The following is a 56929-nucleotide window of genomic DNA, read 5'->3' as shown; positions in this document are numbered from 1 at the left end:
GTAAGGCTCCTCCGCCGTTCCGGCAGCGGCCTTGGCGGCTGCCCAGTAACGGATCGTTCCCGCGGGCATGGCGGCGGCTCCTCTCGTCTCGGGTCGGCTCGGGTCCGGCTGTCCATCATCGTGCACCGGGGTCACCGGTCCGCGGCCCAGTCGGCGATGCGGCCGAGCAGGGCCGCGTCCGCCGCGTTCTCCGCGTGCCCCATCCCGCGCTCCAGCCACAGCTCAGCGGCCCCGTCCGCCGCGTCCGCCAGCATCCGGGGGTGGTCGAGCGGGAAGTACGGGTCCCGGTCGCCGTGCACGATCAGCAACGGGGTCGGGGCGATCAGCGGGACCGCCGCGACCGGGGAGAGCGGGACCGGGTCCCAGTCGTCGCGGGCGATCCGGGTCCGGAAGCCGTACCGCCCGACCAGCCGGCCGGTCGGACGCGTCACCACCCAGTGCAGCCGACGCATCGGGGCCGTACCCCGGTAGTACCAGCGCGCCGGGGAGCTCACGGAAACCACCGCATCGGCGTACGCCCCCGAACACGCTTCCGTGCGCCCCCCGCGCACCGGAACGGATCGGACGCCCTCGCGCTCCGCCTCAGGAGCCGTATACAGCGCCCCGTGCCGGAGCACCACGGAACCGCCCATGGAGAACCCGACCGTAACGACGCGCCGGTGTCCGAGCGACCGCGCCCAGCCCACCGCGGCGGCCAGATCCAGCACCTCGCGGTCGCCCACCGTGGAGCGTCCACCGGAGCCGCCGTGCCCCCGGAACGAGAACGTGATCACGGCCGCACGCTGGGAGAACACCTCCACGGCGCGCCGCACCGCGAGGCGGTCGGCCGAACCGGTGAAACCGTGCGCGACGACGATCGCCGTACCGGTCTCCCCGCCACCCGCGAGTGCGCCGTCATCCGCCGTACACGGGTCGTACACCGCCTCGATCAGGACGCCGTCATCGGCGCGCAACGTGGTCCGCGACGGCCGGCGCGTGATCAAGGGAACAGAGGAACTCCGAAATCGCCCCTCGGACACAGAACTCATGTGGGCTATTCTGCTGGGAAGAGGATCCGGGCAATGCAGCCCCCGGGTCCTTTTGTGCTTTCCGCGCGTTGTTACGGAGACGTTTCAACAAGCTCAGCGGCCCTGGGCGCGGGGCCGTACCGGTAAAACCCGTATGACGAAACGTCGTACGGAACAACACGAATAAGCGTACGAAGCAGTGCCGCATACTCCCCCGGGCCCGGCCCGGGAGTGCCCCTCTCGCAGGGAACGAGGAGGACCGACGTAATGGGCGAGCCAACCGTGCACGATCATCGACCGACGACCCAGGCAGGTGGGCGGCGATGAGTTCACTGCTGCTCCTGACGAATGCCCTCCAACCGTCGACGGAGGTGCTTCCCGCCCTCGGCCTCCTGCTCCACAGCGTGCGGGTGGCGCCCGCCGAAGGCCCCGCTCTCGTCGACACCCCGGGTGCCGACGTCATCCTCATCGACGGACGGCGCGACCTGCCCCAGGTCCGCTCCCTCTGTCAGCTGCTGCGGTCCACCGGACCCGGCTGCCCGCTGATCCTCGTCGTCACGGAGGGCGGCCTCGCGGCCGTCACCGCGGACTGGGGAATCGATGACGTACTGCTGGACACGGCGGGCCCCGCCGAGGTCGAGGCCCGGCTGCGGCTGGCCACCGGCCGGCAGCAGATCACCTCCGACGACTCCCCGATGGAGATCCGCAACGGCGATCTGTCGATCGACGAGGCGACGTACAGCGCCAAGCTCAAGGGCCGGGTCCTGGACCTGACCTTCAAGGAATTCGAACTGATCAAGTACCTGGCGCAGCACCCGGGACGGGTCTTCACCCGCGCCCAGCTGCTCCAGGAGGTCTGGGGCTACGACTACTTCGGCGGCACCCGGACGGTCGACGTACACGTCCGTCGGCTGCGCGCCAAGCTCGGCCCCGAGCACGAGTCGCTGATCGGCACCGTCCGCAACGTGGGCTACCGGTTCGTCGCACCCGAGAAGGTGGAGCGGGCGGCCGAGGAGGCCAAGTCGGCGGCCGCGAAGGCGGCCTCCGAGAGCCTCACCCGTTCGGAGCAGCCGGAGGCCGCAGAGGTGAGGGAAGAAGGCCCGGTCCAGCCTGCCAAGAGGTAGTTATATCCGCGTAGACTGCCGCGCGTGGCCAAGGTGACGCGGGACGATGTGGCGAGACTGGCGGGGACGTCGACCGCGGTCGTCAGCTACGTCATCAACAACGGACCCAGGCCGGTCGCCCCGGCCACGCGCGAGCGGGTACTCGCCGCCATCAAGGAGCTGGGCTACCGGCCCGACCGGGTCGCCCAGGCGATGGCCTCGCGGCGGACCGATCTCATAGGGATGATCGTGCCGGACGCGCGGCAGCCGTTCTTCGCGGAGATGGCGCACGCGGTCGAACAGGCCGCCGCCGAGCGCGGAAAAATGGTGCTCGTCGGCAACTCCGACTACCGCGACGAGCGCGAGGTCCACTATCTGCGGGCCTTCCTCGGCATGCGGGTCTCCGGGCTGATCCTGGTCAGCCAGGGTCCCAGCGAGCGGGCGGCGGCGGAGATAGAGGCGTGGGACGCCCGGGTCGTGCTGCTGCACGAGCGGCCCGAGGCCATCGACGACGTCGCGGTCGTCACGGACGACGTCGGCGGCGCCCAGCTCGCCACCCGTCATCTGCTGGAGCACGGCAACGCGTACGTGGCCTGCCTCGGCGGTGTCGAGTCGACCCCGGCGGTCGGTGACCCGGTGGCCGACCATGTCGAGGGCTGGCGCCGGGCGATGCACGAGTCGGGCCGTACGACGGAGGGCCGGCTCTTCCAGGCCCCGTACAACCGTTACGACGCCTATCGCGTGGCGCTGGAGCTCCTCGCGGGCCCGGACCGGCCCCCGGCGATCTTCTGCGCCACGGACGACCAGGCCATCGGCGTACTGCGGGCCGCCCGCGAGCTGCGGATCGACGTGCCGGGCGAGCTGGCGGTGGCGGGCTTCGACGACGTGAAGGAGGCCGGGCTCACCGATCCGCCGCTCACCACGGTCTTCTCCGACCGCCCGGCGATGGCACGGGCGGCGGTGGACCTGGTGCTCGACGACTCGCTCCGGGTGTCGGGCTCGCGGCGGGAGCGGCTGAAGCAGTTCCCCTCCGCGCTGGTGGTCCGGCGGTCCTGCGGCTGCGGTGAGCCCCCGGCGGCCCGGACGGCGCCCGCGTAGCCGAGCGCCGTCCGGCGTCCTCGTCCGGGTGCGGCCCTTATATCGGGCATACGAGGTTCTGCCGGGCTTCTCAGGGCGTACTCACGCTCCTCTCATCTTCGCTGGACACTCTTCTAGACATGACAGAGAGCCAGCGCCCGAGCGGCGAGTACCCGATGTACCCCTCGTACGGCAACGGCGACGCGGCCTACCCGCCGCCGCCGTCATACCAGCCCCCGCAGCCGGCGGGTTCCGGCGGCGGCGGCCCCGTGTGGCCCGCGCCCGGACAGCAGGAGCCGGCGCCCGAGCCGTCCGCGCCCCGGCGCCGGGCCCGCCGTCCGGTCGCGCTCCTCGCGGCGGTCGCCATCGCGGCGGCGATCGTCGGCGGCGGCACCGCCACGGTGATCGGGCAGCTCACCGACCACGGCACCGGCAGCACCGGCAGCGGCGTCATCCCGGGCACCACGGTCTCGCAGAGCAGCAAGGGCACCGTCTCGGGCGTGGCCGCCGCCCTGTCACCGACCATCGTCGAGATCAGCGCGACCTCGAACGCGGGCCAGTCCACCGGCTCCGGTGTGGTCATCACGTCCGACGGCGAGATCGTCACCAACAACCACGTCGTCGCGGGGTCCTCCTCGGTCAAGGTGACGCTCAGCACCGGCAAGACGTACACCGCCGACGTCGTCGGGACCGACCCGGACAAGGACCTCGCGCTGATCAAGCTCCAGGGCGCGAGCGGGCTGAAGACGGCGACGCTCGGTGACTCCTCCAAGGTGGCCGTCGGCGACCAGGTCGTCGCGATCGGCTCGCCCGAGGGCCTCACCGGCACCGTCACCAGCGGCATCGTCTCCGCGCTCGACCGGGACGTCACGGTCGCCAAGGAGGGCGACAGCAGCCAGGGGCAGGGACAGGGACAGGGGCAGGGCGGCCAGGGCGGCGGGCAGCAGTGGCCGTTCGAGTTCGGCGGTCAGCAGTTCAACGGCGACACCGGCGACTCCACCACCACGTACAAGGCGCTCCAGACCGACGCCTCGCTCAACCCGGGCAACTCCGGGGGCGCGCTGATCAACATGAACGGTGAGATCATCGGCATCAACTCCGCGATGTACTCCGCGAGTTCGGCCCAGGGCTCGGGCAGTTCCGGCGCGGGCAGCGTCGGCCTCGGCTTCGCCATCCCGGTGAACACCCTCAAGGCAGACCTGAACACCCTGCGGGCCGGCGACAGCTCCTGACCCGCGCCGCCGCGGCCGGGCCGTGCGAGGCTGGGAAACTGGAGGGCAGCGCCCCGCCCCGTACGGATCGAGAAGAGGACGAAGCAGCGATGAGCCCCGCCGAAGACGATCCGCAGCGCATCCTGATCGTCGACGACGAGCCCGCCGTGCGTGAGGCCCTGCAGCGCAGCCTCGCGTTCGAGGGATACGGCACCGAGGTCGCCGTCGACGGTCTCGACGCCCTCACCAAGGCCGAGTCGTACGCCCCCGACCTCATCGTCCTCGACATCCAGATGCCCCGGATGGACGGGCTGACCGCAGCCCGCCGCATCCGGGCCACCGGGACCACCACGCCCATCCTCATGCTCACCGCCCGCGACACCGTCGGGGACCGGGTCACCGGACTCGACGCGGGCGCCGACGACTACCTGGTCAAGCCCTTCGAGCTGGACGAGCTGTTCGCCCGCATCCGGGCCCTGCTGCGCCGCAGCTCGTACGCGGCCGCCTCCGGCGCCGACCTCCCCGACAACAACGCGCTGGCCTTCGCGGACCTCCGGATGGACCTCGCCACCCGCGAGGTCACCCGGGGCACCCGCCGCGTCGAGCTGACCCGTACCGAGTTCACCCTGCTGGAGATGTTCCTCGCGCACCCGCGCCAGGTGCTGACCCGCGAACAGATCCTCAAGGCGGTCTGGGGCTTCGACTTCGAGCCGAGCTCCAACTCCCTGGACGTGTACGTGATGTACCTGCGCCGCAAGACCGAGGCGGGCGGCGAACCGCGGCTGGTCCACACGGTGCGCGGTGTCGGATACGCACTGCGGGCGGGCGGGGGCGAGGGGTGACGGGGCCCCTGCGCCGCTTCCGCGCCCTGCCGCTCCGCTCCCGGCTCGCGCTGCTGGTCGCGGTGGCGGTCGCGGTGGCGGTGGCGGCCGTGGCGGCGGCTTGCTGGTTCGTGACGCGGGCACAGCTGGAGCAGCAGGCGGATGCGACGCTGCGCGCCGCCAAGGTCGACAAGGACTACCTGGGCGATTTGTACAGGTACTGCACCAGCGCCACCAAGCTGCCGCCCCCGCCCTACACGGGCTTCACCGTCCAGCTCATCGACGCCCAGGGCACGGTCTGCATCGCCCCCGACTCGTCGAAGCTCCCGGTGACCCGGGCCGACCTCGCGGTGGTCAACGGCGAGCGCAGCGGAGCGCTTCACACAGAGGCCGATGCCGACGGGGTGAAGATGCGCGTCTTCACCTACGCGGTGACGGTGACGGTGTCGCGCGGGCCCGGCCTGCCGCCCGCCGACCTCACCCTCGGCGTCTCCGTGGCCCGCCCGCTGAGCGAGATCGACGCACCCCTCTCCACCCTCGCCTGGGTCCTCCTCGCCGTCTCCGGCATCGGCGTCATCGGCGCGGGCGCCGCCGGACTCTGGGTCGCCCGGTCCGGACTGCGCCCGGTCGACGAGCTCACCGAGGCCGTCGAGCACGTGGCCCGCACCGAGGACCTCACCGTCCGCATCCCGGTCGAGGGCGAGGACGAGATCGCCCGGCTCTCCCGGTCCTTCAACTCGATGACGGCTTCCCTCGCCACCTCCAGGGACCGCCAGGCCCAGCTGATCGCGGACGCGGGCCACGAGCTGCGCACCCCGCTGACCTCCCTGCGCACCAACGTGGAGCTGCTCGCCCGCAGCGACGAGACCGGCCGGGCGATCCCGCCGGACGACCGCAAGGCGCTGATGTCCTCGGTCAAGGCCCAGATGACCGAGCTCGCCTCGCTCATCGGCGACCTCCAGGAACTGGCCCGCCCGGACGCCGCCCAGCCCGGCCCGCTCCAGGTGGTGGCCCTGCACGACATCACCCGCACCGCCCTGGACCGCGCCCGGCTGCGCGGCCCCGAGCTGACCGTCACGGCGGAGCTGGCCCCCTGGTACGTACGGGCAGAACCGGCGGCCCTGGAGCGGGCGGTCGTCAACGTCCTGGACAACGCGGTGAAGTTCAGCCCGCCACGCGGCACGATCGATGTGGTCCTGCACCGGGGCGAACTGACGGTCCGCGACCGGGGCCCCGGCATCCCCGCCGACGAACTCCCGCACGTCTTCGAGCGCTTCTGGCGCTCCCCGTCCGCCCGCCAGCTCCCCGGCTCGGGCCTCGGCCTGTCGATCGTCGCGCGCACGGTCCAGCAGGCGGGCGGCGAGATCGCCCTGCGCCCGGCGGACGACGGCGACGGCACGGTGGCCACGATCCGGCTGCCGGGAGCCCCGCAGCCGCCACCGGAGACACCCCGGAGCTGAGCGGGCGAAAATTCAGAGGCGGCGCCGGAACTCCGCCGCGAACTGCGGAGCTCCTCCGGCGGACAGGCGGTCCAGCAGCCCGTGCACATCGCGCGGTTCGCGCCGATAGCTCTGCGCCTGAGCTCCCAGGACCGCGAGCACGTCCACCGGAGCGAGGTCGAGCAGATCCAGCAGAAAATCGTCGGGCCTCAGCACCTCGATCTCGTACGGGTCTGCCGAATCCGCCGGAAAGTCCCTTACATTCAGCGTGACCAGTGCATGCGCCTGGCCGCGGACTGCCGCAGCCAGCACATGACGGTCCTTCGGATCGTTGGTCATCGCCGGGATCAGCTTGCTGTACCCCGCCACGAGGCTGTCGGGAAATGCCCCTGCCATCGTCTCGACCAGAGCCTTGGCCTTCTCGGCAGACACCTGTCGGCAATGTTGCGAGAACGCAGGTGTCCAGGACCACGCGCTGCACATCGCTCCAGGTGACTCAGGTGTCCTGTCGGGATTCAGTTGCCGTACAGTCCGGCGTCCTCCGTCTGCTCGATCAGCTTGTCGAGCCCTCGGCTCCTCCGGGTGCGACGCCTCTCCTTGTACTGGAGCACATCAGCCAGCAGCACTCTGCGGTGACGGCCCGGCCGGGAATAGGGCACCTCGCCCTCGTCCAGAATCTTGACGAATGTCGGTCGGCTGACACCCAGCAGGTCTGCGGCTTCCTGTGTGGTCAGCGTTGTGTTCACCGGGGCGACCGTGACCGCCTTGCCTTCAGACAGCGCGCGGACGACCACCATCAGCGCTTCGTAGACCTCCGGGGGCAACGTCTTCGTCGAGCCGTCCGGGCCCCGCAGCAAGGCTGGTTCCACTGCCTGTGGGGTCCTGTCCAGGAACGCGCAGAGCTCCGCGATCTCCGCACGGTGCTCAGGTAGCAGAGTTCGGTCTTCAGCGGTGCTGTGCATGGCTTTCTCTCCTTTGAAGATGAACCAAGCATCGCACAATTCGAAAGAAACGCAACGTCCGCGCCCCCCTTCAAGCCGTACCGCTCGCGCTCGCGATCTCGGCAGTGTCCGGGCACTGACAGCGACACCGGAATCGCCGGCGCGGCCCCCGCAGCCGCCACCGGAGACACCCCGGAGCTGAGCGGGCCCGCGTCCGGCGCCGGAACAGAAACGCCCAGCTCAGCCAGAACCCGGAGCAACACCCCTGTGCCTTTCGTCACAGCGAAAGGCACCCAGCTGAGAGCAACTGCGCCCTTTCGTGACGTCTGTCCGCGAGCTGGACCCCGGGCCGGGCCTGGACACCGAAAAAATCCCGCCACCGTGTCCGACGACCGCCATAGCATCTTCACAGCCGCCCGCGTGATCCAGCCGCTGTGGCAGCCGTTCATCCCCATTTCTTTCCTTTTCGGATCCGGACCCAAGGGCTCATGTGAAGATTCGCCGCATTCTCGCCACGGCCGTGGCCGTCGCCGTGACCACACCCGCCGTGCTGCTCTCCGTCACGCCCGCGTTCGCGGACGCCGCGCCGAGCGCACGTACGCAGGCCAAGCCGACCCTGGAGGAGCTCGAAAAGGCCGCGGCCGAGGCACAGGAGGTCTACGACAAGGCCCTCGCCGCGAAGACCGCCGCCTACCAGGTGGTGCAGGACGCGATGTCCGACACCGCGCCTCTCGCCGTGGCCGCCGACGCCGCCAAGAAGGCCGCGGACGACGCGGGCGCCGCCAAGACCGCCGCCGACCAGGCCGTCACCGACGCGAAGGCCGCCCTCGACGCGCTGCCCGAGACGGCCACGGAGGACGAGCGGACCGCCGCCGAGACCGCCCTCACCGGTGCCGAGGCCACCGCCGCGACCGCCGCCGCCGCCAAGACGGCCGCCGACGCGAAGGCCACGGAGGCCTACACGGCCCGCGACGACGCGAGGGTCGCCGCGCTCCGCGCCTACTCCGTGGCGCAGAAGGCCCTCAACGACGCTCTCGACGCGAAGACCGCCGCCGCTGACGCGCTGGCCAAGGCCCGCGAGGAGGAGGAGAACGAGAACCAGGACTGCGTGCCCGAGCCCGGTCTCACCACCGTCCTGACCGGCGTCCCGGACTCGATCACCGCCGGTACGACCACCGCTCTCACGCTCCGGGTGAGCAACCGTTCGGGCAAGGCCATGGACAACGTCCTCGCCTACGCCTTCACGCACGCCACCGACACGAGCGGCCTCAAGGAGACCGACCGGCTCCTGCACCTCCAGTGGTCCACGGCGTCCTCCCCGAAGTGGCACAGCATCGGCGGTGACCACCTGATCGACGCCATCGGCCCGCTGAAGGACGGCGCCCACGCCGACATCAAGCTCCGCCTCACCATCGACGCGTCGGCCCCGGCCGGCAACGGCGCCGCCTTCGTGTCGGCCGACTACATCAACGAGAACGGCTCCTGCGGGGGCAACCCGGACATCGACATGTACGACTTCGGTGTCCTCAAGGCCGCGAAGCCGAAGCCCGGCAAGACCGACCCCGGCACCACGGGCACGACCGGCACCACCGGCACGGGCACGACCGGCACCGGCACCACCGGCACCTCGGGCGGCTCCAACCCGTCGGCCCAGGGCACGGCGTCGAGCAACCCGGTGACCACCGGCGGCAGCCTCGCCTCGACGGGCTCGTCCTCCACCACCCCGCAGCTCGCCCTCGCGAGCGGCGCGGCCGTGGCGCTCGGCGCGGCGGCGATGTTCACCGCCCGCCGCCGCCGGACGGGTTCCCGGATCTGATCAGTCCCTGCCGAGAGGGTGGGTGGCGGGCCGGTCGGCCCGCCACCCACCCGGGTGCCGACGCCTTCGGGTCGCGTACCTCCGCGTCGTAGGCACCGCATCGGTCCCGGCGGCTCAGGACGCCGGGTTGTGCCGGATCAGGGACTCCACCAGCCCGGACCGGGTCGCCGGGAAGTCCAGCGGGACGATGCCGAGGCCGGTCCAGCCGGACGCCTCCGAGCCGTCCAGGAACGACTGGACCTGCGGGTTGAGCCGGTCCGCGTTTCCACGGGGCGGCAGGAGGGCGGCGGTCGAGACGTAGTTCATGAAGAGCTTGCCCGGCTGCCCGGCCGCCTTGCGGAACTGGGCTTCTATCTTCGGGTACTTGGCGAACGGCTCCGCCATGTAGTCGTCCTGGATGTCGAAGAGGTCCGGATCGGCGTAACGCACGCCCGGCAGGCCCCCGTTGTCGGCCAGCAGCACCACCTTGCCGCGCGCCTCGCCCAGCGCGGGAAGCGCGGAGCCGATGTGGAACAGCGGCCGCCAGCCCCTGACGTCGAGGTAGTCGTCGAAGACCGCCCGGAACGCCGCGTCGCTCTCCTCCGAGTACTCCTGCTTGACCCGCATCAGTACCGTCTCGGTGGGCCGCTCGGCCAGGAAGTCCCAGCAGGCGCCCAGCACATCGCCGAACATCAGGTTCTGGTACGAGGCTCCGTGGTGGATCGCGAAGGAGCCGCCCGTGATCCGGCACCGTACGTCGAGGAAGCGCAGCCCGCTGTTCAGCTGTTCCGCGATCGTCGTGTTCTGGCACTCGGTCCAGGGTCCGCCGTAGCGGGCGCCGGAGTCGTGCGAGCCGGGGATGGTGAGCCGTCGAAGCTCCGTTCCGTCCGCGATGCCGCTCATCCAGTCCTGGTTGGTGAGGGCCCGGCGGGCCGAGGCGCGGGCGGGTGCCGTGCCCAGGACGGCGGTGGCGGAAACGGCCAGTGCGCCGGCCAGGAAGTTCCGGCGGTTGGCTGTGTACGGGCTCATGCGGGGACGCCTCCGGGTGCCGTGTGGGGTCAGCGTGCGAAGTGTGTACGGACGGGCCCATGGATTATGTCGGGTGCACGTCACGGCAGGAAGAGGCCCTCCCGGGGCATCCGGACACCGGTGGACCGGTTCCGGACAGAGTGGCGCGAGCACCACGAACGGGCCTCCGACGCGGAGTTAGAACAGAGCTCCCACACCGGAGGAGCCGCTGATGAACCTCGGAACGATCGGCGTATGGAGCCTGGCGTTCACACACGGGGACCGCGGGGAGGCCAGGGAGGCCGCGGCCGAGCTGGAGGAACTGGGGTACGGCACGCTCTGGCTCGGCGGCAATCCGGGCGGCAACCCCAGTGGGGACCTGGCCACCGCCGCCGATGTGCTGGACGCGACCGACCGGGTCACCGTGGCGACCGGATGCGTGTCCATCTGGGAACGGCCCGCCGCGCGGCTCGCCGCCTCGTACCACGCACTGCCCGCCCACCAGCGGGCCCGGCTGCTCGTCGGCCTCGGCGTCAGCCACGCCGAGTGCGTCGACCGCTACCAACGCCCCTACGCGGCACTCGCCGGCTACCTGGACGAGCTGGACGCGGCCTCACCGCCCCTGCCCGCCGCCGCCCGGATCGTCGGCGCCCACGGCCCCCGGATGACCCGCCTCGCCGCGGCCAGGACCCTCGGAGTGCACCCCTACCTCGTCGACGTCAGCCACACCGCCCGGGCCCGCTACGAGCTGGACCCCGCATCCCTGCTGGCCACGGAACAGACGGTCATCCTGAGCACCGAACCCGAGACCGCCCGGAACCAGGCCCGGACGATGCTCGCCCCGTACCTGAGACTCGCCAACTACCGCGAGGCCTGGCGGCGCATGGGCTTCGACCCCCGCGATCTGGCCCACGGCGGCAGCGACCGGCTCGTCGACGCCCTGTTCGCCCACGGCACGCCCGAGGAGATCGCCGCTCGGATCACCAAGCACGCCGCTGCCGGGGCCGACCACATCGCACTCCAGGTCGTCACCGCCCACCGGAGCCTCTTCGCCCGCACCGCCTGGCGCGAGCTCGCCGCGGCGCTGTGCTGAAACGCGCGCGGGGGCGGCAGGCCGTCCGGCCCACCGCCCCCGCGCCCATGGCAGGTACGTACGTCCTACTGAACGACCGTGATCCGGTCCGTCGCCGGCGGGGCCAGCGGTGCGGTGGCCGTGGAGTGTGCGGCCAGGTAGTCGTTGAACAGGTCCAGGTCGGAGGCGCCGACCAGCTTGTTGGTGCCCTCACCGAGCGCCGCGAAGCCGTCGCCGCCGCCCGCCAGGAACTCGTTCATCGCGACGCGGTACGTCTTGGCGGGGTCGATCGCCTCGCCGTTCAGCTTGATCGTGTCCGTGACTACGCGGGCCGCGCCGGACTTCGTCATGTCCAGCGTGTAGGTGAGGCCCTTGGAGACCTGGAGAATCTTCGGGCTGGCCTCGTTGGAGCCGCTGACCTGCTGCTGGAGGGCGCTGACGAGCTGCGCGCCGGTCAGGTCGACGACGTTCATCATGTTGGTGAACGGCTGCACGGTGAACGACTCGCCGTACGTCACCACGCCGTCGCCCTCACTGCCCGACGCCTTGTACACCAGGTCCGCGCGGATGCCGCCCGGGTTCATGAAGGCGACGACCGCCCCGCCCTTGTCCGCCGGGGCCAGGCCCTCCAGCTGCGCGTCCGCGATCAGGTTGCCGAGCGGCTTCTCCGGGGCCGTGGAGCCGCGGCCGTTGATGTCGGCGGAGATGTAGCCCTGCGGCCGGTTCGCGATCGGCGCCGCGAGGGTGTTCCAGCGCGCGATGAGGGCCGTCATGTCGTTCGCCGGGGCCTGGTCCCTGTCCACGATGTGGTTGGCGGAGACCGGGTTCGCGGGCTTGGGGTGGTGCTTGGAGGAGGCGCCCGAGCCCTTCACCGCCGTGCGCACGATGTCGTTGGTGCGGCGGTCGTAGGTGAGCGTCGTGTCCGTGTACAGCTTGCCGAACGACGAGGCCGAGGTGACCAGGCGCGGGTTGCCCGCCGGGTCCGGGACGGTGCACACGTACGCCTGGTGGGTGTGGCCCGTCACCAGCGCGTCGACCTTGGGCGAGATGCCCTTGGCGATGTCGGTGATCGGCCCGGAGATGCCGTCACCGGCACCCGGGCTGTCGCAGTCGTAGTTGTACGACGACGAGGCGGGGGCGCCGCCCTCGTGGATCAGCGCGACGATGGACTTGACGCCCTGCCGGTCCAGCTCCTTGGCGTACTTGTTGACCGTCTCGATCTCGTCGTGGAACTTCAGGCCCTTGACGCCGTTGGCCGTCACGATGTTCGGGGTGCCCTCCAGGGTCACTCCGATGAAGCCGATCTTCACGCCGTTCTTCTTCCACACCGTGTACGGCTTCAGAATCGGCTTGCCGGTCTTCTCGCTCGTCACGTTGGCGGCGAGGTAGGGGAAGTCGGCACCCTTGAACTTCTTGCCCTTCTCGTAGCACCCCTCGACCGGGTGGCAGCCGCCGTTCTGGAGGCGGGCCAGCTCCGTGGCGCCCTCGTCGAACTCGTGGTTGCCGACGCTCGTCACGTCGAGGTCGATCTTGTTGAGCGCCTCGATGGTCGGCTCGTCGTGGAAGAGCCCCGACAGCAGCGGGCTCGCGCCCACCATGTCGCCGCCGGCTGCGGTGATCGAGTACGGGTGGCCCTTGCGCGCGGTGCGCAGCGAGGAGGCCAGGTACTCCACGCCGCCGGCCGGAACGGCCTTCACCGTGCCGTCGGCCTGCGTCTCGTTGACCGTACCGGCCGAGCCGGCCGGCGGCTCCAGGTTGCCGTGCAGGTCGTTGAAGGACAGCAGTTGTACGTCCACGGTCCGGTCCGGCGCGTGATGGCCGTGGTCCTTGCCGTGCCCGTGTCCGTGGCCGTGGCCGCGCTCCTGTGCGCCGGCCGGCATGGCCGCGACGAGCGCTCCGACGGTGGCAAGGCCGGCAGCGGCGGCGAGCACCCGCCGGGACGCGCGGTTCTTCTGCGGTGTCGCTGACATCGGTCCCCTTGTGAGTTCAGCGGAGGTCTGAGAGTGGTGACGAGTCTGGAGACTGCGTGCCGCAGCCTAGAGTCAACGCGCGTAGCGCGACAGGTGTTCGGGGTTACGAACTGGTTGCCGTGCGGTCGGAAGGGGGCCATTCACCCATATGGCACCCAGGTCCGGGGCGCGGGGTTCCGTCCGCAATCGCCGGACCAGGGCAACGCCGAGGAACCCCGCCGCCCCCCCGCCCAAGGGCCACGTACGCTCGTACGCATGACGACTGACGTACCCCTCCCCGCCCCCGGCCGCGAGATCCGGACGCTCGACGTCCTCGACCCCGAGCAGGCCGAGGCCGTGTCCGGGCTGCTCGCGGAGGCGGCCAGGTCCGATGGCAGGCAGGCCGTGTCCGAGCAGGGGCGGCTGCAGTTGCGCGGCGGGCACCGGGAGGGCGTGCGGCACTTCCTGCTGACCGCCGGGGGCGTGCTCGTCGGGTACGCGCAGCTGGAGGACACCGACCCCGTGGAGGCGCCGGCCGCCGAGCTGGTCGTGCACCCCTCGCACCGGGGGCACGGGCACGGGCGGGCGCTCGGGGCGGCGCTGCTGGCCGCCACCGGGAAGCGGCTGCGGGTCTGGGCGCACGGCGGCCGGTCCGCGGCGCGCCACCTCGCACAGGTCCTCGGCCTCTCGCTCTTCCGTGAACTGCGGCAGCTGCGGCGCCCGTTGAGCCCGCTGAACATCGCGGAGCCGGCCCTGCCGCCGGGCGTGACCGTCCGCGCGTTCGTCCCCGGCCAGGACGACGCCGCCTGGCTGGCCGTGAACCGCGCCGCCTTCGCCCACCACCCCGAGCAGGGCTCGCTGACGCAGCGCGACCTCGACGACCGCAAGGCCGAGCCCTGGTTCGACCCGAAGGGCTTCTTCCTCGCCGAGCGCACCACCGATGACGGCACCGGCACCGCCGAGCTGATCGGCTTCCACTGGACGAAGGTGCACGCGGAGGAGCAGCTCGGCGAGGTGTACGTCGTCGGCATCCGGCCCGACGCGCAGGGCGGCGGCCTGGGCAAGGCGCTCACCGCGATCGGGCTGCGCCACCTCGCCGCCGAGGGGCTGCCCACCGCGATGCTCTACGTCGACGCGGACAACACCGCGGCCGTGACGGTCTACGAGCGCATGGGCTTCACCACCCACGAGGTGGACCTGATGTACCGCACGGAGTCCTGAGACCGGTCACGACCACGAGCACAACCTCCCCCGGGGCGGCGTCGTTTGACGTCGCCCCAGTTTTACGCCACCCTTTCACTACTCAATTAGTGAAAGGGGTGAACATGGCACAGTCCGCAGCGGTCGAATACCGCATCGACCGGCGCAGCGGCATCGCCACGTACCTCCAGATCGTCCAGCAGACCAAGCAGGCCCTGCGCCTGAACCTGCTGAAGCCGGGCGACCGGCTGCCCACCGCCCGCGAGGTCGTGGAGGCCACCGCCATCAACCCGAACACCGTGCTCAAGGCCTACCGCGAGCTGGAGCGCGAAGGGCTGGTCGAGGCACGGCGCGGGCTCGGCACCTTCGTCACCCGCACCCTGGGCGGCGCGGCCGCCGCCGACGACGCCCCGCTGCGCGCCGAACTCACCGACTGGGCCCGCCGCGCCCGCGCGGCCGGACTGGACAAGGACGACGTGAACGCGCTCTTCACCGCCGTACTGAACAAGACCTTCGAGGGAGAACAGCCCGGATGACAGGCGCTGCGATCGAGGCCGATGGCCTCGGCATGAAGTACCGGGGCAGGGGCGGGGGCTGGGCGCTGCGCGACTGCTCCTTCCGGCTGCCCGTCGGGCGCATATGCGCGCTCGTCGGCCCCAACGGTGCGGGGAAGTCCACGCTGTTGAGCCTGGCGGCGGGGTTCCTGCGGCCGGCCGAGGGGACGGTACGGGTACTGGGCTCCGCGCCCGGCGACGCCCGCCGCCGCATGGCCTTCGTGGCCCAGGACAAACCGCTGTACCCGCAGCTGACGGTCACCGAGACCCTGTGGGCGGGCGCCGAGCTGAACCACGGCACCTGGGACCAGGACGTCGCGGAGCGCATCACGGAACCGCTCCCCGCCGACGCCAGGGTCCGCGCCCTGTCCGGCGGCCAGCGCACCCGGCTCGCCCTGGCCCTCGCCCTCGGCAAGCGGCCCGAACTGCTGCTCCTGGACGAGCCCATGGCCGACCTCGACCCGCTCGGCCGGCACCAGCTGATGGGCGCCCTGATGGCCGAGGCCGCCGAGCGCTCCACCACCATCGTGATGTCCTCGCACATCCTGGCCGAGCTGGAGGGCGCCTGCGACTACCTGCTGCTCGTCGACGGCGGCCGCGTCCGCCTCGGCGGCGAGACCGACGAGCTGCTCACCGCGCACACCCTGCTCACCGGCCCGGCGGGGGACCTCGCCCCGCACACCGTCGTCGAGTCACGCACCACGGGACGGCGGCTGACCGCACTCGTCCGGAAGGAGGGCCCGGTGGACACCGCCGACTGGGAGACCGCCCAACCGTCACTGGAGGAACTGCTGCTGGCACACCTCCGCTCCCCCGAGGCACCCCCGCTGCTCACGCCGAGCGCGGCCGCCACAACCCGGGCGGCGGTGAGCGCCGCATGAGCGCCCTCGCCCTGCGCGGCCCGGCCCGCGTCGTCGTACTCCAGCACCGCCGCACCCTGTGGATCACCGGCGCGCTCGCGTTCGCCGGGATCGTGCTGATGGGCGTGGCCTGGTGGGTGACGTCGGCCGCCGCCACCACCTTCGACGACACCGGCTGCTCGGTACGGCACACGGTCCGCGGCTGCGGCATCGCCGTCCGCCACTTCCTCGGCGTCGAGCTGTACTTCAACCACCTGCTCGGGTACGCGGGCGTCGCCATGATGGTGCTGCCCGCGGCGTTCGGCGTGTTCGTCGCCGGGCCGATGATCGGCCGGGAGCTGGAGGACGGCACCTACCGGCTCGCCTGGAGCCAGTCCGTCAGCCCCGCCCGCTGGCTGACCGCGAAGCTCGCCGTCCCCGCCGTCCTCACCGTCGCCGGCGTCTCCGTGCTGTCCGCCGTGTACGGCTGGGCCTGGTCCCGGGCGCGCGGCACGAACTACCCGGTCCAGTGGTACGAGCCCCAGGTGTACGGGGCGATGGGCCCCGCCCCGGTGGGCTACGCCCTGCTCTGCCTGGCGCTCGGCGCCCTCGCCGCCGTACTGGTCAGGCGCACACTGCCCGCGATGGCCGTCACCGCGGCCGCCTACGCCGTCGTGGTCCTCGTCATGAACTCCGTACGCGGCGGTCTGTGGCCGATGCGCACGGACACCACGGCCCTCGGACGGGAGATCCGGTATCCGTCGGCCGCCTCCGACGTCTCCGTCGGCTGGATGACCGGCGGCGGCACCCGGCTGGGCGACACCACCTGTTCCGGCGCCGCTGACGTCGACGCGTGCATGGCCCGGCACGGGGCGACCTCGCAGTACATCGATTACCACCCCGCCGCGCACTTCTGGCCGCTCCAGCTGGTCGAGACCGGCATCCTGCTGGTCCTCGCGGCCGCCGCCGTCGCCGTCGCGTTCCGGGTCCTGCGCCGCAGCCACGGCTGAGCCCGCCCGAGGTGCGGCCGTGTCCGGGGGCCCGATCCGCCCCCCGGACACGGCCGGACCGCTTCCTGCATGTCATGTCGCCGTTACCGGGCATTCAGACGCCCTTGCGACCCTCTCAGGATGCAGCCAGCTGTGCCGTCCCCCCGCAACGGGAGAATTCCCGGCAGAGAACGCGCCGACCGTGCGATCTCCGCGATCTCACCCCCCTCCGACGCGCCCCCGGAGCACTCCGCGCGGAAGAATGGGCCCATGAGCCAGCAGCCCAGCTCCGAGGTCCCGGTCCAGCCCGCCGCTCAGCCGTCCGTCGGCTCCCTCGCCGCACACCGGCCGCACGCCGTCGCCGCCCCCGCGCACTCCGGCTCCACCCTGTCCACAGCGGCCGATCTGGACCCCGATATCGACGCCGACGCCGACGCGTACGAGCCCGATGTCGACGGGGACGAGCTGCCCCAGGGCCGGTTCCTGGACCGCGAACGCAGCTGGCTCGCATTCAACGAACGCGTTCTGGAACTGGCCGAGGACCCCTCGACCCCCCTCCTCGAACGGGCTAATTTCCTCGCCATCTTCGCCTCGAACCTGGACGAGTTCTTCATGGTCCGGGTGGCGGGCCTGAAACGCCGCATCGCGACCGGGGTCGCCACCCGTTCCGCGTCCGGTCTCCAGCCCCGCGAGGTCCTCGACCTGATCTGGACCCGCTCGCGCGAACTCATGGCCCGGCACGCCGCCTGCTACCAGCAGGACGTCGCCCCCGCCCTGTCCGACGAGGGCATCCAGCTGATCCGCTGGCCCGAGCTGACCGAGAAGGAGCAGGCCCGCCTGTTCACCTTCTTCCGGCAGCGCGTCTTCCCCGTACTGACCCCCCTGGCGGTCGACCCGGCGCACCCCTTCCCGTACATCTCCGGGCTCTCGCTCAACCTCGCCGTCGTCGTACGCAACCCGGTCAGCGGCCACCGCCACTTCGCCCGGGTCAAGGTCCCGCCGCTGCTGACCCGCTTCCTGGAGGCCTCCCCGCAGCGCTACGTCCCCATCGAGGACGTCATCGCCGCCCACCTGGAGGAGCTCTTCCCGGGCATGGAGGTGCTCGCGCACCACATGTTCCGGGTCACCAGGAACGAGGACCTGGAAGTCGAGGAGGACGACGCGGAGAACCTCCTCCAGGCCCTGGAGAAGGAGCTGATGCGCCGCCGCTTCGGCCCGCCGGTCCGGCTGGAGGTCGAGGAGTCCATCGACCCGTACGTACTGGACCTGCTGGTCCGCGAGCTGAAGGTGTCCGACGCCGAGGTCTACCCGCTGCCCGGACCGCTCGACCTCACCGGCCTCTTCGGCATAGCGTCGCTGGACCGTCCCGAGCTGAAGTTCCCCAAGTTCATCGCCGGCACCCACCGCGACCTCGCCGAGGTGGAGTCCGCCTCCGCGCCCGACATCTTCGCCGCCCTGCGCGAACGCGACGTCCTGCTGCACCACCCGTACGACTCCTTCTCCACCTCCGTCCAGGCCTTCCTGGAACAGGCGGCGGGCGACCCGGACGTCCTCGCGATCAAGCAGACCCTGTACCGCACCTCGGGCGACTCCCCGATAGTGGACGCCCTCATCGACGCCGCCGAGTCCGGCAAGCAGGTCCTCGTACTCGTCGAGATCAAGGCCCGCTTCGACGAGCAGGCCAACATCAAGTGGGCGCGCAAGCTGGAGGAGGCGGGCTGCCACGTCGTCTACGGGCTCGTCGGCCTCAAGACACACTGCAAGCTCTCGCTCGTCGTCCGCCAGGAGAGCGACACCCTGCGCCGCTACTCACACGTCGGCACCGGCAACTACCACCCCAAGACGGCGCGGCTGTACGAGGACCTCGGCCTGCTCACCGCCGACCCGCAGGTCGGCGCGGACCTCTCCGACCTCTTCAACCGGCTGTCCGGCTACTCCCGCCGCGAGACCTACCGGCGGCTGCTGGTCGCCCCCAAGTCGCTGCGCGACGGACTGATCGCCCGGATCAACAAGGAGATCGCGCACCAGCGGGCCGGCCGCACCGCCTACGTACGCATCAAGGTCAACTCGATGGTCGACGAAGCGATCATCGACGCCTGCTACCGGGCCGCGCAGGCAGGCGTCCCGGTCGACATCTGGGTACGCGGCATCTGCGCGATCCGCCCCGGCGTCACCGGACTCTCCGAGAACATCCGGGTCCGCTCGATACTCGGCCGCTTCCTCGAACACTCCCGGGTGTTCTCCTTCGGCAACGGCGGCGAACCCGAAGTCTGGTTCGGCAGCGCCGACATGATGCACCGCAACCTCGACCGCCGCATCGAGGCCCTCGTCAGGGTCACCGACCCCGCCCACCGGGCCGCGCTCAGCCGCCTCCTGGAGACGGGCATGGCCGACACCACCTCCTCCTGGCACCTGGGCCCCGACGGGAACTGGACCCGGCACGCCACGGACGCGGAGGGCCGGCCGCTGCGGCACGTACAGGAAATGCTCATTGACGCCCGGAGGCGCCGGCGTGCGACGCCCTGACCAGCAGACCCAGACGGACGTGACCGCGGGGGCGGTGCTCGCACCGTATCTCCGGGCGCAGGCAGCGGACTTCCTGCGGAGTCTGCGCCTGCACCGCGAGAACAGTGCCCCCACGGACGCCGGTCCGCAGGCCGCGGAGCAGGCCGCCGCCGCGCTGCGCCGCTCGTCCCGCCGGATCGGCGGCACCCTGCATACCTTCCGCGCCGCGCTCGACCCGCTCTGGGCCGAGCAGCTGCGCACCGAACTGGCCTGGCTGTCCGGCACCCTGGCCCGCGAGCACGCGTACGCGGACCGGCTGAACCGGCTCCTGGACGCGCTGCACGGACTGTCCGGGACGCCCCTGCCCGCGGCCCGCACCTCATCCGGCAACGGCGCCGCGAAGGAGCGCGCCGGCCTCGGCGTCGGTGCGGCGCGCGCCGGCGCACTGCTGGAACGCCAGCTGACCCTCGCCCGGACCCGCGCGCACTCCGCCGCGCTCCAGGCCCTCGGCTCCTCCCGCTTCCACGCGGTGGCCGACGCGGTCGCGCTGCTCGCCTCCGAGGTCCCGCTCGCCCCCACGGCCTCCGCACCCGCCGCCGAACTGCTGGCCGAGCCCGCCGACCGGGCCGAACAGCGGCTGCTCGGCGCGGTGGCCGCCCTCGCCGCCGACACCGCGGCCGAGCCGTACAACGAGGCGCAGGACGCGTCCTGGCACCGGACCCGGCTGCTGCTGCGCCTGCACCGGTACGCCCACGAGGTGGTGCGCGGCGCCCCCGACCCGGTCCTGGCCGGCCCGGGGCACGCCCTCGACCTGCACCGGGACGCGGCGGAGGCGGCCTCGGCGGCGGCCTCCGCCGCCCGTACGCCACGCATCGCACCGGCGACCGCGTACGCCCTGGGCGTGCTCCACGCCGACCAGCGCCACGAGGTGGAGGCGGCGCGCGCGGTGTTCCGGGAGACCTGGCCGTACGCGGCGGCCGTGACCGCCCGGTGATCGGCACGGTCCGGGCGGCGGGCTGCGTGCTCTGGCGCCGCCCGGCCCCGGCCACCGTGCCGGGAGCCACCGTGCCCGGAGCCGGTGTCGAGCTCTGTCTCGTACACAGGCCGCGGTACGACGACTGGTCCTTCCCCAAGGGCAAGCTGAAGCGCGGCGAGTCCCCGCGGGACGCCGCGCTGCGCGAGGTACTGGAGGAGACGGGCCACCACTGCGTGCCGGGCGCCGTGCTGCCCGTGGTCCGGTACGTCGCGAACGGGCGCCCGAAGGAGGTCACGTACTGGTCCGCCGAGGCGACCGCGGGCTCCTTCGTCCCGAACCGTGAGGTGGACGCCGTGCTGTGGCTCGCGCCGGAGGCCGCCCGCGCCCGGCTGACCCACCCGCGCGACCGCGCCCTGCTGGACACGGCCCAGTCCCTGCGCACCCTGCCGAACGCGTGACCCAACGCGTGACCGTTCCGGACGCGTAGCTCTTCCCCACGCGTGACCCGGCCGAACGCCGCGTGGCTCGGCCCAACGCGTGACCGGGCCGATCCGGCCAGTCCCGACGGCGGAACCAGGCCGCCCGACACGGTTCACCTTCCGTTCACTCACCCCCGCAAACCGCTTCACCTGTTCTGCCTAATTTCGGCAGTACACGGTGCGAGGCACAGACCGCACCGGCAATGACTTCCGCACGACCCATCACCTCGCACGCCGTCGTAGAACGAAATCAATCGCGGCGGCTCCTGGAAGGAACACCCGAAAGTGAAGCTTCAGCGCAAGAACCGGCTTCGTGCCACCGCGCTCGGTGCCCTCGCCGTCTCCGGCGCCCTGGTCCTCACGGCGTGCGGTTCGGACAACAACAGCGGCGGCGACACCGGCGGCAGCGGCGGCAAGACGAAGGCCGCCTCGAACGTCAAGTGCGACGGCGCCAAGGGCCAGCTGCGCGCCTCCGGCTCCAGCGCCCAGAAGAACGCCATGGACCTGTGGGTCAAGGACTACATGGCCGCCTGTTCCGGCGTGGAGATCAACTACAACTCCTCCTCGTCCGGCGAGGGCATCGTCGCCTTCAACCAGGGCACCGTGGGCTTCGCCGGCTCCGACTCGGCGCTGAAGCCCGAAGAGGTCGCCGACTCGAAGAAGATCTGCAAGACCGGCCAGGGCATCAACCTCCCGATGGTCGGCGGCCCGATCGCGGTCGGCTTCCACCTCGAAGGTGTCGACAGCCTGACGCTGGACGCCCCCACCCTCGCCAAGATCTTCGACACGAAGATCAAGAAGTGGAACGACCCGGCGATCACCAAGCTCAACCCCGGCGCCAAGCTCCCGGACAAGGCCATCCAGCCCTTCCACCGCTCCGAGGACTCCGGCACCACCCAGAACCTGGGCAAGTACCTCGCCGCCACCGCCCCGAGCGACTGGAAGTACGAGGCCGAGAAGAAGTGGCCGGCCCCCGGTGGCCAGGCCGCGTCCGGCTCCTCCGGCGTCGCCACCCAGGTGAAGGCCGTCGACGGGGCGATCGGCTACTTCGAGCTTTCCTACGCCGCCTCGCAGAAGATCACCACGGTCGACATCAACACCGGCGGCGCCGCCCCGGTCAAGGCCTCCTCGGAGAACGCCTCCAAGGCCATCGCCGCCGCCAAGGTCACGGGCACCGGCAAGGACCTGGCGCTCGACCTCGACTACACCACCAAGGCCGAGGGCGCCTACCCGCTGGTCCTGGTGACCTACGAGGTCGTCTGCGACACCGGCAACAAGGCCGACACCCTCGGCACCGTCAAGTCCTTCCTGACCTACACCGCCTCCACCGAGGGCCAGCAGCTCCTCACCGAGGCCGGCTACGCCCCGATCCCCGAGGCGATCAACACCAAGGTCCGCGAGACGGTCGCCGGCCTCTCGTAACCCGCACGACGCACGACGCACGACACGTAACAGGCGGCCGGTCCGGCACACCCCTCCGGACCGGCGGCCACCACCACCCCCATCCGGTGCACCGCCGCCAGGGGAGCGCCCCGCTCCCCCACACAGACCGGAAAGACCATGGCTTCCACCACTCAGACAGAGACACCACCGGCCCGGCCGGGCGGGCGATCCCGCCCCCGGCCCGCCGGGCGCCTCGGCGACCGGATATTCCTGGGCCTGTCACAGGGCTCCGGCATCCTGCTGCTCGTGCTCATGGCGTCGATCGCCGTGTTCCTCAGCTACCGCGCCGCCATCGCCATCTCCAAGGACGAAGGCAACTTCTTCACCACCTTCGACTGGAACCCGGCCGGCAGTCCCCCCGTCTTCGGCATCGCGGTCCTGCTCTTCGGGACCGTCGTCAGCTCGATCATCGCGATGGTCATCGCGGTTCCGATCGCTGTCGGCATCGCCCTCTTCATCTCGCACTACGCGCCGCGCAAGCTGGCCGGCCCGATCGCGTACGTCGTCGATCTGCTCGCCGCGGTGCCCAGCATCGTCTACGGCATCTGGGGCGCGCTCGTCCTGGTGCCGTACCTCGAAGGCCTGAACCTCTGGCTCGACCAGTTCTTCGGCTGGACGTACATCTTCGAGAAGACCGAGGTCGGCGTCGCCCGCTCGCTCTTCACCGTCGGCATCCTGCTCGCGATCATGATCCTGCCGATCGTGACCAGCGTCAGCCGCGAGGTCTTCCTCCAGGTCCCGAAGATGAACGAGGAAGCCGCGCTCGCCCTCGGCGCCACCCGCTGGGAGGTCATCCGCCTCTCGGTGCTGCCCTTCGGCCGCTCCGGCGTGATCTCCGCGTCGATGCTGGGCCTGGGCCGCGCACTCGGCGAGACGATGGCCGTCGCCACGGTGCTGTCCCCGAACTTCCTCATCTCGCTGCACGTGCTCAACCCGGGCGGCGGGACGTTCGCCCAGAACATCGCCGCGAAGTTCGGCGAGGCCGACGCGTTCGGGCGTGACGCCCTGATCGCCTCCGGTCTGGTCCTCTTCGTCCTCACCCTGCTGGTCAACGGCGCCGCGCGGCTCATCATCGCCCGCCGCAAGGAGTACTCGGGGGCCAACGCATGAGCCACGCATCCACCAGCGTCCAGGACCGTCCGACGCCGATACCGCCCGCCCGGCACAACAGCCTCAGCAGCCGCACGCTGCCCCGCCTGGCACCGCTCGGCTTCGCCGCCGTCTCGATCGCCCTGGGCGTCGGCCTCGGCGCGGCCGCCGGCTGGCACAGCCGCGTCCAGTGGGGCCTGATCTCCGCGCTGTTCTTCCTGGTGATCTCGTACGTCGCGACCAGCGTCGTGGAGAACCGGCGACAGGCCAAGGACCGCCTCGCCACCAGCCTGGTGTGGGTCTGCTTCCTGATCGCCGTCGTCCCGCTGGCCTCGCTGCTCTGGACGACCGTCAGCCGCGGCTCCGGACGCCTGGACATCTACTTCCTGACCCACTCGATGGCCGGTGTGCTCGGCTCCGAGGACAGCGGCGGCGTCTACCACGCGTTGATCGGCACGCTGGAACAGGTCGGCATCGCCACGGTGATCTCCGCCCCGCTCGGCCTGCTCACCGCGGTCTACCTGGTGGAGTACGGCAAGGGCCCGCTCGCCAGGGCCGTCACCTTCTTCGTCGACGTGATGACGGGCATCCCGTCCATCGTGGCCGGCCTGTTCATCCTCTCGATCATGCTGATCGCGGGCCTTGAGCCCTCCGGCCTGATGGGCGCGCTGGCCCTGACGATCCTGATGATCCCGGTCGTGGTCCGCTCCACGGAGGAGATGCTGAAGCTCGTACCGAACGAGCTCCGCGAGGCCTCCCTCGCCCTCGGCATCCCGAAGTGGCGCACCATCCTGAAGGTGGTCCTGCCGACCGCGATCGGCGGAATCGCCACCGGCGTCATGCTCGCCATCGCCCGGATCGCCGGCGAGACCGCCCCGATCATCCTGCTGGTCTTCGGCAGCCAGCTGATCAACCCGAACCCCTTCGAAGGCGCCCAGTCCTCGCTGCCGTTCTACATCTACGAGCAGTACAAGATCGGTGAGACCGCGTCGTACGACCGCGCCTGGGCCGCCGCCCTGGTCCTGATCGCCTTCGTCATGATCCTCAATCTGGTGGCCCGCGGCATCGCCCGCTGGAAGGCCCCGAAGACCGGCCGCTGAGGCCAGCAGAAAGCAGTGATTCAGATGGCCAAGCGCATCGACATCAGTGGCCTCTCGGCCTACTACGGCAGCCACAAGGCGATCGACGACATCTCGATGACCGTGGAACCCCGCTCCGTGACCGCCTTCATCGGCCCGTCCGGCTGCGGCAAGTCCACCTTCCTGCGCACCCTGAACCGGATGCACGAGGTCACCCCCGGCGGCCGCGTCGAGGGCAAGGTGCTGCTGGACGACGAGAACCTGTACGGGGCGAACGTCGACCCGGTCACCGTGCGCCGCACGGTCGGCATGGTCTTCCAGCGCCCGAACCCGTTCCCCACCATGTCGATCTTCGACAACGTCGCGGCGGGCCTGCGGCTGAACGGCAACTACCGCAAGAGCGCCCTGAACGACATCGTGGAGAAGTCGCTGCGCGGCGCGAACCTCTGGAACGAGGTCAAGGACCGGCTCAACAAGCCCGGCTCCGGTCTCTCCGGCGGTCAGCAGCAGCGGCTGTGCATCGCCCGCGCGATCGCGGTCGAACCGGACGTGCTGCTGATGGACGAGCCGTGCTCCGCCCTCGACCCGATCTCCACCCTCGCCATCGAGGACCTGATCGGTGAGCTGAAGGAGCGCTTCACGATCGTCATCGTGACGCACAACATGCAGCAGGCGGCCCGGGTCTCGGACCGCACCGCGTTCTTCAACCTCGCGGCGGTCGGCATGCCCGGCAAGCTGATCGAGATAGACGAGACGGAGCGGATCTTCTCCAACCCGTCGGTCCAGGCCACGGAGGACTACATCTCCGGCCGCTTCGGCTGAGCCGGACCACCACTCCCACAGACGGCCTTGGGGTGCTGCATGGCGGTGCCACCACAAGGCGAAGGGTCCGCCCCGCTCTCCACAAGAGAGCGGGGCGGACCCACATGATCAAGCCGTACCGAGCCGGGCGGGCGCCCGGTCCGCGGGGCCCGTCACCCGAAGAGCAGGAACACGACCCCGTAGCTGGCGCCGGCGACGAGCGCCGCGGCAGGCATCGTGATGAACCAACCCAGGATGATGTTCTTCGCGACACCCCACCGCACCGCGTTCACCCGCTTCGTGGCGCCCACACCCATGATCGCCGAGGTGATGACGTGCGTCGTCGAGATCGGCGCGTGGAACAGGAACGCCGAGCCGAACATGATCGACGCCCCCGTCGTCTCCGCGGCGAAGCCCTGCGGCGGGTCCAGCTCGATGATCTTGCGGCCGAGCGTACGCATGATGCGCCAGCCACCCGCGTACGTACCGAGCGACAGCATCAGCGCGCAGACGAGCTTGACCCAGACCGGGATCGGGTCGCTGTACGTCTCGTGGCCGGAGATGACCAGGGCCATCACCACGATGCCCATCGTCTTCTGCGCGTCCTGGAGACCGTGACCGAGCGCCATGCCCGCGGCCGACACCGTCTGCGCGATCCGGAAACCGCGCTTGGCCTTGTGCGGATTGGACTTCCGGAACATCCACATGATGGCGACCATCACCAGATAGCCGACCACCAGGCCGATCACCGGCGAGATGAACATCGGGATGACGACCTTGTCGAGCACGCCCATCCAGTGCACCAGCGTCCCGCCCGCGAGCGCCGCGCCGACCATGCCACCGAACAGGGCATGGGAGGACGACGACGGCAGGCCGAAGTACCAGGTGACCAGGTTCCAGATGATCGCGCCGACCAGCGCGGCGAAGAGGATTCCCATCCCCTTGTCGCCCTCTGGCGTGGCGATCAGGCCCTCACTGACGGTCTTCGCGACCCCGCTGCCGAGGAACGCGCCGGCGAGGTTCATCACCGCCGCCATGGCCAGTGCCGCACGCGGGGTGAGCGCCCGGGTGGAGACCGAAGTGGCGATGGCGTTCGCCGAGTCGTGGAAGCCGTTCGTGTACGTGAAGCCGAGCGCGACGCCGATCGTCACGATCAGTACAAAGGTGTCCACGTGGTTCAGGACTCCTTGACCGCGATGGTCTCCACCGTGTTCGCGACGTGCTCGAACGCGTCGGCAGCCTCTTCCAGTACGTCCACGATCTGCTTCAGCTTCAGCACCTCTATGGCGTCGTACTTGCCGTTGAAGAGCTGGGCGAGCAGCTTGCGGTGAATCTGGTCGGCCTGGTTCTCCAGGCGGTTGACCTCGATCCAGTACTCGGTGAGGTTGTCCATGGTCCGCAGGTTCGGCATGGCCGCGGCGGTCAGTTCCGCCGCCCGCGCCAGCACCTCGACCTGCTGCTCGACACCCTTCGGGAGCTCATCGACCTGGTACAGCACGACCAGGTCGACCGCTTCCTCCATGAAGTCCATGATGTCGTCGAGCGACGACGCGAGATTGTAAATGTCCTCGCGGTCGAACGGCGTAATGAAGGAGGAGTTCAGCTGGTGGAAGATCGCGTGGGTGGCGTCATCCCCCGCGTGCTCCGCTGCCCGCATACGCTCCGCGATCTCGACTCGGGAGGCAGAATCCGCCCCGAGCAGTTCCATCAGGAGTTTCGAGCCCGTGACGATGTTGTCCGCAGACGCGGAGAACATGTCGTAGAAGCTCGTCTCCCTGGGGGTCAGACGAAAGCGCACGTGGGGTCCTCGGGATGCTTTGGATTCGGTCAGGCTGATGCTAGGCGCATCATCCGGCCACGGCTAACCGGCATTCTTCAGTGTCGCGCATCAGGCACAGTGATCAGCACGGGACCCCGGTCACGTTTCAGCTGAATTCGTTAGGATATACCCACCAGGGGTATATAAACGGCAGGGTAAAGGGAAAACGGGAGGCAGTAATGACCACCACCGAGGCCGCCGGGGCGGACCGGTCGCCGGACACCGCGGACGCCACGAGCCCGGCGGAGGCCGCCATTCCGGCAGTCGAGATCGTCACCGATCACGACCGGGGCATACACGGCTACCACCACCAGAAGGCGGAGCACCTCAAGCGCCTGCGGCGCATCGAGGGCCAGATCCGGGGCCTCCAGCGCATGGTCGACGAGGACGTCTACTGCATCGACATACTCACCCAGGTCTCCGCGTCCACGAAGGCGCTCCAGTCCTTCGCGCTCCAGCTGCTGGAGGAACACCTGCGGCACTGCGTCGCGGACGCGGCCGTCAAGGGCGGCGAGGAGATCGACGCGAAGGTCGAGGAGGCCACCAAGGCCATCGCCCGCCTGCTGCGCACCTGATCAGCCGCTGCTCACTCCCGCGCGGGGTGCCGCCCCGCACCCCCGCCCTGCCCGCCCCCGTCAGCCCCGGTGCTCTCCCTGCCGGGGGACGGTGGTGCGTTCAGTGATCACCTTCACATCGAGCACCTCGTCGATACGGTCCGCACTGAGGCGTTCCCCGATCGCCGCCGACGCCGCGATCATCAGCTCCCCGCACAGCTCGATCTCGGCGAGTGCCACATGGTCCGATACGGTCCGTGCGCTGAGCGTCACCACGTCACTCACCTCTCACTGCCGTCGCCGACTTCCTAGGGTAGGGAGCGCACCACACACCGCGCATGGCACGGACGGACCATTTCGCCTCAGCGAGATGCCTACGGCACAGCCCCTGACCGACCCGGTCCGTGGCGGTCACGGCTGCTGCCCCTGCCGGATCTCACCGGTGTAGATGTCGCGCCCGGCCGGAATCGTCACGGACACCGGGACCCCGAACCCGTACAGCAAGGTCGTCGACACCACCTCCACCGCGGGCCCCTCGTTGGCGAAGCTGAACCGGTGGCGCACCTTGCGCAGCCGCCCCTGCTCGTCCAGATACGCGTCGAACGGCACGGTGTCCGTACGGAACCCCTTCGCGGCCGCCGTCAGCGCACCCCGTGAGGCGGCCGGCACCTGCCGCGCGGCCCGCCCGATGTCGGTGGTCCCCCGGTAGTGCCGCACCGTCACTCCGGCCAGATCGCTCTCGCCCAGGTACGTCACCGCACGGGCCCCGAGCAGCAGCTCGGCCGCGGCCACCGGATCGGTCGCCCCGCCGGACACCAGATTGCCGTCGGCCAGGGCCGTCGTGTCGATCCGGACCCATTTGTCCTTGGGCACCCCGGCGCCCCGGTTCATCATGTAGAGCGCGCCGGGGGCCAGCAGCTCCGTGATGGGCAGGTGCTCCTCCTTGCCCACGGCGTCCTGCGGCAGGACCACCTTGAGCCGGCCGGACCGGCTGCGGAAGTCGTACGTCCCCCGGCCCCTGATCGTCACCCGGGTACCGCCCGCCGCCGTCTCCATCGACGTACTCACCTTGGCGGTGGTGCCCGCCCCGGCCTCCGCGCCCGCGGCCGCCCCGGCATGGGACCGGGCAGGCTTCCCGGCCGGGGACCCTGTTGGATTCCCCGTCGGCTCACCGGCCGGCCCACCGGTGGGGGACGCGCCGTAGGCGTCCGTCCCCGTGAGCACCGCGGCCGCCTGCCGTACCGCCTCGACGGCGCCGGGCCCGGCCCGGTCGTCGGCCGCGGCCCGGTCGCCGCCACCGCCGGAGCAACCGGCGGCCGCCGCCATCACGCCCATCGCGGCGAGGGCGCACACAGCGCGCGCCCCGCCTCCGGATCTGTGCTGCCGCACCACCATCGCCTGCCAACCCCCAACGCCGTACCGCTTGCCCGAGCCCCCACCCGTTCCGGATAACGACAGCCCCAGTCCCCCGTAACGCCGCCCGCCCACCCCTCACCGCCGGACGGCCCCGCCCAGTACCGTGGACGCGTGTATGACCAACACACCGCAGAGGTTCCACCGGCCGTCCCACCGGCCCGGTCCGCCCACGAACCCACCACCGTCGAACGCGGCTCGTTCTGCACCGCCCGATGCGGCTGCGGCTGGTCCGGGCCGGCCCGCAGATCCCGCGACCGGGCCCGCGCCGACGCCGACGCCCACCGCCCCCTGACCGGACCACCGGCCGCACCCGTTCCCCCCACTCCGGAGGTCCGATGAACCTGCCGAACCGGCGCACCGTCCTGACCGCGGGCGCCGCCGCCGCGCTCACCGGCGTCACCGCCACCGCCTGCGACGACACCGGATCCTCCAAGCCCACCGGCGGCTCGACCCCGGCCACGACGACGGGCGGGCCGACGCCCACGGGCAGCTCCGCGTCCCCGTCGACGAGCGCACCCTCAGGACCGGCGGACTGGCCCGCGCTGGCCAAGAGCCTGGACGGCACCGTCGTACGCCCCGACGACGCGTCCTACCCGACCGCCCGTCAGCTCTACAACACCCGCTACGACAACCAGAAACCGGCCGCGGTCGCCTACGTCCGGCACGAGGCCGACATCCGCGAGTGCCTGGCCTTCGCCCGGCGCAGCTCCACGCCCGTCGCCATCCGCAGCGGCGGCCACTCCTACGGTGGCTGGTCGAGCGGCGACGGCAGGCTCGTCATTGACGTCTCGTCACTCTCGCGCGTCAACGGGGACGGCACGATCGGCGCGGGCGCCCGGCTCCTCGACGTCTACCAGGGCCTCGCCGCGCACGGCGTGACGATCCCCGGCGGCTCCTGCCCCACGGTCGCGATCTCCGGCCTCACCCTCGGCGGCGGCCACGGAGTCGCGGCCCGCGCATACGGCCTGACCTGCGACAGCCTCACCGCGGCGACCATCGTCACCGCCGACGGCAAGACCCTCACCGCCGACGCCAAACACCACCCCGACCTCTTCTGGGCGCTGCGCGGCGCGGGCAACGGCAACTTCGGCGTCGTCACCGAACTCCGCTTCCGCACCCGCCCGGCCCCGCGGACCGTCACCGCGTACATGTCCTGGCCCTGGTCGCGCGCCCGGTCCGTCATCACCGCCTGGCAGCAGTGGGGACCGGACCAGCCGGACGAGATCTGGTCCTCCGCCCACCTCGCGGCGGGCCCCGGCGGCGGAAACCCGACCGTGACGGTCTCGGCGTTCAGCCTCGGCACGTACGGCGATCTGCAGAACGCCGTCGACCGCCTCGCCGACCGGATCGGCGCCCCCGCCTCCTCCGTCTCGCTCCGCCGCCGCAGCTACCAGGAGGCGATGCTCGTGTACGCGGGCTGCTCGGGCATCACGGACGCCCAGTGCCATCTGCCGGGCACCACGCCCGGCCGCACCTCGCAGGGCACGCTCCAGCGAGAGACGTACGCGGCCGCGTCCGACTTCTACGACCACGCGCTGTCCCCGGCCGGCGTCCAGGCCCTCCTCGACCGGACGGAGGCCTTCACCCGGCTCGGCGTGGACCAGGGCGGCGGCGGATCGATCGCGCTCACCGCGCTGGGCGGAGCCATCAACCGGGTGGACCCGCAGGCCACGGCGTTCGTCCACCGGCACTCACGGGTGCTCGCCCAGTACATCGGCGCCTGGCGCCCCGGCACATCGGGCAGCCCACAACAGAAGTGGCTGAAAGACACCCATTCCGCGCTGCGCCGGTACGCATCCGGAGCGGCCTACCAGAACTACGCGGACCCGGCACTGAAGGACTGGCGGAACGCCTACTACGGCACGGCCGCCGCCCGCCTGGCCGAGGTGAAGAAGCGGTACGACCCGGACGGCGTGTTCACGTTCCCGCAGTCGCTGTGAGCGGCAGGCGGGGCCCCTGACGACTCCACGTCATCCATATCCCGACTGGGCGTCACGAATGGGCGTCCCGACTGGGCGTCACGAACGGGCGTCACGAACGGGCGTCACAGATGGGCTTCCTACGCCGCGAGCCCTTTCTCGCCGTCACCGCCGCCGCCGGAGCCGGGCCTCGGCTCGGGAATCCCGAGCGCGTCGCCCCGGCTCCCGGCCGCCGCCGCGGACAGCGCCCGGCGCGACCGTACGAGCCTGCCCGCCCGGGGAGACCGGGAGACAGCACCCACCAGGGGGGCCAGCAGCATCATCGCGAGCGGCGCGAGCAGCAGCGCCGCGGCCGTGCCGAGGGCGAATCCGCCGATGACGTCGGTCGGGTAGTGAACGCCCATGTAGATCCGGCAGAAGCCCTCAAGCAGCGCGAGCCCGATCGCCGCGATGCCGAACTTGCGGTTGGCGACGAAGAGCCCGACGCCGAGGGCCATCGCCATGGTGGCGTGGTCGCTCACGAAGGAGAAGTCGTTCTTCCCGTCCACCAGGACTTCGAGCCCCTGATGGTCCTTGAAGGGGCGCGGCCGTTCGACGAATCCGCGGATCGGGATGTTGATCAGCAGGGCGATGCCCGCGGCGAGCGGTGCCCACACGATTCCGGAGACAGCCGTCACCGAGTCCTCGGGGGTCCCGCGCCGACGGGCACTCCACCAGCACCACAGGACCACCAGGACCATGCCGAGCATGATCCCGTACTCGCCGATGAACTCCATGACCTTGTCGAACCAGGTGGGAGCGGACTTGGCGAGCCCGTTGATGTCGTAGAGCAGGCTGACGTCGGGGTTTGACCCATCGAGTGCGAGTCCAGCCATCTGCCGCGGCCCCTTGCCTTGTCTGCTGCTGATACCGGCACACACCCATGTGCACCGCTTTGACGAACCCCCGTGTTCGCTTCGATCACGTACGTGGGACGACGCTCGGTCAGTGGCCGCTGCCCCGGTCCAACCAGAGAACGACGCGTTCCGTGCGTACGTTCCACTCTCCACCGAATGATCACCATGACGTTATCGAAGAGTGACTCATCGTCGCAGCTCAGGGCCCAGGCTTCACAGAGAGTTCCGGCCACCGCCGCCCACCGGTCAGGCGGCCGGCCGCGTGGTCGGAAGGGCCGCGGCACCGTCCTTTGTGACGCGTGTCGCACCGAAGTAGTCGGGCGAGTCGATCTTGTCGAACCGGATCACGGCACCGGTGTACGGCGCGTTGATCATGTACCCGCCGCCAACGTACAGGCCCACGTGGTGGATGGCGCGCGAGTTGGCCAGGTCGTCCGAGAAGAACACCAGGTCACCGGGGAGCAACTCGTCGCGCGAGGGGTGCGGTCCGGCGTTGTACTGGTCGTTCGCCACCCGGGGGAGCTCGATGTCCACCGTCCGGTACGCGGCCTGCGTCAGCCCCGAACAGTCGAACCGCCCGCCCTGCGCCGCCGTGCCATTGCCGCCCCACAGATACTTCGTCCCGAGCTTCTTCTGCGCGAAGTAGATGGCGCCCGCGGCCTGCTGAGAGGGCTGCACCCGGCCCACGGGCTTGGCGAAGCTCTTCTCCAGGGACCGGATGATCTTGACGTAGTTCTCGGTCTCCGAGATGCCCGGGACCCCGCCCGCCTTGATCACCCGGTACGCGCCCGCGTTGTAGGCGGCCAGCATGTTGTCGGTCGCGTCCCCGGGAACCTTCTTCACGTACCCGGCCAGCTCGCAGTCGTACGACGCGGCGGACGGAATCGCGTCGGCGGGATCCCAGACGTCCCGGTCGCCGTCGTTGTCCCCGTCGATGCCGTGTCCGGCCCAGGTCCCGGGGATGAACTGCGCGATGCCCTGCGCGGCGGCGGGACTCTTGGCGCCCGGATCCCAGCCGCTCTCCTGGTACAGCTGGGCGGCGAGGAGGGCGGGGTTGATGGCGGGACAGAGGTTGCCCCACTTCTCCACGAGTGGCTGGTACTTGGCCGGCACGGCCCCCTTGGCCAGCCCGACAGCCCCACCACCGCCGCCCCCGAGGCCGGCTGCGGCGGAGTACGTCCCGACAACGAGCAACGCCACGAAGCACATGGCGGCCCCGACGCCGATCCCACCCACCAACCAGAATTTCCGCACCCCTCAACCTTCCCCCATCGGAGCGGGGTTCATGGGTGTTTTCGACGGTGTGTGCGAGTCATCGGGGTCACTGATGGAGCATCAGGGCGCTCCGGCGGACCAGAAGTCGGAGCGGACGTTGGGGCGGGGCAGCGGGTAGACACCCTCGTAGGACGGACCGTTGGGCGGCGTTGTCGACTCCGCCACTTCGGACTCCTCCACGCAGGGACTGTCCACCTCGAAGAAGGCTTGGCCGCGCCCTCCGACGCTCAGAGTGACACCGAATCCATCGTTCGTCTGAGCGTAGATCGCGGGGAAGTCCGCATCCTTGTTGACAGCTTTGATTCTGTATCCACTTTTTCGCCAGAAACGGTCCACTACACCGAGAAGGCTACCGCGCCGACTATCGGAAACAATTGTCAGGACGACACGCATCCTCGATACGTCGCAGCTCCCGGTGCTAGTCGGACCGTGAGCCCACTGCACTTCGGGTTTGACCGCCCGCAGAACATCATCGAGGATCCCGTCCGCTCGGATCGCCGCCTCCTGCATATCCATATTCGCGCGCCCGCCCCCACCAGGTGAACCATGATTCTCCGTGCAACTCAAAAGAGTCAAGCAAAAGAGCATCACCCAACTCCGGCCAAATTTGCGGCGCCTCACCGAGAGGCCTCCATCTTGACCTTGTCGGCCCGTCCAGCAGTGATCATGGCGATACTGTCGGCCGACATAGCGTCTCGTTGAGGATCGAAATACCGAGAATGCGCATCGATAGAGACTCCACTGCCGCCAACAAGTCGAGGACCGTCATCCACTTGAAAACGCCTGGCACCGAATGCCTCACTCGCCGGGTCTCTTCCGAACCAGAGATCATCATCCCCCCGATCAGCGAGATCGCCGAGGAGATACATACCGGCTGGCCCCGTCATCCACGCAGCGGCACCAACAGCACTCTGCTGCTTGGATGGAAGTTTGGTCACAACATCATTATCTGCTGCACCGACGAAGACATGCTCCTTACCCACCCCGAGGTCCTCTGCTCGATCCACACCAACTCCAGGGCTTCCAACGAAGATGATGTCATCAACTCCTGGGATTCCGCCTTGTTGTGTGGCCGCTCCCACCGTACGTGACCCGTAGGAGTGCCCAATTGCGGTCAAGTGCCGATCCTCATTCTCGTTCGTAGCCGAAAGCCCACCCATGAATTGGCCGAAGGCACTTCCGCCCTTCTCGGCTCGCTCATCTCCCATCACGTCGAGACTATCCAAGCCATCTGGAGTCTGCGGCGCATCATAGCCAAGCCAGACAATAGCCGCACTGGAATGGTCGTACTTGCCGGCTCCCTTAGCCGTATCCCGCGCCCGCTTGAGATCATTCCGCGCAAAATCCTCATCCAACGACGTATTCAACCCAGGCACGTAAGCCGAAACATTCCGCGCCGTATCCGGGTTCCCGTACGAGACAATCGCGCGGCCGTTCCCCTCGTCCCCGATGCCGAGGAGGTACATCGGCGGTTGCCGGCCCTCCTTGAGTTGCCGGTCGATCTCGCGGAGGCCCGCCAGCTTCGTCTCCGCGTCCGCGTCGTCCTGCCCCTCCAGCTTGCCGATCAGCAGTTGGAGGTTGTCGCGGTTGGCCGTGTCGCGGACCAGGGCCGGGATGCCGTCCAGGTTGCCGATCTGGTCCGGGTACACCGCGAGGTACTCCTCGCGCTGTTCGTCCGTCAGGCCCGCCCACCACGCCTTGCGCGCCTCCGGGTTCGCGTCGAGCGGGATGCCCGACTTCAGGTAGCCGCGCGCCGCGTCCCGTACCGATGCCGCGTCCCCCGCCGCGTCCGTCCACGTGCGGTCCGGGACCTTCAGGCCCTCCTCGGCCTTCAGGTCCCGCAGGATTCCGGCGAACCGCCAGTCGATCTCGGCCGCCGTGCGTACGGCTTTCGTCACCCGGTCCGCGATGTCCTGCGCCTTGGCCGCGTTCGGGTTCGGCGCCACGAGCCCCGACGGCGGCAGGAGCCCCGGCGCCGCCGTCACCGAGGCCCTGCCGCCCGGCAACGGCTTCCCGTCGACCAGGCCCTCCCCCGCCTCCGGGTACGTCACGGAGCCGTCCGCGTGGACGGTGAACCTCAGCGCCTCCGCGTCGTCCAGCGCGTCCCGCAACGCCCGCTGCTGGGCCCTCATCTCGTGGGCGAGGCTGTTCAGCGCCGTACGGACAAGACCGCACTCCGTGTACACGTACTGCAGGTTCTGGCTCAGCTGCCGCAGCCTGCCGACCGCCGCGTCCGCCGCCGCGCCCCGCTGGGTCTCGCGCAGGCCGTTCAGCAGTTGCTTCTCGACACGATCCCGACCGGCATCGGCGCGGTTGCTCGCCTTTCCCCACCCGTCGGCCGCACCCTCCAGCTCGGCGCACCTCAGGTCCCGTAACTGTGCCCAGGTCAGCGTGGACGCAGGGGGCGGCGGCGTCACCGTACGACTCCCCGCTCCGGCCTCGCCACGGGGTTGAAGGACGACCTCACGGTCTCGTTCGTCTCGCCCAGGGCCCGTGCGACGCCCCGCAGGTTCCCCGCCAGGGACCCGCACTCCCGGCGCGCGGACTCGAAGCGCCGCTCCCACGACTCCCGCACGCTGCCCAGCTCCGCGAGGGCGCTCAGCCCGGCCGTACCGGCGAGCAGGCCCTCGTGCGCCGACGCGAGCTCCGCCTTCACCGGCCCGAGGTGCACGGCCATCCCCTCCGCACCCCCGGCGGCCCGGCCCCACACCCCGCCGCCATGCCGAAGCCGATCCCCAGCGGATCCGCCAACCTCACCCGACCCACCCGACCCGCCGACCAGGTCGCTCAGCCTCTGCCGCCCCCCGGGCTGCCCCACCACGGCCATGCCACTCACACCGCTCACCCCGTTCCTTGATCGTGGAGCGGCACTGTGCCAAAGCGGGCGACCGCGACACGCCGGGCCGGGCGGCGCACAGAGGCCCGGGGAGCGGGAAATCCCCTGCTCCCCGGGCCTCCCGGTCCGGTCGCGCCACTCACGGATCACCCGAATGGTGGACCGGTTCACACCACCGCGCGGTGCGTCACACCTGCGTCGGGTTCTTGCACATCCACGGGTAGAACGGCGCGCCCTTGCTGCCGAGTACCTGCCACATCATGGCGTTGCGCGTCTTCGGCCCGTACACGCCGTCGACGTTGCTCCCGGTGAAGTGCAGCTGGTTCTTCTGAAGGGACTTGACGGCCTTCACGGTCCCCGGGCCGTAGGAGCCGTCGATGCCGCCGCTCTCCTGGATCAGCCGGGCCGCCGCGCTTGAGGAGTAACAGGTCACGATCGCGTCCTGCAACGCCTTGACCGTGGCCTTGGAACCCTTGCCGAGGCTCAGGTTGCAGCCGATCCCGCTGCTTGAGTTGGTCGGCACTCTGACGTACTCGTAGTTTCCGGTGTACTTCAGGACCGTGCTGTTGCAGACCACGACGGCCGCCTGCGCCGGGGCACTCGTGGCGACGGCCAGCGAGAGCGTCGCGGCGGTCATCCCCACGGCTGTGACCAGCGCCTGCGTCCTGCGAGAAACGGCACGCATGTGCATCCTCCTTCTCTCCGGGTTGCGCACCGGGTGGGACGACGGGCCATCCCGGCCCACCCGATGCCTTCGGGGTCGGACGCTAGCCACCGTCCGGCCCGGCCGTGAAGATCGGTCGAGCGCCTGTGGCCCAACGGTGAAGACACCATGACCATGTACCAAGCCTCATGACGGGCCGTCACCGCAGCACGCGCGTCCGGCGGCCGGGGCGTGGCTGTACGCCCCCGCCACCCCCAGCCGGAAGAATGCGCCCCCATGAGCCATTCGCACCCCGCCCGCAACGAGTCCGCGTGGCTCCGCCCGATGGTCGCCCGCCCGGCCGACGAGCGGCACCGCACCGCGACCATGCTGGAGCTCTTCTTCGACCTCTGCTTCGTCACCGCGGTCGCCCAGGCGGCGACGGCGTTCGAACACGAACTGGCGGAGGGGCGCGTCGGCCACGGCGTACTCGGCTACGCGATGGTGTTCTTCGCGATCTGGTGGGCCTGGATGAACTTCACGTGGTTCGCCTCCGCGTACGACACCGACGACGTGCCGTACCGGCTGCTCACCCTCCTGCAGATCACCGGCGCACTCGTCCTGGCCGCCGGCGCGACCGAGGCGGTTCGGCACGAGGACTTCGCGGTCATCACCTGGGGCTACGTCATCATGCGGCTGGCGATGGTCGCCCAGTGGCTGCGCGCCGCCCGTGCCGATCCCGAACGGCGCCGCAGCTGCCTGCGCTACGCCGTGGGGATCCTCGTGGTGCAGGCCGGCTGGGTCGTACGCCTCGCCCTGCCGGAAGGCAGCGGACTCGCGACGTTCGCGGTCCTCGTGGTCGCGGAGATCGCCGTCCCCGTCTGGGCCGAGCGGGCGGCCACCACCACCTGGCACCCGCACCACATCGCGGAGCGGTACGGGCTGTTCACGCTGATCGTGCTCGGTGAGTCGATCACTGCCGCGACCGGTGCCGTACGCGTCTCCCTCGACACCCACGCGGGGCTCGGTGACCTCGCCGCGCTCGTCGTCGGTGGGATCCTGACCGTGTTCGCCCTGTGGTGGCTGTACTTCGCGCAGAGCGCGCCCCAGCGGCTCACCACTCTCCGCGTCGCGCTCCTCTGGGGCTACGGGCACTACTTCGTCTTCGCCTCGGCGGCCGCCGTCGGCGCGGGCCTCGCGCTCAACGTCGCCCACGCCACGGGCCACGGCCGGCTCTCCGACCACGCGGCGGCCTCGGTCTACACCGTTCCGGTCGCGCTCTTCGTCACCCTCGTGTGGCTGCTGCACCACCCCACCCCGGTGCGGATCGACGCCGCCGACCTCGTGCACCCGGTCGCGGTCGCCGCCATCCTCGCCGCGACGTTCGCGCCCTCGCCCGTCCTCGTCACGGGCATCCTCGCCGCGCTCCTCATCGCGGTGAGGCTGACGCTCTCCGCCCGCGCCGCCAGGACGACGCCATCCGCCCCGCTCAACCCCTGACCTCTGACCTCTGACCGACGATCAGCGATTGCCGCGCACCGCCTGCCCCGGCAGGGCGATCCCGTGGGCCTGGGCGACCCGCCCCGGGCGCAGCGTCCACGGCACCGGTGAGGTGTCGGTCAGCCAGTCCTCCGCGACGATGCGGTGCACGACGAAGCCGCGCAGCGAGCGTGACAGCTTCCAGCCGAGGCCCTTGCACAGCTGCCCGTACGAGGGGCCGTGCCCGTGTTCCGCGCGGAAGGCGGCGGCGAGGGCGGCGGCCTGCGGGCCGCGGTCGGGATGCCCGTCCTCCCAGGCCTCGTAGGCGGTGAGCACGGACCGGGCGGCCGGGACGTCGGCCGGCGGGTACATGAACGCCTTCGCCACCCGGCCCATGGGGAACCGGCACAGCGGGCAGTGCTCGACCGCCTCCACGTGCCGCCGCAGAGCCGGACTCGTACCGGACTTCCACGCGTCCCACGCGGCCGGGGTGATCTGATCCGGGTCGGGCTCCGCGGGCGGGCGGCTCGCCTCGACGCGCGCCTCCTCCGCGATCTCCTCGGGGGTACGGAACCTGCCCGCGAGGTGGCGTACGGCCGGGTCGAGGCGGTAGGTGTCACCGGAGAGGTCCGCGAGGAACCCCTTGGCGGCGAGTTCGGGCACGGCGGCGCGGCAGGCCTCCGGCAGTTGGCCGGGGATCCGGCCGTGCAGCTCGGAGGTGCTGTGGGCGGCCAGGAACAGGGCGGCCAGCCGGATGGCCGGTGACGCCTTCTTGACCGGCTTCGCGATCCGCGCGCGCATGGCCCATCCCGACACCCGCGACCGTGTGCCCTTGCCCAGGGGCAGCGGGTGGCCCGTCTCCCGGCCCATCTCCGGGACCCTGATCCCCACCGGGACGTCCTGGTCCCCGTCGACCAGCGGACCGGGCACCTCCCAGCCGGCGGCCTCCAGACCGGTCACGGCCCGGTGCGGGTCCTCCAGCCGCAACGAGCGCACGTCGGTGCCGGTGACGTTGCCGACACCACCCCGTGCGGCCCGGATGGCCACGACGACGGCGAGGAACTGCGCGTCGACGGACGCGAGCGGCAGCCCGGCCACGTACGACAGGAGCGCGCGTGCCGCCTCCCCCTGCCGGTTCGTCAGCAGAAAGGGCGGCAGGACGGGTTCGACGGGCGAAGAGGTGGCGGTCTCTTGCGAGATGACAGTCTTGGGCACATCTCTCCTAACGCGGGGCAGCCGCCGAGGACACGGGCGGACGCCACCGGCGTCCGGGACCAGGAGAGAACGGTATCCGCCCGCGCGTTGCCACGAAGGCGGCCGGACACCCGCCGGCCGGGGACATCGCCCAGGTCCCGGGCCGGCGGATGTCCGGCCCTGCTACGCGGACCTCAACCGGTAGGCGTAGGTGTACGTGCGACCGGCGTGCAGCAGGTACTCCGCGAGCGGCGGGGCGCCCCAGGAGTCGTTGCCGCCGACGCCCATCTGCCGGTGGTTGACGCCCAGGACGGTCTCGTCGCGCCGCTTCAGCTCGTAGGGGTGCTTCGGGCCCTCCAGGTCGAACGGCGTGTAGTGCAGGACGCTCGTCTCCAGCATGGGTTCGCCCTCGCCTGGGTCGGCCCGTACCAGCAGTCCGGTACCCGAGCGGTCCGTCACCGACAGCGTGCGCACGCCGGTCATGTTGCCGGTCTGCTGGGGGCGGGCGTAGGGCGCGACCTGATCGTCGACGGTGGAGCGGTAGCGGCCCACGAACGCGCCGGAGTGCCGGTCCCAGTAGTTCTCCTGCGGGCCGCGCCCGTACCAGTCGATCTGCTCGAAGCCCTCCGGGACGGTCAGCAGCGCGCCCACCATGGGCAGATCGGGCAGCCCGGCGGCGGCCTCCAGGGTGTGCCGGACCCGGATCTCGCCGTCCCCGCGCACGGTGAACACGGTGGTCCAGGTGGACGTGGCCGGGGAGGTGGGCAGGGTGCACGCCACCTCGACGGTGACGACTCCGGGCGACGGCTGGGCAGTCCTGACGGAGGTCACCTCGCGGTCCGTACCGGCGTCGCGCCAGGTCCGCAGCGAGTTCTGGGCGCCTCGGCCGGTGTCGTTGTCGGTGGGCCCGCGCCAGAAGTTCGGCACCGGGCCGCCGGCCAGCAGCAGCCGGCCCTTCACCCGGTACGAGGCCAGCGTCCCGGTGGACCTGTCCAGGACCACCTCCACGTCGCGCCCGCTGATCCGTACGCGCCCGCCGTCGGTCTCGTCGAGGGTGAGGGCGGGCAGCGTGTCCGGGGCCGGGTCCGCGGGCGCGGGGGTGTGCCAGTCCAGCGCGAGCTGCTCGGCGGCCACGGTGTGCCCTGCCTCCGCCCACGTGGCCCTGGCCTTCAGTACGAAGGAGACGTTCAGCCAGTACTCGGCGCCCGGCTCGGGCTTGGCCGGCTTCCGGTACGGGATGCGTACAGTCCCCTCGCCGCCGGGCGCCACCTTCGGCGCCGCGAGCCCGCCGTGCTGCACGCTCCGCCCGTCGCAGGTCACGTCCCAGCGCAGCTCGTACGCGTCCAGGCCGCTGAACAGGTGCTTGTTCCGTACCGTCACCTCCCCGGCCGCGAGGTCCGAAGCGGCGACCGCGACCGGCTGGTAGACCTTCTTGACCTCCAGCAGACCGGGGTGCGGCGTACGGTCCGCGGCGACCAGACCGTCACAGCTGAAGATCCCGTCGGTCGGGTACCCGTCCTTCCAGTCCCCGCCGTACGACAGGTAGGTGTGCTTGGCGTCGCCCGGCACCGGGAGCCGGATCGCCTGGTCCACCCAGTCCCACACGAACCCGCCGTGCAGATTCGGGTAGCGCTCGAAGATGTCCCAGTACTCCTTGAGGTTGCCGCTGCTGTTGCCCATGGCGTGCGCGTACTCGCACAGGATGAAGGGCGTGTCCTTGCCCGACTTGCCGTACGCCTCCACGTCCGCCGGCTTGGTGTACATCTCGCTGTGCAGGTCGGCGACCTCGTTCATGCCTTCGTAGTGCACGGGCCGGGAGGCGTCCCTGGCGTGCACCCAGTCGGCCATCGACCGGAAGTTGGACCCGCCGCCGGCCTCGTTGCCCAGCGACCAGACCACGATGCTCGGGTGGTTCTTGTCGCGCTCGACCATGGAGCGGATCCGGTCGACGCAGGCGTCGGTCCATTCCGGCAGGGAGGCCGGCACGGTGTCACGGACGCCGTGGGTCTCCAGGTTCGTCTCGCCGATGACGTACAGGCCGTACTCGTCGCACAGCTCCAGCCAGCGCGGATTGTTCGGGTAGTGCGAGGTGCGCACCGCGTTGATGTTGTGCTGCTTCATCAGCAGGATGTCCTGGAGCATCCGCGGCTCGCGGACCGCCTGGCCGTGGTCGGGGTCGGACTCGTGGCGGTTGGTGCCCCGGAACATCACGGGCCGGCCGTTCACGGTGAACTTCCCGGGCCCGTACTCGACCTCGCGGAAGCCGGTACGGGTGCGCTGGACGTCGACCGTCCGCCCGGAACCGTCGGTGAGCGTGACGACCACGGTGTAGAGGTTCGGGTCCTCGGCCGACCAGAGCGCGGGCGCGGAGACGTCCGCCTTCAGCGTCACCTCGGCGTCCCCGCCCGAGCCCTTCGGCTCGACGTCCCCGGTGAGCGGACGGCCGACCCGGCGCCCCCGGCCGTCGTACAGCACCGCCTCGATCCGGTGCCCGGCCGCACCGGCGCCGCCCCGGTCGCGCACGGTCGCGGTGACGGTGAGGACCGCGTCGCGGTACGCGTCGTCCAGCTCGGTCCGTACGAACAGGTCCTGCACGTGGACCGGCGCGACCGCGTACAGATAGACGTCCCGGAAGATCCCGGACAGGTCGATCATGTCCTGGTCCTCCAGCCAACTGCCGTCGGACCAGCGGTAGACCTCGACGGCCAGGGTGTTGTCGCCCGGCCGCACGTGCTCGGTGATGTCGAACTCGGCGGGGGTGTAGCTGTCCTCGCTGTAGCCGACCCGCTCGCCGTTGACCCAGAGGAAGAACGCCGACTTCACGCCCTGGAACGAGATCAGGGTGCGCCGGCCCGACCAGTCGCGCGGCACGGTGAAGGTGCGGCGGTAGGAGCCGACCGGATTGAATTCGTGCGGAACGGCGGGCGGCTCGGGGGTCTCGTAGCCGACCCACGGGTAGCGGATGTTGAGGTAGATCGGCTCCGGGTAGCCCTCGATCTCCCAGTTCGACGGTACGGGGATCCGGTCCCAGCCGCCGTCGTCGTAGCCGGGCGCCTCGAAGCCGGTGGGCCGGGCGTCGGGGTTCTTGGACCACTTGAAACGCCAGGTCCCGTTCAGCGACCGGTAGTAGGGCGACTTCTCCATGTTGCCGCGCAGTGCGTCGGAGCCGCTCGCGTACGGGACCAGCCGGGCCCGTGCCGCCTCTCTGCCGACCTGGAACACTCTCGGCTGCGCGTCCCACTCGGGGGCCTCCGCGGCGAAAGCCTGTCTCTGCGCGGAGAAGACGGCCCAGCCCGCGAGGGCTGCCCCGGTCGAAAGGACGGAACGACGGCTCGGACGGTATGCGCTCATGAAGCGACTCCGAACGGAAGGCAACAAGAACCACCACCATTAGACGGAATCACTCAACACGCAAGACTCCGCGCGGGATCGCCGGACATCACGGCCTGATCCCGCCGCGTGTGGCCCTGCCGCGCCCTGTCCTGCACCGTGCATCGGGTACGCACCCAGCACTCCGTGCGTACGGAACTCATGCGGACCCCAGGGGGGCCGGGGCCCTGCGGGAGGTGGGGGTGTACGTCCGGGGCGGCGCTACGATCGAGGCCGCCCTCGGGCCGGGCGGCCCCGTCCACCCGCGCGAGACCAGCGACCCCGAGGACGTGGTCACGACCGCCCGCATCGAGTGACAGGCCTCCACCACGGGCGTCCGGGCCGGCGAGTTCGACCACTTCGCCGAGGCGGCAGACGGATAGGGCGGGCGTCATGACCGGATGGATGTCCCGGACCCCACGCCACGCGGTAGCGCTGGTCTGCGCGTATGCGACCGGCCTCCTCCTCGTGGGGTCGGTCGCCCACATCGCCGGCCTCCTCCAGCACGGCCTTCGCCCCTACGACTGGGCCCCTCGCTGGCTGAATCTGTACTGGACCTCGCTGGCCCTCCTGGACACGCTCGCGGCGCTCCTCCTGCTCCGGGGAAAGCGCGCGGGGGTGGACCTCGCCTGCGCCGTCATGGCGACCGACCTCGCCGCCAACTGGTACGCGGTCCACGGCATCCAGCACAGCCACTTCACCGCGCAGCCCGGTCTGCAACGGCTCACCGCTTTCACGGTGCTCGTACTGGGGACGGCGCCGTTCGTCCGCAGGCACCTCCCCAGGTGACCGCCGCCCGCGAACGCCACCGGATTCGGGCTTCCTCCGCGAGCGCGAGTGCCTGACGGGTCCGGGCACGTGTCCGAAGACCTCACGGCGGGCATGATCAATCGCATGAAAGCGGGCAAGAGGGACGTCGCGAACAACGGCACGAGGCTCGACACGAGTACGAGTGGGACCACCGGCACGAGCAATAGGCCGGGGCAGGTCCTGCAATGGAACTTCTTCATAGGCGGGCACCTGAGCGCCTCCGTTCCCGTCCGCCTCGTCGAACGTACGACCGCCGGTCAGCTGCTGTGGATGGAGACCGGCACGCCGATGTGGCGGACCGCCCTGCCGCGCGGCACCACGCATCTGCGGGACATCGCCCCGCACGAACGCCCCGCGGAGGGCTACCCCGTGGTCCCCGGCCGATGGCCGATGGGCAACGCCCTCTTCTACCAGCCGACCGGCGCGGCCCACTCCGTCCTGTGGCTGTTCGGACGCAGACAGAAGTTCCGTGGCTGGTACGTCAATCTGGAACGCCGGCTCCACCACGGCGACGCCATCGACATCGCGGACCACGAACTGGACCTCAACGTGGCGCCGGACCGCACCTGGCGATGGAAGGACGAGCAGTCCTTCGCGGAGAAGACCGGCCACCCCGCGTACTGGACCGCCGAGGAAGCGGTGGCCATCCGGTCCGAAGGAGACGCGGTGGCACGGCTCGCCGAGGCCGGAACGTTTCCCTTCGATGGCTCCTGGTGCGATTTCAGGCCACCTTCGGCCTGGACGACACCACCCCGCCCGGCCAAGCCCCGCCGCTCACTCCTCTGAACGATGCACGCCCCCACCTCGCCACACGTGCGCCGATAGGTGCGGGTTCGCGTACGGATGCCGGTCTCGGCCAGGGTGGCGCGATGGCGATCATTGCCCGGCGTCACGCTCCGTGATACACAGAGTAACGATATGTAATTCGCTCACACATCGATTCGAGCCGCAGGTCAGGGCGGTCAGACCGGTCAAATGTGCGAGATCCGGGTAAAGAGAGCCGCCAAGTCGTCGTGCGAACGCAGTTTCATCAGCGAAGATAGAGGGTGACTCGTGCCGTGCGGTGCGGGCACCGAACTACCCAGCAAGGGCGGTGACTTAAATGATCCTGGCAGCCGAAAAGGGCGACATCACCACCATCATCGGCGGAATCGCCCCGAACTGGGGGCCGTTCGGGACCTTGGGCAACGAGGCCCGCGTCATGATCGAAGTGGTGATGGCGATCGCCATCCTGCTCTGTCTCGGCATCGCGATCTGGGGCGCGGCCAAACAGCGGATCGGCGCGACGGCTCTGCGAGACACGTTCAGCGCGGAGCAGGGCAAGGGGCTGATCGTCGCCGGTCTCACCGGTGTGTTCATCATCGGATCGCTGGGAACCCTGTTCACCATCGTCTACGGGATGGCTGTCTAACCGACCGTCAGCCCGCGTCCGGGGGCACTCCCGCCCCATCCCCACCATCCGCCCGTCGTGCCCACCGGCAGAGGTTGCGTCTCCCTGATGTCGAGTCACCACACCGCGCCCGCGCGGGAACCAGCACGGCTACCGTCGTACTACGACGCGGTCCAGGCAACGGTTGAGGGGGCGTACGCGGCATGAGTCCCGACGATGACGGCTACGGCAACGACTCCGGCCGCTCCAACGACGCCTACAGCACCCTCGGCGGCACGCGCCAGACCCGCACCCGCCTCCCCGACGCCCAGGGCGGCGACGGCTACGGCCCCCGCCGCCCCGCCCGCAAGTCCCGCTCGCTCCTCACCGTCCTCGGCGTGGTGGTCCTGCTCCTGGCCGCCATCGCCTTCGCGAACATGGGCGGAGGCGACGGGGACAACGGCGGCAGCGGTGCGCGGGGAAGCGACGCCAAGAAGCCCGGCTCGGCACCGACAGCGGCCACCGGGACGAAGCCGGTGACGGGGAAGAACGGCTCGATTCCCTCGGGGTTCGCGCATGACGAGCAGGGGGCGCAGAGCGCGGCGTCCAACTTCGCGGTGGCACTCGGTTCTGTGGAGATGTTCAAGAAGGACACTCGTCACGCAATCGTGGACAGTGTCTACACACCTGAGGCAGCGGGAAAGCTCAGAGCCCCGCAGGATGCCGCCTACTCTCCGACCTTTCTCGACAAGCTCGGGCTCGACGCCAACGGCAACGCGCCGCAGGGCAACACATTCGTATCGCGCACAGTCCCGGTGGGCACCAAGCTGGAGTCCTTCGACGCCGGCACGGCCAAGGTCTCAGTCTGGTACATGGGCCTGATCGGGATGTCCGGCCCCGGTTCCACCGACCCCGTACGCACCTCCTGGAAGACCTGGACCGTTGAACTCACTTGGGCGAACAAGGACTGGAAGGCGGTAAGCGACTCCCAGAAGGACGGACCGGCCCCAGTACCCGGGGACGTTGCGGCTTCCAGCTCGGACGAGATCAGCAAGGCTGTCGAGGAGTACGGAGGTTTCACTTATGCCCGGTAGCCCTCGGCTTCCCGTCCGCTCCGTCATCACCGCGCTGGTGGCAACGCAAACAGCCATTGTCCTCCTGTCTGCACGTGCCGTTGCTGCGCCCACTCCCTCGCCCTCACCGAGTCCATCCAACAAGGCCTGCGACCTACTCATCGGCCCCGCCAAGCAGTACTGCGACGGCGATGCGGGCACCTCCAGGTCCAATGCCCCCAAAAGCACCGACCCCGCCCTGGACCCCCTGACCTCCCTGGGCCGCGGCTGTGCCGACGCCGCCGCCTGGATCGTCGGCAAGCTCAGCGACGCCGTCAAGAGCACCGCGAACGTCGACTTCACGAACACCCGCTTCCTCCAGCAGTACGCGATCGTCTTCGCGGCCTCCACCGTGCTGACGCTCGTCCTGTGGCTGCTCGCCGTCGCCAAGCGCGCCATCCGCGGGGTGCCGCTCACCACCGCCATCTCCGAGGCCATCGGGTTCCTGTGGCTGACAGTCCTGGCCTCCGCGTTCACCCCACTGATCCTCTACACGATCGTCTCCGCCACCGACGCCGTCACCGACGTCGTCGCCTCGTCCTCCGGCGGGCAGACGGACGTCTTCTTCGGGTCGTTCGCGGACGCGCTCAAGAAGGACTCCGACATCGGCGGCGGACCGATCATGCTGATCGTCGTGTCGCTGGTGTCGATCCTCGCCGCAGGCATCCTCTGGCTGGAACTCGTGATCCGGGCCGCCCTCCTCTACGTCGGCGCCCTGCTCGGAACCGCCGTGTACGCGGGGCTCGTCGACAAGAACATGTGGGGGCACGTACGCCGCTGGGCGGGCATCATGATCGCCGTGATCATGGTGAAACCCGTCATCGTCATCGTGCTCGGCCTGGCCGGCGCGCTGTCCTCCGACGACGGACCGAACGCGTTCTCCGCCGTCGTCTCCGGACTGGCGATCATCCTGCTCGCGATCTTCGCCTCCGGCATGATCTACCGCTTCGTCCCCGGCTTCGGCGACGAGATCCAGGGCGCCCGTACCAACCGCAAGCAGGCCACCGACGGCTCCCAGGCCGCCGCGATGATCAGCTCGCCCGCCGCTCTCGTCTCCCAGGGCATCAAGACCCACAGCAGCCGCGGCGGCGGCCAGGACAACGGCGGCGGCAACAGCGGCGGCGGACGCCCCGCCAACCCGGTCAGCGGCGGAGTCGCCGCCCACAGCTCCCGCAACTCCGGGAGCGGGGTCGGCGGCGGATCTGTCCCCTCCGCCGCACCTCCGCCCCGCAGCGGCTCCGGCCCCACCTCCGGCACCCCGCACAGCAGCCGCGGCCCGCGCCGCGGATCAGGAAGTTCAGGTAACAGCAGCACAGGAGGTGGCGGGCGTTGAGCACGCAGTCCCATCCGATCACGCCCCGCCGTACGTATCTCATCGGCCGGGCCCGGCCCAACGCCATGGTCGGCAAGAACCGCGAGACCGGCGAGATCGCCCTGATCATCGGCGGGGCGTTCCTCGGCATGATGAGCGGCCTGCTCGTACCGGTCCTGTCCATGCGGATCGTGCTGCTCACCGGCTTCCCGCTGCTCGCCCTGGCGATCGTCTACGTCCCGTACAAGCACCGGACGTTCTACAAGTGGTTCGAGATCAACCGCAGCTACAAGCGCTCCCTGCGCAGAGGCGCCACCTACCAGTCCGGCGCCATGGAAGCGGGCACCAGCGCCGACGGCCGCGAGGTCGAGATCGGACCGCCCCCCGGCATCGGCCGGATCAACTGGCTGGCCGCCCCCTTCGGCCCCGACGAGATCGCCGTACTGCTGCACGCCGACCGCCGCACCGTCACCGCGGCGATCGAGATCGAGGGGCCCGGCGTCGGCCTGCGCGACAGCGAGGACCAGGAAGCGCTCGTCGACCGCTTCGGCACCCTCCTCAAGCACGTCGCCAACGGCGACGGCTTCGTGACCCGCATCCAGATGCTCGCCCGCACCCTGCCCGCCGACCCCGACGCACACGCCAAGGACGTCGCCCAGCGCGGCGACAAGGCCTCCCCCGGCTGGCTCCAGGAGTCCTACGAGCAGCTCCAGTCGATGGTCTCCACCTCCAGCGAGCAGCACCGCGCCTACCTCGTCGCCTGCATGGAGTTCGACCGCGAGCTCGCCGCGGAGGCCAACGCCATGGCCCGCGCCGCCCGCCCCCACGGCGGCCGGAAGCTCGACCGGGACGCCGGACTCGCCGTCGTCATGGCGCGCGAGCTCACCGACATCTGCGCCCGCCTCGCCGAGGCCGACATCCGGGTACGCCAGCCGCTCGGCCAGAGCCGCCTGGCCTCGCTCGTCCACTCGATGTACGACCCCGACCACCCCATCGACCACATCCAGGCCATGACCAAGCGCAACGCCTGGCCCGCCGAACTGGACGCGGTCGAGCCGACGTTCCTCCAGGCCAAGACCCGCGAATCGTCCACCCGCGCCCCCTGGTGCCACTCCACGGCCTGGGTCAAGGAGTGGCCGATGACGCCCGTCGGCGTCAACTTCCTGGCCCCGCTCCTGGTCCACACACCCGATGTGATCCGTACGGTCGCGGTCTGCATGGACCTCGAACCCACCGAGATCGCCATCGAGCGGATGCTCACCGAGAAGACCAACGACGATGCCGAGGCCAGCCGCCAGGCCAAGATGAACCGCACCGTCGACCCCCGCGACATCGCCGCCCACGGCCGGCTCGACCAGCGGGGTGAAGATCTCGCGAGCGGCGCGGCAGGGGTGAACCTGGTGGGGTACATCACCGTGTCGTCCCGTTCCCCCGAGTCGCTCGCCCGCGACAAGCGGACGATCCGGGCCTCGGCCGGCAAGTCGTACCTGAAGCTGGAGTGGTGCGACCGCGAGCACCACCGCGCGTTCGTGAACACCCTGCCGTTCGCCACCGGCATCCGCCGCTAGCCGTACACGCCCCAGAGCACCGAACACACCGAACACACGGAACACACCGAACGCACAGAGAGCACCGAGAGAGACGAAAGGGAGGTCGGTCACGCCATGCGAGATCCGCTGTCCGCGTTGTCGGACGCCTTTACCGCCTTCCTCTTCGGGAAGGTGGAGACGACCCGGCTGCCCGTCCGCACCTCCACCGGACAGGCGCAGGCGGTCTACCTGCCCACCGCCGCCCCCGGCCTCGGCGACTCCGGCGTGATCATCGGCCGCGAGGTGTACTCCGGCAAGGGCTACATCTACGACCCCTTCCAGCTGTACGGGCAGCAGCTCCCCGCCCCGCACTGGCTGGTGCTCGGCGAGTCCGGCAACGGCAAGTCAGCGCTGGAGAAGACGTACGTGCTCCGCCAGCTCCGCTTCCGCGACCGCCAGGTCGTCGTCCTGGACGCACAGGGCGAGGACGGCGTCGGCGAATGGAACCTCATCGCTCAGGAACTGGGCCTGACCCCCATCCGCCTCGACCCCACCTCCGCGCTCAACGGCGGCATCCGGCTCAACCCGCTCGACCCCGCGATCACCACGACCGGGCAGCTCGCCCTGCTCCGCACGATCATCGAAGTCGCCATGGGCCACGGCCTCGACGAACGGTCCGGCTTCGCGCTCAAGGTCGCCCACGCCTTCGTGAACGAGACGACGACCGACCGCCAGCCCGTCCTGATGGACATCGTCGACCAGCTGCGCCACCCGGAACCCGAGTCCGCCCAGGCGATGAACGTCGACATAGACGACGTACGGGCCTGGGGCCTGGACGTCGCACTCGTCCTGGACCGGCTCGTCGACGGCGACCTGCGCGGCATGTTCGACGGGCCGACGTCCGCCGACATCGACCTGGACGCCCCACTGATCGTCTTCGACCTCTCCCACATCGACCGCAACTCGATCGCCATGCCGATCCTGATGGCGATCGTCGGCGTCTGGCTGGAGCACACCTGGATCAGGCCCGACCGGAAGAAACGCATCTTCCTGGTCGAGGAGGCCTGGCACATCATCAACTCCCCCTTCGTCGCCCAGCTCTTCCAGCGCCTGCTGAAGTTCGGCCGACGGCTCGGGCTGTCCTTCGTCGCCGTCGTCCACCACCTCAGCGATGTCGTCGACGGAGCCGCCGCGCGGGAAGCGGCGGCCATCCTCAAGATGGCCTCGACCCGCACGATCTACGCCCAGAAGGCCGACGAGGCCAGAGCCACCGGCCGGGTGCTCGGGCTGCCCCGATGGGCGGTCGAGATCATCCCCACGCTCACCCCCGGCATCGCCGTCTGGGACGTCAACGGGAACGTACAGGTCGTCAAACACCTGATCACCGAGGCCGAACGCCCCCTCGTCTTCACCGACCGCGCCATGACCGAGTCCTCCGCCATCGACCTGCTTCCGGAGGACGTACGCGCCGCCGAACTGGAGGCGGAACAGCGCGCGGCCCGGATCGAGAACCAGCAGCGGCTCAACGAGTCGTCCGAGTCAACGGTGGCATGACATGGCAGGGCGCGGCGAGGCACGGTCCGGCGGCAGCACGGGCGGCACCGGCGGCATCCCCGACGGACTGCTGATCGGCCTGCTGGCCTTCCTGCTCGGGCTGACGCTGCTGGCCTGGACGGCCACCGGGCTGTCCGGGCTCCTCGCGCACGGCGCCTGGCCGCACGGCGTCACCCTCGCCGAGACCCCACTGGCCATACGACGCCTGGTGGAGGCCCCGCACGACCTGCCGGCCGCCTGGCCGACCACACCGGCGGGGGCGCTCTCCGGATACGGGCTGTTCTGGGGCCTGTTCATCGGTGAGCTGATGGTGCTCGTCGTCCTGACCATCTTCGTCATGGGCGTGGTGGCACGCTGGCGTGGCGTACGGGCCCGTCAGCGCGCCCAACGGCTGGACCGGATCGACCGGCTGGAGGAACGGCGACCGAAACGAGCCGAGAAGGACCAGGAACACGAACACCGGTCCCAGGCACCAGCATCAACACCGGCCACAGGAACAGCCCCGGCCCCGGCCCCGGCCCCGGCCCCCACGGAACATCTCCCCGAAACGCAGCAACAGCAACAACAACAACAGTACTCAGCCGCCCCGGCCGCCACCACCGAGCTCCTCGCGACCGCCGCCCCGCTCACCGTGCCCTCCCCCCGCGCCCCCCTCGTCGTCTACGGCCCCGCCGCCACCCGCAGGCCCACCGTCGTCCAGGCCATCGGCGAAGCCGACGGGCCCGTGCTCGTCGTCACCTCCGACCCCAGCGTCTGGGCCGAGACCAAGGACGCCCGCGCCAAACTGGGCCCCGTCCTCATCTACGACCCCGGCCACCTCTGCGACACCCCGGCCCGGCTCCACTGGGCCCCCACCGCCGGCTGCGAACAGCCGGAGCGGGCGGCCGCCCGCGCCGCCGCCCTCCTCGCCCCGGTCCGCCCGCAGGCCCGCATCGACGCGGCGACGGCCGACACCGCGGAGACGCTCCTCCAGTGCTGGCTGCACGCCGCAGCCATCGACGGCCGCCCCTTCCGCCAGGTCCACCGCTGGGCCCTGGGCGGCGCCGCCCACGAACCGGTGCGGCTGCTGCGTACGCACCCCAAGGCCGCGTCCGGACTCGCCGGGCTGCTGGAGTCCGCACTCACCGCGCACCCCGAACGCCGCGAGATGGCGCAGGAACTGACGGTCCGGGCCTTCGGCGCGCTCTCCTCGGTCCATGTCCGCGACACCTGCACCCCCAATCGGGCCGATGCGCTCGCGCTGGAATCTTTCGCGGACGAAGGGGGCACTCTTTATGTGGTGGGTGAACCCATCGAGAATCCGCGATCGGGCCCGGGAGCCATGCCCCTGCTCACGGCGCTCGCCTCAGACGTGGTCGAGCACGGCCGCCGCATGGCCGCACGGTCATCCGACGGTCGGCTCGACCCACCAATGACGCTCGTCCTCGACGACATCGCGGCCGTCGCACCGCTGCCCCGGCTGCCCGAGCTGCTGGCGACCGGCAACAACCTGGGCCTGCCCACCGTCGCCCTGCTCCGCTCCCCCGAACAGGGCCGCGCCCGCTGGATCGAGCAACTCCGGACGCCAAGCACCCCCTGACGCCCTGCCCGACCCACCGCACCACACCACACGCCGCAACTACGGCCGGGCCACCGCGTACTCCAGATCGCGAGCCGTCGGATCGCCGTGGACCGGCACCGTCTCCCCGGTCGGCACGAACCCGATCCGGCGGTAGAACGCCGCCGCCCGCAGGTTGTCCTCGTGCACATACAGCCGCACGCGTTCGATCCTCGGCCCGCCCAGCGACCACGCCCAGTCCAGACCGGCCCGGAACAGTTCCCCGGCAACTCCGCCGCCCCGCGCCTCGGGGCGCACGAACACCCCGACCACGTGCGCCTGGTGGATGTCGCCCGCCGCACCGAACGGCCCCTCCCCGTCCGGGCGCTCGACCAGCACGGTCACCGAACCCGCCCAGCTTCCGTCCGGCGCCACCGCGACGAACTGCCGCTTCTCACCGTCGCCCGGCCCGGCAGAACCGGCCGCCCACTCCTTCCAGAGCGCGTCGGGCTGCCGCACCGCCTTCTCGTACGTATCCCGGAACGCCAGCGGCGCCACCGGATCCCGCAGCGCGGCCAGCCGGAGTTCCTTCACCAGCTGCCATTCCTCGGCCCGCACCGGCCGTATCACGTAGTCCATGCGCCGATCCTCACCCGCCGCCCCCGGCCGTGCAAACGAGTTCGCACCCCGGCCCCGGCGTCGTACCCCGGTACTACGCGCGCCGCCACCTGCCACCCCCGGTCCGACGTCCCACGCCCGCCCGCTCCGTAGCGTCGACCACATGATCAGGGCATACGAACTCACCAAACGGTACGGGGACACCACCGTCGTCCAGGACCTCGACTTCACGGTCCGCCCCGGCACCGTGACCGGCTTCCTCGGCCCGAACGGCGCCGGGAAATCAACCACCATGCGCATGCTGCTCGGCCTGGACGCGCCCACCCGGGGCCGTTCGACGATCGGCGGACGCGCGTACGCCACCCACAGCGCACCGCTGACCGAAGTCGGCGCCCTGCTGGAGGCCCGCTCCGTCCACCCCGGCCGCACCGCCTTCCACCACCTGATGGCCCTCGCCCACACCCACGGCATCCCCCGCAGCCGCGTCGAGCACGTCCTCGACCTGGCCGGGCTGACGGCGGTCGCCGGGAAGCGGGTCAAAGGATTCTCGCTCGGCATGGGCCAGCGCCTCGGGATCGCCGCCGCGCTGCTCGGCGACCCGGCCGTCCTCATACTCGACGAACCGGTCAACGGCCTCGATCCCGAGGGCGTCCTGTGGATCCGCAACCTGCTCAGATCCCTCGCCGCGGAAGGCCGCACGGTCCTCGTCTCCTCGCACCTGATGAGCGAGATGGCGCTGACCGCCGACCACCTCGTCATCATCGGACGCGGCCGCCTCCTCGCGGACACCACCGTCGACGACTTCGTCGCCATGGCCGGCGGCGCCTCGGTCCACGTCCGCACCCCACAGGCCCCCGCCCTCCGCGCCCTCCTCCAGGGCCCCGGCACAGACATCACCGGTCCCACCAGCACGGGCACTACCGACACCGACGCACTGGAGGTCCGCGGCGCCGACGCCGCCCACATCGGCCGCGTCGCGGCCGCACACGCCATCCCGCTGTACGAGCTCACGCCCCGCACCGCCTCACTGGAGCAGGCCTTCATGGACCTCACCCAGGAGTCGGTCGAGTACCGGACCACCGCCCCCGAACCGACCGGAGCCCCCGCATGACCACCGTGGCCGTCACCCCGCACCCGTACCGCGTCACCCCGGCCCGGGTGCTGCGCTCCGAGTGGCACAAACTCCGGTCCCTGCGCTCGACCTGGATCACGCTGGGATCGGCCGCCGCTCTCGTCCTCGCCGTCGGCATCCTCATGGGCACGACCTATACGTCCGGGGGCGGCGACTCGGACATCGACACGGTCGTCATGGTTCTCTACGGCTCCACGCTCGGCACGCTCTGCACGGTCGTGCTGGGCATCCTGGTCACGGCCGGCGAGTACTCGACGGGCCTGATCCGCGCCTCACTCACCGCCGTTCCCCGACGGCTCCCGGTCCTGTGGGCGAAGGCCGCGGTCTTCGCGGCCACCGTGTTCACCGCCATGCTCGCCACCTCGCTGGTCACCTTCGCCGTCGCGCAGTTCTTCCTCGACGACACCGACCAGGCCGCCACCCTCACCGATCCCGGCGTCCTGCGCGCCGTGGCGGGCAACGCCGCCGGGACCACGCTCCTCAGCCTGATCGCGCTGGGCCTCGGCGCCCTGCTCCGCTCGGTTCCCGGCGCCATCGGAGCGTTCATCGGGGGTGTGCTGGTCCTTCCTGAGGTGCTCTCCATGCTTCCCTACGACGCGGTGGAGACCGCCGTCCGCTATTTCCCGACCCAGGCCGCCGGCGTACTGGGCTCCGCCACCCCGCTCCCCGACGCCGCCTCCAACGGCGCCGCCCTGCTCGCCCTCCTGCTCTGGGCAGCCGCCGCACTCCTCGCGGCAGCCGCCCTCCTGCGCCGCCGCGACGCATGACGCGAACGGCCGCCCGAGACGAGGGTGCGAGGATCGCTCGGAAGAGACGAAGAACGACCGGGGGGACGCACACATGACGGGCTACGGGGACGACGGCAACGACCGGGCAGGAACACCGCACCCCAACCCCCGCCCCGGTCCCCGTCCCAGCCCGCTCACCGGGCACATTCAGCGGCAGCTCCAGCGCATCCGCGCGGCCGACCGGCGCAGGCCGGCCGTCTGGGACGGGCTGCTCACCGCCTTCTGGATCCTGTTCGCCGTGCTCGACGTCTCCTCGGGCGGCTGGCGCACCGTCGCCGTCGACCCGGACGTGTCCCCCCAGCTGGTGCTGCTGCTGAGCGCCACCTTCTCCGCACCACTGGCGTGGCGCCGCGTCCACCCCCTGGCCGTCCTGCTGTTCATGACGCCGTTCGCACTGGTCAACGTCTGGACGGGGGCGGTCATCCAGGCCGCCTTCCTCCAGGAGATCGTGGTGTTCAACATCGCGCTCCGGCTGCCCCTGCGCACCTTGGCTCTGTCCGGCGGGATCGTGCTCGCCCCGCTCGCGATCGGCGCGGCCCACTTCCCGCAGCACTGGAACCAGCTCTTGGCCCCCCACGTGTACGCGTTCGTGTTCGCCGCCCTGCTCGGCATCGTGTTCCGGACCCGCAAGGAGTACACGGAGGCCCTCGTCGACCGCGCGAACCGGCTCGAACTCGAAAGGGACCAGCAGGCCCAGCTGGCCGCCATCGCCGAACGGACCCGCATCGCCCGGGAGATGCACGACATCATCGGCCACAACCTGTCCGTCATCACGGGGTTGGCCGACGGCGGTGCGTACGCCGCAGCCAAGCGCCCGGAACGGGCGGCCCAGGCCCTCGACGCGATCGGCACCACCAGCCGCCAGGCCCTCGCCGAACTCCGCCGCCTGCTCGGAGTCCTGCGCGATCCCCCCGACAGCGCCGCCCGCACCCCGCAACCGACCCTCGACGACATGGAAACCCTCCTCACCGGCGTACGGACGGCAGGTCTTCCCGTACGTCTCAGCACCCATGGCACCCCGCCGGCCGTCCCGCCCACCGCGGGGCGGCAGTTGACGGTCTACCGGGTGGTGCAGGAGGCGCTGACCAATACGCTGAAGCACGGGGGCGGACACTCCTCCCTGGCCGCCGAGGTAACCCTGGTCTACCGGCCCGACGAGCTGGAGGCCGTGATCACCGACAACGGAACACCTGCTCCCGGCGCCGCCGCCGCACCCGACGGCACCGGGCAGGGCATCACGGGCATGCGTGAACGCGCTTCCCTGTACGACGGCACCGTAGAAACGGGCCGGCCCACCGGCACGGGCTGGCGGGTACGGCTCCGACTCCCTCTGGAGGACTCCCCCTCGTGACGACCGTGCTCATCGCGGACGACCAGCCGATGCAACGCTTCGGATTCCGCATGCTGTTGGAGAGCCAGGACGACATGACGGTCGTCGGCGAGGCCGCCAACGGCCACGAGGCCCTCCAACTCATCGCCCGGCACCAGCCGGACGTCGCCCTGATGGACATCCGCATGCCCCTGCTCGACGGCATCGAGGCGACCCGCCGCATCATCAGGACGGGTTCCCGCACCCGCGTCCTCATCGTCACGACGTTCGACCTGGACCGGTACGCGTACGACGGCCTGCGGGCCGGCGCGAGCGGCTTCCTCATCAAGGACGCGATGCCCGAGGAGCTGCTGTCCGGCATCCGTGCGGTCGCGAGCGGCGACGCGGTGGTCGCCCCCAGCCTGACCCGCCGCCTCCTGGACGCGTACGTCCAGCACCTGCCGACGACCACCCCCGGCGAAGCCGCGACGCCGGACCCGCGCATCGGGACCCTCACCGGCCGGGAACGGGAGATCCTCACCGTCATCGGACAGGGCTGGACCAACTCCGAGATCGCCGAGCGACTGCACCTGGCCGAATCAACGGTCAAGACCCATGTCTCCCGCATCCTCGCGAAAACCGGTGCCAGGGACCGCGTCCAGGCAGTGATCCTGGCGTACGACACCCACCTGGTCACCGCCGGCTGAGGGAGGCGGGCCGCGAGATGCCCAGAGAGAAGGGGGCCCTTTGTCCTGGTCGGGAACGCAGAAAAGCCCCGTGCCACAAGGGCACGGGGCTTAACTATTAAAAGGAGTTCGGCGGCGTCCTACTCTCCCACAGGGTCCCCCCTGCAGTACCATCGGCGCTGAAAGGCTTAGCTTCCGGGTTCGGAATGTAACCGGGCGTTTCCCTAACGCAATGACCACCGAAACACTATGAAATTAACCAACACCGGAACACAACACGGCCGTTCGTTATTTCAGAACTAACACAGTGGACGCGAGCAACTGAGGACAAGCCCTCGGCCTATTAGTACCAGTCAGCTCCACCCGTTACCGGGCTTCCACATCTGGCCTATCAAC

Annotated in this window: 53 protein-coding genes and 1 rRNA gene (1 of these 54 cut by a window edge); 34 read left to right on the top strand and 20 right to left on the bottom strand. The window is 70.6% G+C overall.

What is annotated here, in order from left to right; all coding sequences use genetic code 11:
- Both ACFVQ0_RS07305 and ACFVQ0_RS07300 read right to left on the bottom strand, forming a co-directional pair.
- Positions 1-69 carry the beginning of a MoaD/ThiS family protein gene (locus tag ACFVQ0_RS07305; RefSeq protein ID WP_390085520.1) on the bottom strand. It extends 186 nt beyond the left edge of the window, so only the first 69 of its 255 coding nucleotides appear in the window; the start codon lies at positions 67-69; its stop codon lies off the left edge, out of view.
- Between the two features lie 62 nt (positions 70-131).
- On the bottom strand, positions 132-1028 hold the full coding sequence (locus ACFVQ0_RS07300; protein WP_390085518.1) for an alpha/beta hydrolase family protein: 897 nt from the start codon (positions 1026-1028) through the stop codon (positions 132-134).
- A gap of 302 nt (positions 1029-1330) precedes the next feature.
- Here ACFVQ0_RS07300 and ACFVQ0_RS07295 point away from each other — a divergent pair, with 302 nt between their 5' ends.
- From ACFVQ0_RS07295 to ACFVQ0_RS07275, 5 genes are all read left to right on the top strand, one after another.
- Positions 1331-2131 (top strand): response regulator transcription factor, encoded by an 801-nt coding sequence (locus ACFVQ0_RS07295; protein WP_390085516.1) that lies wholly within the window; start codon positions 1331-1333, stop codon positions 2129-2131.
- A 24-nt stretch (positions 2132-2155) separates the two neighbouring features.
- Entirely contained in the window at positions 2156-3208 is a 1053-nt protein-coding gene (locus ACFVQ0_RS07290; protein WP_390085514.1) for a LacI family DNA-binding transcriptional regulator, read from the top strand.
- Positions 3209-3327: 119 nt separating this feature from the next.
- Positions 3328-4419 (top strand): S1C family serine protease, encoded by a 1092-nt coding sequence (locus ACFVQ0_RS07285; protein WP_390085512.1) that lies wholly within the window; start codon positions 3328-3330, stop codon positions 4417-4419.
- Between the two features lie 89 nt (positions 4420-4508).
- Complete coding sequence (locus ACFVQ0_RS07280) at positions 4509-5240, top strand: response regulator transcription factor (RefSeq protein WP_390085510.1); 732 nt, start codon at positions 4509-4511, stop codon at positions 5238-5240.
- Positions 5237-6679 carry a sensor histidine kinase gene (locus ACFVQ0_RS07275; RefSeq protein WP_390085508.1) on the top strand — a complete coding sequence of 481 codons (1443 nt, stop codon included), beginning with the start codon at positions 5237-5239 and terminating at the stop codon, positions 6677-6679. The genes ACFVQ0_RS07280 and ACFVQ0_RS07275 overlap by 4 nt, the downstream gene beginning before the upstream one ends.
- Positions 6680-6691: 12 nt before the next feature.
- On the opposite strand, the gene ACFVQ0_RS07270 is transcribed toward ACFVQ0_RS07275, so the two are convergent.
- Together ACFVQ0_RS07270 and ACFVQ0_RS07265 are read right to left on the bottom strand one after the other, a co-directional pair.
- The gene (locus ACFVQ0_RS07270) at positions 6692-7090 is read right to left on the bottom strand and encodes a PIN domain-containing protein (RefSeq protein WP_390085506.1); all 399 of its coding nucleotides are present in this window, start codon (positions 7088-7090) and stop codon (positions 6692-6694) included.
- 83 nt (positions 7091-7173) lie between these two features.
- Positions 7174-7620, bottom strand: a complete 447-nt coding sequence (locus tag ACFVQ0_RS07265; protein ID WP_390085504.1) for a helix-turn-helix domain-containing protein — start codon at positions 7618-7620, stop codon at positions 7174-7176.
- A gap of 469 nt (positions 7621-8089) precedes the next feature.
- Here ACFVQ0_RS07265 and ACFVQ0_RS07260 point away from each other — a divergent pair, with 469 nt between their 5' ends.
- The gene (locus ACFVQ0_RS07260) at positions 8090-9415 is read left to right on the top strand and encodes a peptidase (protein ID WP_390085502.1); all 1326 of its coding nucleotides are present in this window, start codon (positions 8090-8092) and stop codon (positions 9413-9415) included.
- Positions 9416-9529: 114 nt separating this feature from the next.
- On the opposite strand, the gene ACFVQ0_RS07255 is transcribed toward ACFVQ0_RS07260, so the two are convergent.
- Positions 9530-10423, bottom strand: a complete 894-nt coding sequence (locus ACFVQ0_RS07255; RefSeq protein WP_390085501.1) for a phosphatidylinositol-specific phospholipase C — start codon at positions 10421-10423, stop codon at positions 9530-9532.
- 211 nt (positions 10424-10634) lie between these two features.
- On the opposite strand from ACFVQ0_RS07255, the gene ACFVQ0_RS07250 reads away from it, so the two are divergent.
- On the top strand, positions 10635-11495 hold the full coding sequence (locus tag ACFVQ0_RS07250) for a TIGR03620 family F420-dependent LLM class oxidoreductase (RefSeq protein WP_390085499.1): 861 nt from the start codon (positions 10635-10637) through the stop codon (positions 11493-11495).
- A gap of 65 nt (positions 11496-11560) precedes the next feature.
- Here ACFVQ0_RS07250 and ACFVQ0_RS07245 read toward each other — a convergent pair whose 3' ends face one another.
- Positions 11561-13444: a bifunctional metallophosphatase/5'-nucleotidase gene (locus ACFVQ0_RS07245; RefSeq protein WP_390085497.1), complete on the bottom strand. Its 1884-nt coding sequence runs from the start codon at positions 13442-13444 to the stop codon at positions 11561-11563.
- A 255-nt stretch (positions 13445-13699) separates the two neighbouring features.
- Here ACFVQ0_RS07245 and mshD point away from each other — a divergent pair, with 255 nt between their 5' ends.
- The 11 genes from mshD (at position 13700) to pstB (ending at position 25398) form a co-directional block, all read left to right on the top strand.
- Positions 13700-14644 carry a mycothiol synthase gene (gene mshD, locus ACFVQ0_RS07240; RefSeq protein ID WP_390085495.1) on the top strand — a complete coding sequence of 315 codons (945 nt, stop codon included), beginning with the start codon at positions 13700-13702 and terminating at the stop codon, positions 14642-14644.
- A gap of 104 nt (positions 14645-14748) precedes the next feature.
- Complete coding sequence (locus tag ACFVQ0_RS07235) at positions 14749-15159, top strand: GntR family transcriptional regulator (protein WP_390085493.1); 411 nt, start codon at positions 14749-14751, stop codon at positions 15157-15159.
- Positions 15156-16058: an ABC transporter ATP-binding protein gene (locus ACFVQ0_RS07230; RefSeq protein ID WP_390085492.1), complete on the top strand. Its 903-nt coding sequence runs from the start codon at positions 15156-15158 to the stop codon at positions 16056-16058. The genes ACFVQ0_RS07235 and ACFVQ0_RS07230 overlap by 4 nt, the downstream gene beginning before the upstream one ends.
- Complete coding sequence (locus ACFVQ0_RS07225) at positions 16055-17026, top strand: hypothetical protein (RefSeq protein ID WP_390085490.1); 972 nt, start codon at positions 16055-16057, stop codon at positions 17024-17026. The genes ACFVQ0_RS07230 and ACFVQ0_RS07225 overlap by 4 nt, the downstream gene beginning before the upstream one ends.
- 249 nt (positions 17027-17275) lie before the next feature.
- Positions 17276-19531 carry an RNA degradosome polyphosphate kinase gene (locus tag ACFVQ0_RS07220; RefSeq protein ID WP_390085488.1) on the top strand — a complete coding sequence of 752 codons (2256 nt, stop codon included), beginning with the start codon at positions 17276-17278 and terminating at the stop codon, positions 19529-19531.
- Entirely contained in the window at positions 19518-20504 is a 987-nt protein-coding gene (locus tag ACFVQ0_RS07215) for a CHAD domain-containing protein (protein ID WP_390085486.1), read from the top strand. Before ACFVQ0_RS07220 ends, ACFVQ0_RS07215 begins: the two co-directional genes overlap by 14 nt.
- A complete protein-coding gene (locus ACFVQ0_RS07210; protein WP_390085485.1) occupies positions 20501-20944 on the top strand; it encodes an NUDIX hydrolase in 444 nt (147 codons plus the stop codon). The genes ACFVQ0_RS07215 and ACFVQ0_RS07210 overlap by 4 nt, the downstream gene beginning before the upstream one ends.
- A 306-nt stretch (positions 20945-21250) precedes the next feature.
- The gene (pstS, locus tag ACFVQ0_RS07205) at positions 21251-22387 is read left to right on the top strand and encodes a phosphate ABC transporter substrate-binding protein PstS (RefSeq protein ID WP_390085483.1); all 1137 of its coding nucleotides are present in this window, start codon (positions 21251-21253) and stop codon (positions 22385-22387) included.
- Between the two features lie 138 nt (positions 22388-22525).
- Positions 22526-23518, top strand: a complete 993-nt coding sequence (gene pstC, locus ACFVQ0_RS07200) for a phosphate ABC transporter permease subunit PstC (RefSeq protein WP_390085481.1) — start codon at positions 22526-22528, stop codon at positions 23516-23518.
- Positions 23515-24597 (top strand): phosphate ABC transporter permease PstA, encoded by a 1083-nt coding sequence (pstA, locus tag ACFVQ0_RS07195; protein ID WP_390085479.1) that lies wholly within the window; start codon positions 23515-23517, stop codon positions 24595-24597. Before pstC ends, pstA begins: the two co-directional genes overlap by 4 nt.
- 24 nt (positions 24598-24621) lie before the next feature.
- Positions 24622-25398, top strand: a complete 777-nt coding sequence (gene pstB, locus ACFVQ0_RS07190; RefSeq protein ID WP_311304167.1) for a phosphate ABC transporter ATP-binding protein PstB — start codon at positions 24622-24624, stop codon at positions 25396-25398.
- A 152-nt stretch (positions 25399-25550) separates the two neighbouring features.
- On the opposite strand, the gene ACFVQ0_RS07185 is transcribed toward pstB, so the two are convergent.
- Positions 25551-26549 (bottom strand): inorganic phosphate transporter, encoded by a 999-nt coding sequence (locus ACFVQ0_RS07185; protein WP_311304168.1) that lies wholly within the window; start codon positions 26547-26549, stop codon positions 25551-25553.
- A 5-nt stretch (positions 26550-26554) separates the two neighbouring features.
- Positions 26555-27175, bottom strand: a complete 621-nt coding sequence (locus ACFVQ0_RS07180) for a DUF47 domain-containing protein (RefSeq protein WP_148019498.1) — start codon at positions 27173-27175, stop codon at positions 26555-26557.
- 200 nt (positions 27176-27375) lie between these two features.
- Between ACFVQ0_RS07180 and ACFVQ0_RS07175 the strand changes: the two genes are divergently transcribed.
- Positions 27376-27771 (top strand): metal-sensitive transcriptional regulator, encoded by a 396-nt coding sequence (locus ACFVQ0_RS07175; protein WP_390085476.1) that lies wholly within the window; start codon positions 27376-27378, stop codon positions 27769-27771.
- A 60-nt stretch (positions 27772-27831) separates the two neighbouring features.
- On the opposite strand, the gene ACFVQ0_RS07170 is transcribed toward ACFVQ0_RS07175, so the two are convergent.
- Both ACFVQ0_RS07170 and ACFVQ0_RS07165 read right to left on the bottom strand, forming a co-directional pair.
- Entirely contained in the window at positions 27832-28026 is a 195-nt protein-coding gene (locus ACFVQ0_RS07170) for a hypothetical protein (protein ID WP_123527661.1), read from the bottom strand.
- 135 nt (positions 28027-28161) lie between these two features.
- Positions 28162-29145 carry a hypothetical protein gene (locus ACFVQ0_RS07165; RefSeq protein ID WP_390085474.1) on the bottom strand — a complete coding sequence of 328 codons (984 nt, stop codon included), beginning with the start codon at positions 29143-29145 and terminating at the stop codon, positions 28162-28164.
- 132 nt (positions 29146-29277) lie between these two features.
- Here ACFVQ0_RS07165 and ACFVQ0_RS07160 point away from each other — a divergent pair, with 132 nt between their 5' ends.
- Together ACFVQ0_RS07160 and ACFVQ0_RS07155 are read left to right on the top strand one after the other, a co-directional pair.
- Positions 29278-29505: a hypothetical protein gene (locus ACFVQ0_RS07160; RefSeq protein ID WP_390085472.1), complete on the top strand. Its 228-nt coding sequence runs from the start codon at positions 29278-29280 to the stop codon at positions 29503-29505.
- Positions 29502-31106, top strand: coding sequence for an FAD-binding oxidoreductase (locus ACFVQ0_RS07155; RefSeq protein WP_390085471.1), 1605 nt, complete (start codon positions 29502-29504; stop codon positions 31104-31106). Before ACFVQ0_RS07160 ends, ACFVQ0_RS07155 begins: the two co-directional genes overlap by 4 nt.
- Positions 31107-31225: 119 nt before the next feature.
- Here the strand turns inward: ACFVQ0_RS07155 and ACFVQ0_RS07150 are convergent, their stop codons facing one another.
- From ACFVQ0_RS07150 to ACFVQ0_RS07125, 6 genes are all read right to left on the bottom strand, one after another.
- A complete protein-coding gene (locus tag ACFVQ0_RS07150) occupies positions 31226-31960 on the bottom strand; it encodes a phosphatase PAP2 family protein (protein WP_390085470.1) in 735 nt (244 codons plus the stop codon).
- 267 nt (positions 31961-32227) lie between these two features.
- Entirely contained in the window at positions 32228-33190 is a 963-nt protein-coding gene (locus ACFVQ0_RS07145; RefSeq protein WP_390087696.1) for an NlpC/P60 family protein, read from the bottom strand.
- Positions 33191-33316: 126 nt separating this feature from the next.
- The gene (locus tag ACFVQ0_RS07140; protein WP_390085469.1) at positions 33317-33772 is read right to left on the bottom strand and encodes a hypothetical protein; all 456 of its coding nucleotides are present in this window, start codon (positions 33770-33772) and stop codon (positions 33317-33319) included.
- Positions 33773-33873: 101 nt separating this feature from the next.
- A complete protein-coding gene (locus ACFVQ0_RS07135; protein ID WP_390085468.1) occupies positions 33874-35673 on the bottom strand; it encodes an alpha/beta hydrolase in 1800 nt (599 codons plus the stop codon).
- Positions 35670-35933: a hypothetical protein gene (locus tag ACFVQ0_RS07130; protein WP_390085466.1), complete on the bottom strand. Its 264-nt coding sequence runs from the start codon at positions 35931-35933 to the stop codon at positions 35670-35672. The genes ACFVQ0_RS07135 and ACFVQ0_RS07130 overlap by 4 nt, the downstream gene beginning before the upstream one ends.
- Before the next feature lie 346 nt (positions 35934-36279).
- Positions 36280-36777 (bottom strand): peptidoglycan-binding protein, encoded by a 498-nt coding sequence (locus ACFVQ0_RS07125; RefSeq protein ID WP_390085464.1) that lies wholly within the window; start codon positions 36775-36777, stop codon positions 36280-36282.
- A gap of 255 nt (positions 36778-37032) precedes the next feature.
- Between ACFVQ0_RS07125 and ACFVQ0_RS07120 the strand changes: the two genes are divergently transcribed.
- Entirely contained in the window at positions 37033-38235 is a 1203-nt protein-coding gene (locus tag ACFVQ0_RS07120; RefSeq protein WP_390085462.1) for a low temperature requirement protein A, read from the top strand.
- A 21-nt stretch (positions 38236-38256) separates the two neighbouring features.
- On the opposite strand, the gene ACFVQ0_RS07115 is transcribed toward ACFVQ0_RS07120, so the two are convergent.
- Positions 38257-39429 (bottom strand): hypothetical protein, encoded by a 1173-nt coding sequence (locus ACFVQ0_RS07115; protein WP_390085460.1) that lies wholly within the window; start codon positions 39427-39429, stop codon positions 38257-38259.
- A 162-nt stretch (positions 39430-39591) separates the two neighbouring features.
- The gene (locus tag ACFVQ0_RS07110; protein WP_390085458.1) at positions 39592-42759 is read right to left on the bottom strand and encodes a glycoside hydrolase family 2 TIM barrel-domain containing protein; all 3168 of its coding nucleotides are present in this window, start codon (positions 42757-42759) and stop codon (positions 39592-39594) included.
- A gap of 423 nt (positions 42760-43182) precedes the next feature.
- On the opposite strand from ACFVQ0_RS07110, the gene ACFVQ0_RS07105 reads away from it, so the two are divergent.
- From ACFVQ0_RS07105 to ACFVQ0_RS07070, 8 genes are all read left to right on the top strand, one after another.
- Entirely contained in the window at positions 43183-43566 is a 384-nt protein-coding gene (locus ACFVQ0_RS07105) for a hypothetical protein (protein ID WP_390085456.1), read from the top strand.
- Between the two features lie 105 nt (positions 43567-43671).
- The gene (locus ACFVQ0_RS07100; protein ID WP_390085454.1) at positions 43672-44373 is read left to right on the top strand and encodes a DUF402 domain-containing protein; all 702 of its coding nucleotides are present in this window, start codon (positions 43672-43674) and stop codon (positions 44371-44373) included.
- Positions 44374-44689: 316 nt separating this feature from the next.
- Positions 44690-44998: a hypothetical protein gene (locus ACFVQ0_RS07095; RefSeq protein ID WP_024493027.1), complete on the top strand. Its 309-nt coding sequence runs from the start codon at positions 44690-44692 to the stop codon at positions 44996-44998.
- 182 nt (positions 44999-45180) lie between these two features.
- The gene (locus tag ACFVQ0_RS07090) at positions 45181-46050 is read left to right on the top strand and encodes a hypothetical protein (protein ID WP_390085452.1); all 870 of its coding nucleotides are present in this window, start codon (positions 45181-45183) and stop codon (positions 46048-46050) included.
- Positions 46040-47401: a hypothetical protein gene (locus tag ACFVQ0_RS07085; protein WP_390085451.1), complete on the top strand. Its 1362-nt coding sequence runs from the start codon at positions 46040-46042 to the stop codon at positions 47399-47401. The genes ACFVQ0_RS07090 and ACFVQ0_RS07085 overlap by 11 nt, the downstream gene beginning before the upstream one ends.
- Positions 47398-48948 (top strand): SCO6880 family protein, encoded by a 1551-nt coding sequence (locus tag ACFVQ0_RS07080; protein WP_390085450.1) that lies wholly within the window; start codon positions 47398-47400, stop codon positions 48946-48948. Before ACFVQ0_RS07085 ends, ACFVQ0_RS07080 begins: the two co-directional genes overlap by 4 nt.
- A 96-nt stretch (positions 48949-49044) precedes the next feature.
- Positions 49045-50463 carry an ATP-binding protein gene (locus ACFVQ0_RS07075; protein WP_390085448.1) on the top strand — a complete coding sequence of 473 codons (1419 nt, stop codon included), beginning with the start codon at positions 49045-49047 and terminating at the stop codon, positions 50461-50463.
- A gap of 1 nt (position 50464) precedes the next feature.
- Positions 50465-52042: a type VI secretion protein gene (locus tag ACFVQ0_RS07070; RefSeq protein ID WP_390085446.1), complete on the top strand. Its 1578-nt coding sequence runs from the start codon at positions 50465-50467 to the stop codon at positions 52040-52042.
- A gap of 39 nt (positions 52043-52081) precedes the next feature.
- Here ACFVQ0_RS07070 and ACFVQ0_RS07065 read toward each other — a convergent pair whose 3' ends face one another.
- Positions 52082-52639 (bottom strand): GNAT family N-acetyltransferase, encoded by a 558-nt coding sequence (locus tag ACFVQ0_RS07065; protein WP_390085444.1) that lies wholly within the window; start codon positions 52637-52639, stop codon positions 52082-52084.
- A gap of 142 nt (positions 52640-52781) precedes the next feature.
- Here ACFVQ0_RS07065 and ACFVQ0_RS07060 point away from each other — a divergent pair, with 142 nt between their 5' ends.
- The 4 genes from ACFVQ0_RS07060 (at position 52782) to ACFVQ0_RS07045 (ending at position 56554) form a co-directional block, all read left to right on the top strand.
- Positions 52782-53729 carry an ABC transporter ATP-binding protein gene (locus ACFVQ0_RS07060; protein WP_390085442.1) on the top strand — a complete coding sequence of 316 codons (948 nt, stop codon included), beginning with the start codon at positions 52782-52784 and terminating at the stop codon, positions 53727-53729.
- Entirely contained in the window at positions 53726-54517 is a 792-nt protein-coding gene (locus ACFVQ0_RS07055) for an ABC transporter permease (RefSeq protein WP_390085440.1), read from the top strand. The genes ACFVQ0_RS07060 and ACFVQ0_RS07055 overlap by 4 nt, the downstream gene beginning before the upstream one ends.
- Before the next feature lie 73 nt (positions 54518-54590).
- The gene (locus ACFVQ0_RS07050) at positions 54591-55889 is read left to right on the top strand and encodes a sensor histidine kinase (protein WP_390085438.1); all 1299 of its coding nucleotides are present in this window, start codon (positions 54591-54593) and stop codon (positions 55887-55889) included.
- A complete protein-coding gene (locus tag ACFVQ0_RS07045) occupies positions 55886-56554 on the top strand; it encodes a response regulator (protein WP_390085436.1) in 669 nt (222 codons plus the stop codon). Before ACFVQ0_RS07050 ends, ACFVQ0_RS07045 begins: the two co-directional genes overlap by 4 nt.
- 106 nt (positions 56555-56660) lie before the next feature.
- Here the strand turns inward: ACFVQ0_RS07045 and rrf are convergent.
- Positions 56661-56777: ribosomal RNA gene (gene rrf / locus ACFVQ0_RS07040) — 5S ribosomal RNA — on the bottom strand.
- Positions 56778-56929 lie beyond the last annotated feature (152 nt).

This window comes from Streptomyces sp. NPDC057900 (genome assembly GCF_042887885.1).
Lineage (GTDB): Bacteria > Actinomycetota > Actinomycetes > Streptomycetales > Streptomycetaceae > Streptomyces.
The sequence above is the reverse complement of the archived record's forward strand: the minus strand, read 5'-3'. Positions and strand labels throughout refer to the sequence as shown.

Excerpts from the sequence above, each read along its gene's own strand:
- ACFVQ0_RS07300 (WP_390085518.1), bottom strand. The coding sequence starts at position 1,028 with ATGAGTTCTGTGTCCGAGGGGCGATTTCGGAGTTCCTCTGTTCCCTTG.
- ACFVQ0_RS07295 (WP_390085516.1), top strand. The coding sequence starts at position 1,331 with ATGAGTTCACTGCTGCTCCTGACGAATGCCCTCCAACCGTCGACGGAG.
- ACFVQ0_RS07285 (WP_390085512.1), top strand. The coding sequence starts at position 3,328 with ATGACAGAGAGCCAGCGCCCGAGCGGCGAGTACCCGATGTACCCCTCG.
- ACFVQ0_RS07280 (WP_390085510.1), top strand. The coding sequence starts at position 4,509 with ATGAGCCCCGCCGAAGACGATCCGCAGCGCATCCTGATCGTCGACGAC.
- ACFVQ0_RS07265 (WP_390085504.1), bottom strand. The coding sequence starts at position 7,620 with ATGCACAGCACCGCTGAAGACCGAACTCTGCTACCTGAGCACCGTGCG.
- ACFVQ0_RS07255 (WP_390085501.1), bottom strand. The coding sequence starts at position 10,423 with ATGAGCCCGTACACAGCCAACCGCCGGAACTTCCTGGCCGGCGCACTG.
- ACFVQ0_RS07250 (WP_390085499.1), top strand. The coding sequence starts at position 10,635 with ATGAACCTCGGAACGATCGGCGTATGGAGCCTGGCGTTCACACACGGG.
- ACFVQ0_RS07245 (WP_390085497.1), bottom strand. The coding sequence starts at position 13,444 with ATGTCAGCGACACCGCAGAAGAACCGCGCGTCCCGGCGGGTGCTCGCC.
- mshD (WP_390085495.1), top strand. The coding sequence starts at position 13,700 with ATGACGACTGACGTACCCCTCCCCGCCCCCGGCCGCGAGATCCGGACG.
- ACFVQ0_RS07235 (WP_390085493.1), top strand. The coding sequence starts at position 14,749 with ATGGCACAGTCCGCAGCGGTCGAATACCGCATCGACCGGCGCAGCGGC.
- ACFVQ0_RS07230 (WP_390085492.1), top strand. The coding sequence starts at position 15,156 with ATGACAGGCGCTGCGATCGAGGCCGATGGCCTCGGCATGAAGTACCGG.
- ACFVQ0_RS07225 (WP_390085490.1), top strand. The coding sequence starts at position 16,055 with ATGAGCGCCCTCGCCCTGCGCGGCCCGGCCCGCGTCGTCGTACTCCAG.
- ACFVQ0_RS07220 (WP_390085488.1), top strand. The coding sequence starts at position 17,276 with ATGAGCCAGCAGCCCAGCTCCGAGGTCCCGGTCCAGCCCGCCGCTCAG.
- pstC (WP_390085481.1), top strand. The coding sequence starts at position 22,526 with ATGGCTTCCACCACTCAGACAGAGACACCACCGGCCCGGCCGGGCGGG.
- pstA (WP_390085479.1), top strand. The coding sequence starts at position 23,515 with ATGAGCCACGCATCCACCAGCGTCCAGGACCGTCCGACGCCGATACCG.
- pstB (WP_311304167.1), top strand. The coding sequence starts at position 24,622 with ATGGCCAAGCGCATCGACATCAGTGGCCTCTCGGCCTACTACGGCAGC.
- ACFVQ0_RS07175 (WP_390085476.1), top strand. The coding sequence starts at position 27,376 with ATGACCACCACCGAGGCCGCCGGGGCGGACCGGTCGCCGGACACCGCG.
- ACFVQ0_RS07165 (WP_390085474.1), bottom strand. The coding sequence starts at position 29,145 with ATGGTGGTGCGGCAGCACAGATCCGGAGGCGGGGCGCGCGCTGTGTGC.
- ACFVQ0_RS07155 (WP_390085471.1), top strand. The coding sequence starts at position 29,502 with ATGAACCTGCCGAACCGGCGCACCGTCCTGACCGCGGGCGCCGCCGCC.
- ACFVQ0_RS07150 (WP_390085470.1), bottom strand. The coding sequence starts at position 31,960 with ATGGCTGGACTCGCACTCGATGGGTCAAACCCCGACGTCAGCCTGCTC.
- ACFVQ0_RS07145 (WP_390087696.1), bottom strand. The coding sequence starts at position 33,190 with ATGTGCTTCGTGGCGTTGCTCGTTGTCGGGACGTACTCCGCCGCAGCC.
- ACFVQ0_RS07140 (WP_390085469.1), bottom strand. The coding sequence starts at position 33,772 with ATGGATATGCAGGAGGCGGCGATCCGAGCGGACGGGATCCTCGATGAT.
- ACFVQ0_RS07130 (WP_390085466.1), bottom strand. The coding sequence starts at position 35,933 with ATGGCCGTGCACCTCGGGCCGGTGAAGGCGGAGCTCGCGTCGGCGCAC.
- ACFVQ0_RS07125 (WP_390085464.1), bottom strand. The coding sequence starts at position 36,777 with ATGCGTGCCGTTTCTCGCAGGACGCAGGCGCTGGTCACAGCCGTGGGG.
- ACFVQ0_RS07120 (WP_390085462.1), top strand. The coding sequence starts at position 37,033 with ATGAGCCATTCGCACCCCGCCCGCAACGAGTCCGCGTGGCTCCGCCCG.
- ACFVQ0_RS07110 (WP_390085458.1), bottom strand. The coding sequence starts at position 42,759 with ATGAGCGCATACCGTCCGAGCCGTCGTTCCGTCCTTTCGACCGGGGCA.
- ACFVQ0_RS07105 (WP_390085456.1), top strand. The coding sequence starts at position 43,183 with ATGTCCCGGACCCCACGCCACGCGGTAGCGCTGGTCTGCGCGTATGCG.
- ACFVQ0_RS07100 (WP_390085454.1), top strand. The coding sequence starts at position 43,672 with ATGAAAGCGGGCAAGAGGGACGTCGCGAACAACGGCACGAGGCTCGAC.
- ACFVQ0_RS07095 (WP_024493027.1), top strand. The coding sequence starts at position 44,690 with ATGATCCTGGCAGCCGAAAAGGGCGACATCACCACCATCATCGGCGGA.
- ACFVQ0_RS07090 (WP_390085452.1), top strand. The coding sequence starts at position 45,181 with ATGAGTCCCGACGATGACGGCTACGGCAACGACTCCGGCCGCTCCAAC.
- ACFVQ0_RS07085 (WP_390085451.1), top strand. The coding sequence starts at position 46,040 with ATGCCCGGTAGCCCTCGGCTTCCCGTCCGCTCCGTCATCACCGCGCTG.
- ACFVQ0_RS07075 (WP_390085448.1), top strand. The coding sequence starts at position 49,045 with ATGCGAGATCCGCTGTCCGCGTTGTCGGACGCCTTTACCGCCTTCCTC.
- ACFVQ0_RS07070 (WP_390085446.1), top strand. The coding sequence starts at position 50,465 with ATGGCAGGGCGCGGCGAGGCACGGTCCGGCGGCAGCACGGGCGGCACC.
- ACFVQ0_RS07065 (WP_390085444.1), bottom strand. The coding sequence starts at position 52,639 with ATGGACTACGTGATACGGCCGGTGCGGGCCGAGGAATGGCAGCTGGTG.
- ACFVQ0_RS07060 (WP_390085442.1), top strand. The coding sequence starts at position 52,782 with ATGATCAGGGCATACGAACTCACCAAACGGTACGGGGACACCACCGTC.
- ACFVQ0_RS07055 (WP_390085440.1), top strand. The coding sequence starts at position 53,726 with ATGACCACCGTGGCCGTCACCCCGCACCCGTACCGCGTCACCCCGGCC.
- ACFVQ0_RS07050 (WP_390085438.1), top strand. The coding sequence starts at position 54,591 with ATGACGGGCTACGGGGACGACGGCAACGACCGGGCAGGAACACCGCAC.